At 67.6% G+C, this 54,316-nt stretch carries 58 protein-coding genes and 1 riboswitch (2 of these 59 only partly in view); of the genes, 38 read left to right on the top strand and 20 right to left on the bottom strand.

All coding sequences use genetic code 11. The features are described 5' to 3' along the window. On the bottom strand, positions 1 to 748 hold the 5' portion of the coding sequence (locus BLR51_RS01685; RefSeq protein ID WP_089842995.1) for an ABC transporter substrate-binding protein. Its footprint begins 518 nt before the window's first position; only the first 748 of its 1,266 coding nucleotides appear in the window; the start codon lies at positions 746 to 748; its stop codon lies beyond the left edge, outside the window. A gap of 44 nt (positions 749 to 792) precedes the next feature. After that, a complete protein-coding gene (locus BLR51_RS01680; RefSeq protein WP_089842785.1) occupies positions 793 to 1,776 on the bottom strand; it encodes an ABC transporter ATP-binding protein in 984 nt (327 codons plus the stop codon). 244 nt (positions 1,777 to 2,020) lie between these two features. Between BLR51_RS01680 and BLR51_RS01675 the strand changes: the two genes are divergently transcribed. Genes BLR51_RS01675 through BLR51_RS01660 form a run of 4 tightly spaced genes read left to right on the top strand, consistent with a single transcriptional unit; the run spans position 2,021 to position 5,772 of the window. After that, positions 2,021 to 2,719 carry a GntR family transcriptional regulator gene (locus tag BLR51_RS01675; RefSeq protein WP_089842992.1) on the top strand — a complete coding sequence of 233 codons (699 nt, stop codon included), beginning with the start codon at positions 2,021 to 2,023 and terminating at the stop codon, positions 2,717 to 2,719. 11 nt (positions 2,720 to 2,730) lie between these two features. Continuing rightward, complete coding sequence (locus BLR51_RS01670) at positions 2,731 to 3,543, top strand: GNAT family N-acetyltransferase (RefSeq protein WP_242656615.1); 813 nt, start codon at positions 2,731 to 2,733, stop codon at positions 3,541 to 3,543. Between the two features lie 40 nt (positions 3,544 to 3,583). Beyond that, positions 3,584 to 4,249, top strand: a complete 666-nt coding sequence (locus tag BLR51_RS01665; RefSeq protein WP_089842780.1) for an SDR family NAD(P)-dependent oxidoreductase — start codon at positions 3,584 to 3,586, stop codon at positions 4,247 to 4,249. After that, complete coding sequence (locus BLR51_RS01660) at positions 4,246 to 5,772, top strand: cryptochrome/photolyase family protein (protein WP_089842989.1); 1,527 nt, start codon at positions 4,246 to 4,248, stop codon at positions 5,770 to 5,772. Before BLR51_RS01665 ends, BLR51_RS01660 begins: the two co-directional genes overlap by 4 nt. Before the next feature lie 106 nt (positions 5,773 to 5,878). On the opposite strand, the gene BLR51_RS01655 is transcribed toward BLR51_RS01660, so the two are convergent. After that, positions 5,879 to 6,340: a DsrE family protein gene (locus BLR51_RS01655; protein ID WP_089842775.1), complete on the bottom strand. Its 462-nt coding sequence runs from the start codon at positions 6,338 to 6,340 to the stop codon at positions 5,879 to 5,881. 82 nt (positions 6,341 to 6,422) lie between these two features. Continuing rightward, positions 6,423 to 7,907: an MORN repeat-containing protein gene (locus tag BLR51_RS01650; protein ID WP_089842771.1), complete on the bottom strand. Its 1,485-nt coding sequence runs from the start codon at positions 7,905 to 7,907 to the stop codon at positions 6,423 to 6,425. A 148-nt stretch (positions 7,908 to 8,055) separates the two neighbouring features. Between BLR51_RS01650 and BLR51_RS01645 the strand changes: the two genes are divergently transcribed. Then, positions 8,056 to 9,690 (top strand): nitrilase-related carbon-nitrogen hydrolase, encoded by a 1,635-nt coding sequence (locus tag BLR51_RS01645; RefSeq protein WP_089842768.1) that lies wholly within the window; start codon positions 8,056 to 8,058, stop codon positions 9,688 to 9,690. Between the two features lie 6 nt (positions 9,691 to 9,696). Here BLR51_RS01645 and BLR51_RS01640 read toward each other — a convergent pair whose 3' ends face one another. Then, entirely contained in the window at positions 9,697 to 10,086 is a 390-nt protein-coding gene (locus BLR51_RS01640) for a metallopeptidase family protein (protein ID WP_089842986.1), read from the bottom strand. 145 nt (positions 10,087 to 10,231) lie between these two features. Here BLR51_RS01640 and BLR51_RS01635 point away from each other — a divergent pair, with 145 nt between their 5' ends. After that, positions 10,232 to 10,783 (top strand): 2OG-Fe(II) oxygenase, encoded by a 552-nt coding sequence (locus BLR51_RS01635; RefSeq protein ID WP_089842764.1) that lies wholly within the window; start codon positions 10,232 to 10,234, stop codon positions 10,781 to 10,783. Positions 10,784 to 11,012: 229 nt separating this feature from the next. Here the strand turns inward: BLR51_RS01635 and BLR51_RS01630 are convergent, their stop codons facing one another. Further along, entirely contained in the window at positions 11,013 to 11,951 is a 939-nt protein-coding gene (locus BLR51_RS01630) for an MBL fold metallo-hydrolase (protein ID WP_089842760.1), read from the bottom strand. A 210-nt stretch (positions 11,952 to 12,161) separates the two neighbouring features. On the opposite strand from BLR51_RS01630, the gene BLR51_RS01625 reads away from it, so the two are divergent. Both BLR51_RS01625 and BLR51_RS01620 read left to right on the top strand, forming a co-directional pair. Next, a complete protein-coding gene (locus tag BLR51_RS01625; protein WP_230794784.1) occupies positions 12,162 to 12,329 on the top strand; it encodes a hypothetical protein in 168 nt (55 codons plus the stop codon). 23 nt (positions 12,330 to 12,352) lie between these two features. Then, a complete protein-coding gene (locus BLR51_RS01620) occupies positions 12,353 to 13,339 on the top strand; it encodes a DUF6976 family protein (protein ID WP_311135826.1) in 987 nt (328 codons plus the stop codon). A gap of 24 nt (positions 13,340 to 13,363) precedes the next feature. Here BLR51_RS01620 and BLR51_RS01615 read toward each other — a convergent pair whose 3' ends face one another. Then, complete coding sequence (locus BLR51_RS01615) at positions 13,364 to 14,326, bottom strand: 1-phosphofructokinase family hexose kinase (RefSeq protein WP_089842749.1); 963 nt, start codon at positions 14,324 to 14,326, stop codon at positions 13,364 to 13,366. Between the two features lie 99 nt (positions 14,327 to 14,425). Here BLR51_RS01615 and gltX point away from each other — a divergent pair, with 99 nt between their 5' ends. Then, on the top strand, positions 14,426 to 15,760 hold the full coding sequence (gene gltX / locus BLR51_RS01610; protein ID WP_089842746.1) for a glutamate--tRNA ligase: 1,335 nt from the start codon (positions 14,426 to 14,428) through the stop codon (positions 15,758 to 15,760). Here gltX and BLR51_RS01605 read toward each other — a convergent pair. Together BLR51_RS01605 and BLR51_RS01600 are read right to left on the bottom strand one after the other, a co-directional pair. Further along, complete coding sequence (locus tag BLR51_RS01605) at positions 15,757 to 16,995, bottom strand: DUF2254 domain-containing protein (protein WP_089842743.1); 1,239 nt, start codon at positions 16,993 to 16,995, stop codon at positions 15,757 to 15,759. The genes gltX and BLR51_RS01605 overlap by 4 nt on opposite strands. Then, a complete protein-coding gene (locus BLR51_RS01600) occupies positions 16,995 to 17,558 on the bottom strand; it encodes a gamma-glutamylcyclotransferase family protein (RefSeq protein ID WP_089842740.1) in 564 nt (187 codons plus the stop codon). Before BLR51_RS01600 ends, BLR51_RS01605 begins: the two co-directional genes overlap by 1 nt. Before the next feature lie 121 nt (positions 17,559 to 17,679). Here BLR51_RS01600 and BLR51_RS01595 point away from each other — a divergent pair, with 121 nt between their 5' ends. The 4 genes from BLR51_RS01595 to gcvP all read left to right on the top strand — a co-directional run bounded on the left by BLR51_RS01595 (position 17,680) and on the right by gcvP (position 22,875). Further along, on the top strand, positions 17,680 to 18,171 hold the full coding sequence (locus BLR51_RS01595) for an RrF2 family transcriptional regulator (RefSeq protein WP_089842737.1): 492 nt from the start codon (positions 17,680 to 17,682) through the stop codon (positions 18,169 to 18,171). Between the two features lie 6 nt (positions 18,172 to 18,177). Further along, a riboswitch (glycine riboswitch) is annotated at positions 18,178 to 18,262 on the top strand. Between the two features lie 153 nt (positions 18,263 to 18,415). Then, positions 18,416 to 19,543 carry a glycine cleavage system aminomethyltransferase GcvT gene (gene gcvT / locus BLR51_RS01590; protein WP_089842734.1) on the top strand — a complete coding sequence of 376 codons (1,128 nt, stop codon included), beginning with the start codon at positions 18,416 to 18,418 and terminating at the stop codon, positions 19,541 to 19,543. Positions 19,544 to 19,560: 17 nt separating this feature from the next. Next, complete coding sequence (gene gcvH, locus BLR51_RS01585) at positions 19,561 to 19,920, top strand: glycine cleavage system protein GcvH (protein ID WP_089842731.1); 360 nt, start codon at positions 19,561 to 19,563, stop codon at positions 19,918 to 19,920. 105 nt (positions 19,921 to 20,025) lie between these two features. Next, positions 20,026 to 22,875 carry an aminomethyl-transferring glycine dehydrogenase gene (gcvP, locus tag BLR51_RS01580; RefSeq protein ID WP_089842727.1) on the top strand — a complete coding sequence of 950 codons (2,850 nt, stop codon included), beginning with the start codon at positions 20,026 to 20,028 and terminating at the stop codon, positions 22,873 to 22,875. A 131-nt stretch (positions 22,876 to 23,006) separates the two neighbouring features. Here gcvP and BLR51_RS01575 read toward each other — a convergent pair whose 3' ends face one another. The 3 genes from BLR51_RS01575 to BLR51_RS01565 all read right to left on the bottom strand — a co-directional run bounded on the left by BLR51_RS01575 (position 23,007) and on the right by BLR51_RS01565 (position 27,170). Beyond that, positions 23,007 to 23,888 (bottom strand): inositol monophosphatase family protein, encoded by an 882-nt coding sequence (locus BLR51_RS01575; RefSeq protein WP_089842723.1) that lies wholly within the window; start codon positions 23,886 to 23,888, stop codon positions 23,007 to 23,009. Positions 23,889 to 23,955: 67 nt separating this feature from the next. Further along, positions 23,956 to 26,481 (bottom strand): ABC transporter permease, encoded by a 2,526-nt coding sequence (locus tag BLR51_RS01570; RefSeq protein ID WP_089842720.1) that lies wholly within the window; start codon positions 26,479 to 26,481, stop codon positions 23,956 to 23,958. Further along, positions 26,478 to 27,170 carry an ABC transporter ATP-binding protein gene (locus BLR51_RS01565; protein ID WP_089842981.1) on the bottom strand — a complete coding sequence of 231 codons (693 nt, stop codon included), beginning with the start codon at positions 27,168 to 27,170 and terminating at the stop codon, positions 26,478 to 26,480. The genes BLR51_RS01570 and BLR51_RS01565 overlap by 4 nt, the downstream gene beginning before the upstream one ends. A gap of 19 nt (positions 27,171 to 27,189) precedes the next feature. On the opposite strand from BLR51_RS01565, the gene BLR51_RS01560 reads away from it, so the two are divergent. Further along, the gene (locus tag BLR51_RS01560) at positions 27,190 to 27,858 is read left to right on the top strand and encodes an arylesterase (protein WP_089842717.1); all 669 of its coding nucleotides are present in this window, start codon (positions 27,190 to 27,192) and stop codon (positions 27,856 to 27,858) included. A 6-nt stretch (positions 27,859 to 27,864) separates the two neighbouring features. Here the strand turns inward: BLR51_RS01560 and BLR51_RS01555 are convergent, their stop codons facing one another. Next, entirely contained in the window at positions 27,865 to 28,065 is a 201-nt protein-coding gene (locus tag BLR51_RS01555; RefSeq protein ID WP_089842712.1) for a hypothetical protein, read from the bottom strand. Positions 28,066 to 28,256: 191 nt separating this feature from the next. Beyond that, on the bottom strand, positions 28,257 to 28,817 hold the full coding sequence (locus BLR51_RS01550) for a L,D-transpeptidase (protein ID WP_089842709.1): 561 nt from the start codon (positions 28,815 to 28,817) through the stop codon (positions 28,257 to 28,259). A 140-nt stretch (positions 28,818 to 28,957) separates the two neighbouring features. On the opposite strand from BLR51_RS01550, the gene trxC reads away from it, so the two are divergent. Further along, a complete protein-coding gene (gene trxC, locus BLR51_RS01545; protein ID WP_131821774.1) occupies positions 28,958 to 29,392 on the top strand; it encodes a thioredoxin TrxC in 435 nt (144 codons plus the stop codon). 12 nt (positions 29,393 to 29,404) lie between these two features. On the opposite strand, the gene BLR51_RS01540 is transcribed toward trxC, so the two are convergent. The 3 genes from BLR51_RS01540 to BLR51_RS01530 are packed head-to-tail and all read right to left on the bottom strand — an operon-like array spanning position 29,405 to position 30,880. After that, positions 29,405 to 30,004 (bottom strand): MotE family protein, encoded by a 600-nt coding sequence (locus BLR51_RS01540; protein ID WP_089842705.1) that lies wholly within the window; start codon positions 30,002 to 30,004, stop codon positions 29,405 to 29,407. Then, positions 30,004 to 30,354 (bottom strand): hypothetical protein, encoded by a 351-nt coding sequence (locus tag BLR51_RS01535; RefSeq protein WP_089842701.1) that lies wholly within the window; start codon positions 30,352 to 30,354, stop codon positions 30,004 to 30,006. Before BLR51_RS01535 ends, BLR51_RS01540 begins: the two co-directional genes overlap by 1 nt. Before the next feature lie 10 nt (positions 30,355 to 30,364). Next, the gene (locus tag BLR51_RS01530; RefSeq protein WP_089842697.1) at positions 30,365 to 30,880 is read right to left on the bottom strand and encodes a flagellar basal body-associated FliL family protein; all 516 of its coding nucleotides are present in this window, start codon (positions 30,878 to 30,880) and stop codon (positions 30,365 to 30,367) included. Between the two features lie 75 nt (positions 30,881 to 30,955). Between BLR51_RS01530 and fliF the strand changes: the two genes are divergently transcribed. Genes fliF through fliP form a run of 4 tightly spaced genes read left to right on the top strand, consistent with a single transcriptional unit; the run spans position 30,956 to position 34,218 of the window. Beyond that, complete coding sequence (gene fliF, locus BLR51_RS01525; RefSeq protein ID WP_089842693.1) at positions 30,956 to 32,608, top strand: flagellar basal-body MS-ring/collar protein FliF; 1,653 nt, start codon at positions 30,956 to 30,958, stop codon at positions 32,606 to 32,608. Beyond that, complete coding sequence (locus BLR51_RS01520) at positions 32,605 to 33,210, top strand: FliH/SctL family protein (protein ID WP_089842689.1); 606 nt, start codon at positions 32,605 to 32,607, stop codon at positions 33,208 to 33,210. Before fliF ends, BLR51_RS01520 begins: the two co-directional genes overlap by 4 nt. Continuing rightward, a complete protein-coding gene (locus BLR51_RS01515; protein WP_089842686.1) occupies positions 33,203 to 33,484 on the top strand; it encodes a FliM/FliN family flagellar motor switch protein in 282 nt (93 codons plus the stop codon). Before BLR51_RS01520 ends, BLR51_RS01515 begins: the two co-directional genes overlap by 8 nt. A 2-nt stretch (positions 33,485 to 33,486) precedes the next feature. Beyond that, on the top strand, positions 33,487 to 34,218 hold the full coding sequence (gene fliP / locus BLR51_RS01510; RefSeq protein ID WP_089842684.1) for a flagellar type III secretion system pore protein FliP: 732 nt from the start codon (positions 33,487 to 33,489) through the stop codon (positions 34,216 to 34,218). Between the two features lie 50 nt (positions 34,219 to 34,268). Here fliP and trhO read toward each other — a convergent pair whose 3' ends face one another. Then, positions 34,269 to 35,198, bottom strand: coding sequence for an oxygen-dependent tRNA uridine(34) hydroxylase TrhO (gene trhO, locus BLR51_RS01505; RefSeq protein ID WP_089842680.1), 930 nt, complete (start codon positions 35,196 to 35,198; stop codon positions 34,269 to 34,271). A 124-nt stretch (positions 35,199 to 35,322) separates the two neighbouring features. Between trhO and pncA the strand changes: the two genes are divergently transcribed. The 6 genes from pncA (at position 35,323) to BLR51_RS01475 (ending at position 41,392) form a co-directional block, all read left to right on the top strand. Further along, positions 35,323 to 35,919, top strand: coding sequence for a bifunctional nicotinamidase/pyrazinamidase (gene pncA / locus BLR51_RS01500; RefSeq protein ID WP_089842677.1), 597 nt, complete (start codon positions 35,323 to 35,325; stop codon positions 35,917 to 35,919). A 98-nt stretch (positions 35,920 to 36,017) separates the two neighbouring features. Continuing rightward, complete coding sequence (gene pncB / locus BLR51_RS01495; protein ID WP_089842674.1) at positions 36,018 to 37,307, top strand: nicotinate phosphoribosyltransferase; 1,290 nt, start codon at positions 36,018 to 36,020, stop codon at positions 37,305 to 37,307. A 126-nt stretch (positions 37,308 to 37,433) separates the two neighbouring features. Beyond that, the gene (gene hisC, locus BLR51_RS01490; protein ID WP_089842670.1) at positions 37,434 to 38,519 is read left to right on the top strand and encodes a histidinol-phosphate transaminase; all 1,086 of its coding nucleotides are present in this window, start codon (positions 37,434 to 37,436) and stop codon (positions 38,517 to 38,519) included. Then, positions 38,516 to 39,427 (top strand): prephenate/arogenate dehydrogenase family protein, encoded by a 912-nt coding sequence (locus BLR51_RS01485; protein ID WP_089842666.1) that lies wholly within the window; start codon positions 38,516 to 38,518, stop codon positions 39,425 to 39,427. The genes hisC and BLR51_RS01485 overlap by 4 nt, the downstream gene beginning before the upstream one ends. Then, positions 39,424 to 40,242 (top strand): extensin-like domain-containing protein, encoded by an 819-nt coding sequence (locus tag BLR51_RS01480; protein WP_089842661.1) that lies wholly within the window; start codon positions 39,424 to 39,426, stop codon positions 40,240 to 40,242. Before BLR51_RS01485 ends, BLR51_RS01480 begins: the two co-directional genes overlap by 4 nt. Positions 40,243 to 40,363: 121 nt before the next feature. Continuing rightward, complete coding sequence (locus tag BLR51_RS01475; RefSeq protein WP_089842658.1) at positions 40,364 to 41,392, top strand: cytochrome-c peroxidase; 1,029 nt, start codon at positions 40,364 to 40,366, stop codon at positions 41,390 to 41,392. 195 nt (positions 41,393 to 41,587) lie between these two features. On the opposite strand, the gene BLR51_RS01470 is transcribed toward BLR51_RS01475, so the two are convergent. Continuing rightward, the gene (locus BLR51_RS01470) at positions 41,588 to 42,148 is read right to left on the bottom strand and encodes a TlpA family protein disulfide reductase (RefSeq protein WP_089842653.1); all 561 of its coding nucleotides are present in this window, start codon (positions 42,146 to 42,148) and stop codon (positions 41,588 to 41,590) included. 22 nt (positions 42,149 to 42,170) lie between these two features. On the opposite strand from BLR51_RS01470, the gene argH reads away from it, so the two are divergent. The 6 genes from argH to BLR51_RS01440 all read left to right on the top strand — a co-directional run bounded on the left by argH (position 42,171) and on the right by BLR51_RS01440 (position 48,210). Next, the gene (gene argH, locus BLR51_RS01465; protein ID WP_089842649.1) at positions 42,171 to 43,562 is read left to right on the top strand and encodes an argininosuccinate lyase; all 1,392 of its coding nucleotides are present in this window, start codon (positions 42,171 to 42,173) and stop codon (positions 43,560 to 43,562) included. Further along, positions 43,562 to 43,744, top strand: a complete 183-nt coding sequence (locus BLR51_RS01460) for a hypothetical protein (RefSeq protein ID WP_089842646.1) — start codon at positions 43,562 to 43,564, stop codon at positions 43,742 to 43,744. Before argH ends, BLR51_RS01460 begins: the two co-directional genes overlap by 1 nt. Before the next feature lie 11 nt (positions 43,745 to 43,755). After that, positions 43,756 to 43,905 (top strand): argininosuccinate lyase, encoded by a 150-nt coding sequence (locus BLR51_RS01455; RefSeq protein ID WP_089842642.1) that lies wholly within the window; start codon positions 43,756 to 43,758, stop codon positions 43,903 to 43,905. Beyond that, complete coding sequence (locus BLR51_RS01450) at positions 43,902 to 44,213, top strand: DUF2834 domain-containing protein (protein WP_089842638.1); 312 nt, start codon at positions 43,902 to 43,904, stop codon at positions 44,211 to 44,213. The genes BLR51_RS01455 and BLR51_RS01450 overlap by 4 nt, the downstream gene beginning before the upstream one ends. 90 nt (positions 44,214 to 44,303) lie before the next feature. After that, positions 44,304 to 45,569, top strand: a complete 1,266-nt coding sequence (gene lysA, locus BLR51_RS01445; RefSeq protein WP_089842634.1) for a diaminopimelate decarboxylase — start codon at positions 44,304 to 44,306, stop codon at positions 45,567 to 45,569. Positions 45,570 to 45,606: 37 nt separating this feature from the next. Then, positions 45,607 to 48,210, top strand: coding sequence for a TIGR02302 family protein (locus tag BLR51_RS01440; protein WP_207543534.1), 2,604 nt, complete (start codon positions 45,607 to 45,609; stop codon positions 48,208 to 48,210). A gap of 245 nt (positions 48,211 to 48,455) precedes the next feature. Here the strand turns inward: BLR51_RS01440 and BLR51_RS01435 are convergent, their stop codons facing one another. Further along, positions 48,456 to 48,749: a YggT family protein gene (locus BLR51_RS01435; RefSeq protein WP_089842627.1), complete on the bottom strand. Its 294-nt coding sequence runs from the start codon at positions 48,747 to 48,749 to the stop codon at positions 48,456 to 48,458. 130 nt (positions 48,750 to 48,879) lie between these two features. Here BLR51_RS01435 and BLR51_RS01430 point away from each other — a divergent pair, with 130 nt between their 5' ends. The 7 genes from BLR51_RS01430 to recQ form a co-directional block, all read left to right on the top strand. Beyond that, a complete protein-coding gene (locus tag BLR51_RS01430; RefSeq protein ID WP_089842624.1) occupies positions 48,880 to 49,458 on the top strand; it encodes an acyl-CoA thioesterase in 579 nt (192 codons plus the stop codon). A 40-nt stretch (positions 49,459 to 49,498) separates the two neighbouring features. Then, positions 49,499 to 50,860, top strand: coding sequence for an MFS transporter (locus BLR51_RS01425; RefSeq protein WP_375342668.1), 1,362 nt, complete (start codon positions 49,499 to 49,501; stop codon positions 50,858 to 50,860). Beyond that, on the top strand, positions 50,857 to 51,777 hold the full coding sequence (gene mepA / locus BLR51_RS01420; protein ID WP_089842616.1) for a penicillin-insensitive murein endopeptidase: 921 nt from the start codon (positions 50,857 to 50,859) through the stop codon (positions 51,775 to 51,777). The genes BLR51_RS01425 and mepA overlap by 4 nt, the downstream gene beginning before the upstream one ends. Next, positions 51,750 to 52,661, top strand: a complete 912-nt coding sequence (locus BLR51_RS01415) for an esterase-like activity of phytase family protein (protein WP_089842614.1) — start codon at positions 51,750 to 51,752, stop codon at positions 52,659 to 52,661. Before mepA ends, BLR51_RS01415 begins: the two co-directional genes overlap by 28 nt. Before the next feature lie 66 nt (positions 52,662 to 52,727). Further along, complete coding sequence (locus BLR51_RS01410) at positions 52,728 to 53,369, top strand: queuosine precursor transporter (protein WP_089842611.1); 642 nt, start codon at positions 52,728 to 52,730, stop codon at positions 53,367 to 53,369. Between the two features lie 277 nt (positions 53,370 to 53,646). After that, complete coding sequence (gene arfB / locus BLR51_RS01405) at positions 53,647 to 54,066, top strand: alternative ribosome rescue aminoacyl-tRNA hydrolase ArfB (protein ID WP_089842608.1); 420 nt, start codon at positions 53,647 to 53,649, stop codon at positions 54,064 to 54,066. Positions 54,067 to 54,282: 216 nt separating this feature from the next. Further along, positions 54,283 to 54,316: the 5' portion of a DNA helicase RecQ gene (gene recQ, locus BLR51_RS01400; protein WP_089842604.1), read on the top strand. The gene runs 2,021 nt beyond the window's last position; the window shows 34 of its 2,055 coding nt (coding positions 1-34); the start codon lies at positions 54,283 to 54,285; the stop codon falls past the right edge of the window.

Here is a 54,316-nt window from a genome sequence, read left to right as displayed (position 1 = left end):
GCCCTGCTTTCTTGGCCTCTGTCATGATCGCCATGGTGCGGTCGATCTCGTCGCGGGTCATGTTGCCCTTGTCGCCATAGGCGATTTCGCCCATCGCTTCGCAGACCATGGCCGCATCCATGATGCCGATGGAGGAAATGTCGAGGATCGAGGCCTTGCCCTTGAATTCCGGGTTCAGCAGTTCGGCCCAGCTTTCGATCGGGCGCCCGATCAGGTCGGGGCGGATGCCCAGCGTGTCGGCGTTGTAGATCGTGGGGATCAGGGTCATCCAGCCGGATTCCTCCTGCACGAAATCGGTGCCGCCGGGACCGGAGGTGAAGCCCACCGTATGCGGGGCGGTGCCCTGCGCGATGGTGGAGTCGGGGTTGAGCTTGCCATCGCGGAAGATGCCGACGATCTTGTCGTAATTCTTGATCTTGCTGGTATCCATCGCCTGCAGGTTGCCGGTCGGCCAGACCTTCTTGCAGATCCAGTATTCGATGTCGGCGATGTCGAAGCTGCCGGGCTGGGTGGCGGCGCGCTGGGTCACCGCGTCCGAATCAAGCGCGGTCATCTCCAGCGTGAAGCCCAGTTCCTCTTTCACCTTCTGGCCCACCTCGTTGAGGTTGGACACGCCGGTGCCGAACTGGCGCAGGGTCACGTCCTTGATGTTCTGCGCCCACAGCATCGGCGCCGGGAAGGTGCTGGCGGCGGTGGCGGCGGCGGCGCCTTTCAGCAGGCCGCGGCGGCTGAGTTTCGTGGTGGTCATGGTCATCTCCCTGATGTCGGTCTGTTTTTTAGATTATGGCCCGCTCAGGCAGAGAGCGGGTGCAGCGCCTCGTCGTCCCAGACAAGGCCCACCCCGTCGCCGGGGGATTTCGGATCGGCGTAGAACTGGTGTTCCGGCACGAAGGCGGTGATGTCCTGATCGCCGGTGGCGATCACCGTGACCGCGACATGGGTGCCCTGAAACTCCACCGAGGTGACGCGCCCGCCCAGTCTGGCGCCGGGTTCCGGGGCCAGCCGGGTCAGATCGTTGCGCAGCGCGAAATGGCCCTGCGGCAGCGCGATCACGTTATGCCCGCCCATGAACCGCGCGACAAATTCGGTGCGCGGCGCATTGAACACGTCGCGCGCGGCGCCCGCCTGTTCAATGACCGCGTTGTTCATCACCACGATCTCGTCGGCCAGCGCCAGCGCCTCGTCCTGACCATGGGTCACATGCAGGAAGGTGATGCCCAGTTCGCGCTGCAGCCGCTTCAGCTCGCCGCGCATCCGCACGCGCAGGAACGGATCCAGCGCCGAAAGCGGTTCGTCCAGCAGCAGGATCTGCGGTTCGGTGATCAGGGCGCGGGCCAGCGCCACGCGCTGCTGCTGTCCGCCCGACAGCTGCGCGGGCAGGCGTTCGGCGTATTTGGTCATGTCGACCAGCGCCAGCATGTCCATCGCGCGGGTGCGGCGGGCGGCAGCGTCCACGCCTTTCATCTTGAGGCTGAAGGCGACATTGTCGGCCACGCTCAGATGCGGGAACAGCGCGTAGCTCTGGAACATCATCGCCGTGCCGCGCTTGGCCGGGGGCAGGTGGCTGATATCGGCGCCGCCCAGCAGGATCGACCCGTCGCTGACCGTCTCGTGCCCCGCGATCATCCGCAGCGTCGAGGATTTGCCGCAGCCCGACGGACCCAGCAGGCAGGCATAGACGCCCGGCTTGAAATGGTGGTGGATGGCATGGACCGCGACCGTGTCGCCATAGCGTTTGGTCAGGCCCACCAGCTCCAGATCCAGTCCCTTGCGCATGACACCCCCTGCGTTGCTGTCCCGATCATGCGGAGGCTTTCTGGCGCCCGCAAAGCGCCGCCTGTGTCTGGCCTGTCTCCGCTCCGTGCAGCGCCTAATATTTGACCGATCCGGACGCGGAATGTGCGCTTTTTGACTTCTGATTGTATACGATCATGCGGCGCATCACATCCAACCTGCCACCTCTTGTGATTCTGCCGCCCCTGCGAAAAGACTGCCGCCAAAGGAGCAGGGCATGGGTGTCATGGCAGAACCGGGACAGGACCGACGCAGCAGGGCGCCGCGCGCGCGGTCAGTGGCCGACTCCCTGACGCTGGCCATTCACGAACACCGGCTGGCGCCGGGGCTGAAGCTGAACGAGGACGAGGTGGGCGAGATCTTCGGGGTCAGCCGCACCATCGTGCGGTCCGCCCTGCAGATGCTGGCGCATGACCAGCTGGTCAGCATCGAACCCAATCGCGGCGCCTTTGTCGCCGAACCGTCGATCCGCGAGGCCCGTGAGGTGTTCGAGGCCCGCGCCCTGCTGGAGCCGCGCACCGCACGGTCCGCTGCCGAACGGGTCACCCCCGCCGACGTGACGCTGCTGCGCCGCCATAATGACGAGGAACACGCGGCCCTGCATCGCGGGGATTACGGCACGGCGCTGCGCCTGTCGGGGCAGTTCCATCTGGAGATTGCCCGCATCGCCGATCAGGCTACCATCGCCGGGTTCATCGCGCAGCTGATCTCGCGCAGTTCGCTGGTGATCGCGCTTTATTGGCGGAGACCGAATGCCATGTGTGAAACCCATGCCCACGAAGCCCTGCTGGGGGCGCTGGCCCGCGGCGACGGCCCGCTGGCCGAAGACTTGATGAAGGGCCATCTGCTGGACCTGCTGTCGCTGCTGGATCTGCGAGAGACCCCGCCGCCGCCGCAATCCCTGCGCGAGGCGCTGAACGGATGATCCCGCGTCAGATGACCCGAACCGAGCTGGACACCGCGCTGGACTGGGCGGCGGCAGAGGGCTGGAATCCCGGGCTCGACGATGCCGAAGCCTTCTGGCAGGCCGATCCGCAGGGGTTTTTCGCGATGGAGGATCAGGGCCAGATGGTCGCCGCGATCTGCGTGGTGAACCACGATCAGGCGATGGCCTTTCTGGGGCTTTATATCTGCGAACGCAGCTATCGCGGGCGCGGCTTTGGCCATGCCCTGTGGCAGCACGCGCTGGGCCATGCCGGATCGCGCAGTGTGGCGCTGGATGGCGTGCCCGCGCAGCAGCAGAACTATGCCCGCTCGGGCTTTGCCCCGGCGGGGCGCACCGTGCGGCTGGCGGGCCCGCTGCCTGCGGGCGAGGCGACGGGCATCAGCCCCGCCCGGCTGGAGGATCGCGCCACGCTCAGCGCGCTGGAAGCCAAGGCCTGCGGCTATTTCAAGACCGCCTTCGACCAGCAGTGGTTCAGCGACACCCACAGCCGGCACACGCTGGTGCATCACGATGGCGGGGTGATCGACGGGCTTGTGACGCTGCGCGCCTGCCGCGACGGGTTCAAGGTGGGGCCGCTGGTCGCGCCCTCCACCGAGGTTGCCCGCGCGCTGCTGGCCGCCTGCGCGGAGCAGAGCGGTGGCGCGCAGGTGATGATCGACGTGCCGGATGATGCGCGGGATCTGGCCGCGCTCTGCGCCGATCTGGGGCTGCGGCAGGTGTTTTCCACCACGCGCATGTATCGCGGCGCGGCACCCCTGACCGGATCCGGCCTGCATGCCGTCGCCACGCTGGAGCTGGGCTGAGCGCGCTTGATTGCGCGCCCGCCGCTGCTAGCTTCGCGCCATGGAAAATGCACTTGTCATCGGATCAAGCGGCGGCATCGGCGCCGCGCTAGTTGCGGGCCTGAAGGGGCGCGGCGTGGCCACCACCGCGCTGTCGCGGCGCGAGCACGGGCTGGACGTGACCGACGAGGCCTCGGTGTCGCAGCATCTGGAAGCGCTGGAGGGGCCGTTCGACCTGATCCTTGTCGCCACCGGCGCGCTGGAGATCGGTGGCGCCGCCCCGGAAAAGACGCTGAAGGCGCTGGATCCGCAGGCCTATCTGGCGCAGGCCGCGCTCAATACGCTGGGGCCGATGCTGGTGCTGAAACACGGGCTGCGGCTCTTGCCCCGCGACCGGCCCGCCACCTTTGCCGCGCTGTCGGCGCGGGTGGGGTCGATCGGGGATAACGCGCTGGGCGGCTGGTATTCCTATCGCAGCGCCAAGGCCGCGCTGAACCAGATGCTGCGCACGGCCTCGGTGGAACTGGCGCGCAGCCATCGGCAGCTGGCCTGCGTGGCGCTGCATCCGGGCACCGTCGCCACGCCCTTTACCGAAGCCTATCTGGGCCGCCATCCCGCCGTGCCCCCGGCGGAGGCGGCGCAGAACCTGCTGCGGGTGATCGACGGGCTGACCCCGGCCCAGACCGGGCAGTTTTTTGACTGGCAGGGCAAGGCCGTGCCGTGGTGAGCCGCCTTGTGCTTGTCCTTGGCGACCAGCTGAGCGAGGATCTGGCGGCGCTGCGCGAGGCCGATCCCGACCGGGACGTGGTGGTGATGGCCGAGGTGGCGGCAGAGACGGGCTATGCGCCGCATCACCCCAAGAAGATCGCGCTGGTGCTGGCCGCCATGCGCAAATTCGCCGCCCGCCTGCGCGATCAGGGCTGGACGGTGCGCTACACGCAGCTGGACGATACCGAAAACGCGGGCTCCATCCCCGGCGAACTGCTGCGCCGGGCCGAAGAAACCGGGATCAGCCGCGTGCTGGCCACCGAACCCGGCGAATGGCGGCTGATCGAGGCGCTGCGCGATCTGCCGCTGGACGTGACCCTGCGCGAGGATGACCGCTTTCTGTGCTCTCACGCGCAGTTTCAGGACTGGGCGAAGGACCGCAAGAGCCTGCGCATGGAATGGTTCTACCGCGACATGCGCCGCCGCACCGGGCTGCTGATGGATGGCGACCAGCCCGAAGGCGGCACATGGAATTACGATTCCGAAAACCGCAAGCCGCCGCCCGGGGGCATCGGCCATTCCGGCCCGATGAAATTCACCCCCGACGCCACGGTGTCAGAGGTGCTGGATCTGGTCGAGGCGCGCTTTGCAGGGAATTTCGGCACGCTGCGCCCGTTCCATTTCGCCACGGATCAGGCGCAGGCCCGGCGCGCGCTGGCGCAGTTCATCCGTTATGGCCTGCCGGAATTCGGCGCCTATCAGGATGCGATGCTGGATGGCGAGCCCTTCCTGAACCACGCGCTGATCTCGCCCTATCTCAATATCGGGCTGCTGTCGCCGCTGGAGGTCTGCCGCGCCGCCGAGGCGGCCTATCGCCGGGGCGAGGCGCCGCTCAATTCGGTCGAAGGCTTCATCCGCCAGATCATCGGCTGGCGCGAATATGTGCGCGGCATCTATTTCCTCGAAGGGCCGGACTATCCCCGCCGCAATGCGCTGAACCACCAGCGCAAGCTGCCGCCGCTCTACTGGGGGGCAGAGACCAAGATGCGCTGCCTGTCGCGCGCGGTGGAACAGACCCGCGACGAGGCCTATGCCCATCACATCCAGCGGCTGATGGTCACCGGCAATTTTGGCCTGATCGCGGGCATCGACCCGGCAGAGCTGCACGAATGGTATCTGTCGGTCTATGCCGATGCCTTCGAATGGGTGGAGGCGCCGAACACCGTGGGGATGAGCCAGTTTGCCGATGGCGGCATCCTCGCGTCAAAACCCTATGTGTCCTCGGGGGCCTATATCGACCGGATGTCGGATTACTGCCGCCCCTGCGCCTACAAGGTGAAGGACAAGACCGGCCCCGAGGCCTGCCCGTTCAACCTGCTCTACTGGCATTTCCTGACCCGGCACCGCGCGCGGTTCGAACGCAACCCGCGCATGGCCAACATGTATCGCACATGGGACCGGATGAAGGCGCCGCATCGCGACACCGTGCTGGCCGAGGCCGAGGCCTTTCTGGACCGCCTCTCGGCTGGCAAGACGGTCTGAGGCTTCTTCTGACCCCAAATATCCCGGGGTGAACCGGCCCGCAGGGCCGGGAGGGGCAGAGCCCCCCGCAGGGAATAGGAGGGGCAGAGCCCCTCCGGCGCTGGTCTCAGGGCTTGATATAGGTGAAGCCCGCCATCTGCAGCTTCGACAGTTCCGCCACGCCCGAGGGCACGATGTCGTCTTCCCAGACGTCATAAAGGTCGCTGGAATAGTCGATGTCGCGCCCGGCCAGCGTGTTGTTGCAGACCACAAAGCGCACGCCCTGCGATTTCAGCCCGCCGACCACGGTCTGCAGCCCGGTATCCTCCAGCGCGGCCTGCAGCAAGCCCAGCCCGTTGCCATGCATCACCACCTGCACCTCGATGGCCTCCGCCCCCACGGCGTTGATGTGGTTCTGCACGTTCTGCAGGGCGCCGCGATAGGCGCGGTTCTCGTCTCCGCCCGACTCGTTGATGTGATAGACCACCTTCTGCGTGCCATAGCCCGCAGGCTGGGCCGTGCCACGGCTGGCGGCGGCGACAAGCGGCAGCCCGGCGCAGAGCCCGGCAAAGATGCGGCGTGAAATCATGGTGACCTCCCTGATATGTCCGGTTCCAAGACGGGCAGACTAGCCCGTTCCGGCCCGGGGGCAAAGCCCGGTGCGCGCCCGCCTAGTCCTGCGGCGTCTCTGGCGTGTCGGGCGCCGCCTCTTCGGAGCCCGCTCCCGCCTCGGCGTCCGGCTCGGCGCCCTCCACCGGGGTGGCGGTGGTCAGCACGCCATTCACCCAGTCGCCCGAGGTTTCTTCGCCGGTGGCATAGCGCATGGTGCCCTCGCCCTGACGTTTGCCATCGCGGAAGGTGCCTTCGTAGACATCGCCATTGGCATAGGTGGCGGTGCCCAGACCCTCGATTTCGCCACTGGCCCACGACCCGACATAGCGGAACCCGTCGGGCATCACGATCTCGCCCTGACCATGGCGCTGCCCGTCGCGGAAGGCGCCGGTATAGACAGTGCCGTCGGGATAGGTGGCGGTGCCCTGACCGTGGCGTTCGTTGTCCTGCCATTCGCCGTCATAGCGGTAGCCGTCGGGATAGGTCATGACACCCTGCCCGTGATTGCGGGCGTTGCGAAAGCTGCCCTCATAGACCAGCCCGTTGGCATAGCGCGCGGTGCCGCGCCCCTCGATCACGCCATCGACCCAGTCGCCCTCATAGGTGGAGCCGTCGGGATAGGTGATCTTGCCGGTGCCGTTGGGCAGGACATTGGCAAAGCTGCCGGTATAGACCGAACCGTCGGGATAGGTCACCGTGCCTTCGCCCTCGATCTGGCCCGCGACCCAGTTGCCGTCGTAGACATAGCCATCGGCGCCCCGGAAGGTGCCGCTGCCCTGCCGCTGGTCATTGTCGAAGCTGCCTTCGTAGCTGTCACCATTGGCATAGGTGACCCGGCCCTGACCTTCGCGGCGGCCATCCACCAGATCGCCCTCGTAGATGTCGCCATTGGGCTGGGTCAGCTTGCCCACGCCGTCGATCTGGCCGCCGCGCCACATGCCTTCGTAGACCAGCCCGTCGGGCATGGTCAGCGTGCCCCGGCCATCGCGCAGGCCATTGGCCACCCGGCCCTCATAGACCGAGCCGTCGGGATAGGTGATGACGGCATTGCCTTCCTTGACGCCGTTGACCCAGTCGCCGTCATATTCATAGCCGTTGGGGCCGGTCATCGTGCCGCGCCCGTGATGCAGCGCGTTGCGGAACGCGCCTTCGTAGCGCATGCCGTTGGCATATTGCATCACGCCGCTGCCGGTGATCTTGCCGTCGAGCCAGCTGCCGTCATAGGTGCCGCCATCGGCAAAGACGATGCGGCCGGTGCCCTCGGGCTTGCCCTTGGCAAAATCGCCCTCATAGACCGAACCGTTGGGAAAGCGGGCCGTGCCCCGGCCCCGGATCTCGCCCTCGACCCAGTCGCCGTCATATTCATAACCGTTGGGCAGCCGGTAGGTGCCGGTGCCGTGCTGCAGCCCGTCCTGAAAGCTGCCCTCGTAGACGCCGCCATCGTCATATTGCTTGGTGACGATCTCGCCGTCCTGCGCGGCCAGCGTCGTGGCCAAGGCAAGTGCTGTGGCCAGCGGGAGGATCGTTCTGCCTGCGATCTTCATGCGCGTTCCTTGCCATATGCCTCTGGAGTTTGCACCGGAACGTAAACAACCGCCTCTTTGCTGACAATCTCTTTTGCCCGCCGCTGCTTTTCCTCCGGCGCCGTTCTGCTATGTCGGCACGCGGAAGTGACCAGAAGGACCAGCGCCGATGGCCGACCGTTTCCGCCTGACCATGGCGCAGCTCAACCCCATCACGGGCGATCTGGCGGGCAATGCCGCCCGGGCGCGCAGCGCGTGGCAGCAGGGCCGCGCGGCGGGCGCCCAGCTGGTGGCGCTGCCGCAACTCTTCCTTTCGGGCGGGAATGCGCAGGATCTGCTGCGCAGCCCCGCCTTCACGCAGGCCTGCATGGACACGGCCCGGCAACTTGCCGCCGACTGCGCGGAGGGCCCGGCGCTGGCCATGGGCTGCCCGTGGATCGACGGCCCCCGGCGATATGACGCCTATCTTGTCTGTTCCGGCGGGCGCGTCACCGCCTCTGTCTTCCGGCATCACCTCGGGCCGTCCGAGGACAGCCGCCACTTTGACAGCGGCCCCATCGGCGGCCCCTACGCGCTGGGCACGCTGCGTCTGGGCTCGCCCATCGGGCAGGATGCATGGGAGGAGGATGTGGCCGAAACCCTCGCCGAAACCGGGGCAGAGCTGTTGCTGGTGCCCGATGCCGCGCCCTATCAGCGGGGCGGGCAGGACATCCGGCTTGCCCATATGGTGGCCCGCGGCATCGAAACCGGGCTGCCGCTGGTCTATCTTAACATGGTGGGCGGTCAGGACGACCAGATCTTCGAAGGCGGATCCTTCGTGCTCAACCCCGGCGGGCAGGCGGTGCTGCAGCTGCCGGTCTTCGAGGAAGCCGTGGCCCATCTGGATCTGTTCCGAAGCCCCGAAGGCTGGCGCGCGGCGGAGGGCGTGTTCGTGCCGCGTCCCGACGATCTGGAGCAGGACTATCACGCCATGGTGCTGGCGCTGCGCGATCACTGCCGCAAGACCGGCCAAGACCGCGTGCTGCTGGGCCTGTCGGGGGAGGCGGGGTCCGCGCTGGCGGTCAGCATCGCGGTGGATGCGCTGGGCGCGGAGCAGGTGCGCTGCGTCCTGCTGCCGTCAGAGCATAGCCCCGCCGCCGCGCTTGAGGAGGCCGGGGCCTGCGCAGGGGCGCTGGGCTGCCGCTGCGATGTCCTGCCCGTGGACGGGGCGCAGGCCGCGCTGACCGCCACGCTTGCGCCGCTCTTGGGCAGCGCCGGGCCCGGTCTGGCCGGGGAGTCCCTGCAGCCCCGCCTGCGCGCGCTGCTGCTGGGGGCGCTGTCGACCGGGTTCGGCGAGAGGCTGCTGACCCCCTGCAGCAAGACCGCGCTGGCGATTGGCGAGGCGACCGCCCATGGCGCCGTGGCGGGCGGCTACAACCCGATCAAGGATCTGTATCAGACCCGGATCTTCGACATCTGCCGCTGGCGCAACGCGCAGCACCGGCCGTGGATGAGCGGGCCGGATCATGCCCCCATCCCGGTGGGGCTGCTCGCCGCCCCACGCGCAGCCCAGACCGGCCACCATGCCCTGCCCGAAGGCCCGGTGCTGGACGGCATCCTGCAGATCCTTGTCGACCGGGACGGCTCCGTCGCCGACTGCGTGGCGGCGGGTTTTGACCGCGCCGGGGCGTTGCAGGTGGCGGATCTGCTGCATCGGGGTGAAGGCGGGCGCGCCCTCACCCCGCCGGGGGCGCGGCTGTCACCCCGGGCCTTCGGCAAGGACCGCCGCTATCCCATCGCCCACCGCTGGCGCGATCCGGGCTAAGCGGCGCTATTCCCACCAGCGGTCGATGGTGGCGATGTCATCGTCGGACCAGCCGAAATGATGCGCAAATTCATGCACCGTGACATGGGCCACCAGATCCTCCAGCGTCACGTCGCCCCGGTCGCGCCATTCCTGCAGGATCGGTTCGCGGAAGATCCAGACCGTGTCCGGATAGGGGGCGGGCCAGCTTGGCGATTTTTCGGTCATCGGGATGCCATCGTACAACCCGGTCAGATCCAGCGGATCGTCGATCTCCATCTCGCGCAGGATCTCGGCGGGCGGCCAGTCCTCGACGCGCAGCACCACGTCGCGCGCCGCAGCGCGGAAGGGGTCGGGCAGGGTGTCGAGCGTGGCGCGGGCCATGCCCTCGAAGGCGGCAAGATCTGGGTCTGACATGCCTGCCATATGGCGTGGCGGGGCGGCTCAGGGAAGGGGCGCGTTCACGAAAAGGAGATGTCGGTTTCCGCAGATTCTGTCGCAAATGGCGCAGCGCCCCGGCGGGCAGGGGGCTAGCTCCGCCCTCCTGACAGGAGCCCGTCCCATGATCACCGTCCACAGCATTCCCGACGCCTTTTCCGAAACCGACTGCAGCCGCCTGATCGAGATCGCCCGCGGGGCAGAGGCCTCCGACGCCCGGCTGGTCGGCCAGCAGCGCGCCCATAACCTGCGCCGCGCCGATCTGGTCTGGCTGGACGACGTGCCAGAGACCGGCTGGGTGATGGACCGGATCATCGATCTGGTGCGGCAGGCCAACCGCGACACCTATGGCTTCGATCTGGACGCGTTCGACGAAAGCGCGCAGGTCGCCCGCTATGGCGCCGAACGCGAGGGCCATTTCGACTGGCATTCCGATGTGGGCGAAGGGCGGCTTGCCTCCCGGCGCAAGCTGACCATGGTGGTGCAGCTGTCGGAACCCGACGCTTACGAGGGCGGCGGGCTGGAGGTGATGCCGTCGAACCATGTGGTGACGGCGGTGCGCAGCCGCGGGCAGGCGACGCTGTTCCCGTCCTACCTGCTGCACCGGGTCACGCCGGTGACCGGGGGCGAGCGCTTCTCCCTCACCATCTGGGCCCATGGTCCGGCGTTTCGCTGACCCTGTGCCAAGGGGGTGACGGGGGCGGCGGCGGCCCGCAGGGCCGCCGCCGCCCCCGCCCGGCGACGCGCCTTCGGCGCGGCGCCATACCTCCCCTGTCAGGCCGGATGGGCTTGCGGTGCAGGACCAGAGCCTGCGCGCCAGACCGGGCGACGCGCCGAAGGCGCGGCGCAAACCCTCACCCTTCCCCGCCGCGGGTCAGGCCCGCAGCCGCGCCTCGGCTCCGGGCTCAGTCCATCAGCAGCTGGTAGCTGTGGGGCACATAGTGGAAGCCGTTGCCTGCCGTCTCCACATAGCCCAAGGCAGGGAAGGGCATGTGATAGCCAATGAAGGGCATCTGCTCCGCCGCCAGCATGTCCAGCACCCGGCGCCGCGACGCGGCGGCCTGCGCCTTGTCCATGTCGAACCGCACCTCCCAGTCGGGATGGGCCAGCGACCACACGTAATGGTTGGCCAGATCCGCGATCAGCATCATCTGCTGCCCGCCGCTTTCCAGCCGGAAGCCCATATGGCCCGGCGTATGCCCCGGCGCCGCCACGGCGGTGATCCCCGAGGTCACGCTGCCCTCGTCCTCCAGAAAGCTGAACTGCTCGGCAAAGGGTTTCACCTTGCCGACAAAGCCTTCGTTGTCCGTGCCCGCCCAATGGTCGTATTCCGCCTGCCCGGTCACCAGCGCGGCATTGGGGAAGGTCAGGGCGCTGCCATCGGAGAGCCCGCCGATATGGTCGCCATGCATATGGGTCAGCACCACCTGCGTGACATCGCCGGGCGCATAGCCCGCCGCTTCCACTGCGGCGGTGATGCCAGCAGGATCGAGCCCGGTGTCGAACAGCACCAGATCCGATCCGGTATTGACCAGCGTCGGCGTGAAGAAGAACTGCGCCTTGTCGGTGGGCAGATGCGCCGCCTCCGACACTTCGGCAAATTCCTCGTCGCTGACATTCAGGCCGAAGGTGCCATGCGGATCGGGCACGGTGCGGGTGCCTGCCATCATCGCGGTGACCTCGAACTCGCCAAGCGTGACGCGGTAGACCCGCGGCACCTGCGCGCCCTGTGCGGCGGCCTGCGCCTGCGCGGAACCGGCGCTGGCGGCCAGCGTGGCGCCAAAGGGCAGGGCGGCAGCCCCGGACAGGGCGGTGCGGCGGGTGATCTTGTGGTTCTGGAACATGGGTATCCTCTCTGAAGCGGCGGGCGGTCTGCGCCACCCTGCGGCGAACCTATCGCGGTTGCGTGACAGGACCAGAGCCCGCAGCGCCCGAGGTCATCAAATCTGCGTTTTGCGAGATATTAGGGAATCGCCTTTAAGCCTCTGCCAATCGCAGAGGAGGAGATTTTGATGATTCCAGATGTGTCCAACCCCTGCTGGAAGCGGGTTCTCATGTCCGAGACCGAGCTTGCCGGCGGCATTCTGGCCACCAAGATCCTGCTGACCCGGCTTCGCCGCGAGGTGAAGGCCAAGCCGCAGGACTTGCCCGGAAAGATTGCCGAACTGCAGGCATATTTCCAGAAAAACAGCTTCGCCGCCAAAGACATCGCTCTGTTCTGAAAGGCTTTTGCATGAAAAATTCCATGATGACCCCCGCAGAGGCCGCAGCCCGGATCGACGCGGGGGCGGTGCTTGTGATCGCGGGATCCGAAGAGGCGCTGTCGCATCTGCCGAAGGGGCGCTGGATCGGTGGCACCTCGGTCTACTTCATGACCGAAACCGGCGGGCGCATCGACAGGGAGAACCTGTTTGTCACCGAACTCGACGCGGCGCAGGAAGCCCGGCCGGTGCATTACCAGGGCGAGGATCTGCCCAGCCTGACCATGGGCCGGTATGACAACGGGCTTTCGGTGATCCTGCTGCCCGCCTTCAGCAAGGCGCATGAGGAGTTCGCCCTGCATGGCGCGGAATATCCCGGCCTGTTCGACCAGCCGGTGATGGGCTGGGTGACCGGCGTGCATCTTGATGATCTGGGGCGGGTCACGCCAAAGGTCTTCGACGGCAGCCGCGGACTGGTTTTTGAAGATGGGGCCATGGTGCTGCATGTCGCGCTGCGTGCGGACCGCGTGGCCGACATCGACATCCTGAACCTGTTCGAACAGGATATGGACGGACAGGAGATCACCTTCTCCGAGAGCGGCTTCAAGGTCCGGATGGCGCATGTCGACGGGGCCGAGGTCGATTTTGCCGACTGGGTCACGGCGCAGGGGCTGGATACCCGCCTGCCGCTGGTGGCCAATTATGCCGGCGCGCTGGTCAATGCCTCGTTCCAGTCGGTCACGCCCGGTGAGGGTGTTGCGTTTTATGCGCCGGTGGTCGCGGGCACCAGCTACCGGATCGCGCGCAGCCCCGGGGATTACGCCACCATCTTCGCCGAGCGGGCAAAGGGCGACGGGCGGCAGGAGCTGTCCTGCAACTGCATCCTCAACTTCCTGTATGGCGAGATGGAATCGAAAAGCACGGGCAGCTTCACCGGACCCGCAACCTTTGGCGAAATCGCCTATATCCTGCTGAACCAGACCATGGTCCGGTTGCAGCTGCATGCGGCGCAGGCGGCGGCAGTCGCCTGAGCCCTGCGCCATAGCCCCTTCCGGCTAGCCGGAGGGGGATGTGATCCGGCTGGCGCCGCAGCCCGGCAGCATGTCCAGCACCATGTCCCGGGTGCAGAGCTGGGTTCCGGGCGTGGTGCAGGTGGCACTGGCGGCAGCGGCACCCAGCGCCAGCGCCTCTGGCGCGGGCCGCCCTTCGGCGAGACCAAAGGCGAAGGCGCCGACAAAGCTGTCGCCTGCCCCCACCGCCGACAGCACGGTGACATTGGCGGCGTCGACCTGCCACAGCCCGTCTGGCCCCGCCATCACCGACCCGTCGGGGCCGCGCGCCACGATCACCCGCTCCGCCGCGCCACGTGCCACAAGCTCGGCGGCAAACCCGGCGGAGTCCGCCCGGCTGACCAGATCCCGGCCCGCAAGCTCTTCGGCCTCGGCGCTGTCCATGCGCAGCACGGCGGGGGCGGGATCGGTGCCCTGCGCCAGTCGCGCCAGCACCGGGCCGGAGGTGTCGACGATGATCCGCGCGCCGCGCTCTGCCAGCGCGGCGCAGAGCCGGGTGGGAAACTCCACCGGCACGCCGGGGGGCTGGCTGCCGCTGAGCACCACGATGCCGCCCGGGGGAACGGCGCAGGCGATGGCGCGCAGCGCCTCGTCCACGTCGTTTGGCGTCCAGTCCGGGCCGGGCATGACGAAGCGGAACTGCCCGCCTGTGGCGCGGTCATGCACGGCAAGGCTTTCCCGCGTCTCGCCGGGGGACTGCATCCGCACCATGGGCAGGCCCAGATCCTCCAGCGCTGCGGCCAGCCGCTCGCCGGTGGGGCCGCCAAGGGCGACAAAGGCGCGGGCGCTGCCGCCCAGTTCGGCGGCGACGCGGGCCACATTGATGCCACCGCCGCCGGGATCGGCGGCCACGGGGTCGCAGCGCAGTTTCAGCCCCGGCACCACGCGGTCGGTGGTGGTGGACAGATCCAGCGCGGGGTTCAGCGTGATGGTCAGGATGTCGGTCATGGGCGCAGCATCGCACCCCCGCCGCGCCACGCCAAGAGCCCGCGAACTGGACAAACCGCCGCGCTTGTGAAATGGCCATCGCACCTGCAGGAGGCTCTGATGACCACCACCCGTTTCGCTCCGTCGCCCACTGGCCACATCCATGTGGGCAACCTCCGCACCGCGCTGTTCAACTACCTGATCGCGCGCAAGTCCGGCGGCACCTTCATCCTGCGCATCGACGACACCGATGCCGAGCGCAGCAAGGAAGAATATGTCGACGGCATCAAGCGCGACCTTGAATGGCTGGGCCTGCACTGGGACAAGACCGAACGGCAGAGCGCGCGGCTGGACCGCTATCACGCCGCCGCCGACGACCTGCGCGGCATGGGCCGGTTCTATGAGGCGTTCGAGACGCCGGTGGAGCTGGATCTGAAGCGCAAGAAGCAGCTGAACATGGGCAAGCCGCCGGTCTATGACCGCGCCGCGCTGGCGCTGTCCGAGGCGGACAAGGACAAGCTGCGCGCCGAACGCGGCGCGGGTGTCTGGCGGTTCAAGCTGGACCAGCAGCGCATCGACTGGACCGATGGTATCCTTGGCCCGATTTCCATCGATGCGGCTTCGGTGTCGGATCCGGTGCTGATCCGGGGCGACGGGCAGATCCTTTATACGCTGGCTTCGGTGGTCGATGACATGGACATGGGGGTCACCCATATCGTGCGCGGCTCCGACCATGTGACCAACACCGCTACGCAGATCCAGATCATCGAGGCGCTGGGGGGCACCGCCCCCGGCTTTGCGCATCACTCGCTGCTGACCGGGCCGCAGGGCGAATCGCTGTCGAAACGGCTGGGCGTGCTGTCGATCCGCGACCTGCGCGAGGCGGGGATCGAACCCGAGGCGCTGCTGAGCCTGATGGCGCGGCTGGGGTCGAACCAGCCGGTGGAGCTGCGCCTGTCGCTGGACGAGATCGCCGACGGGTTCGAGCTGTCGCAGTTCGGCGCCGCCCCCACCAAGTTCGACGTGCAGGATCTGTATCCGCTGACCGCCCGCAAGCTGCACCAGCTGCCGCTCGAGGCCATTGCGGACGAGATCGCGGCGCTGGGGGTTCCTGCCGACAAGGCCGATCTGTTCTGGACCGTCACGCGCGAAAACATCCAGACCCGCAAGGATCTGGCGGGCTGGTGGCAGCTTTTCTCCGAAGGGGCGGAGCCGCTGATCGCCGACGAGGATCTCGCCTTCGTGGCCGAAGCCATGACGCTGCTGCCCGAGGGCCCGTTCACCCGCGACACATGGGGCGAATGGACTCAGGCGGTGAAGGCGCAGACCGGGCGCAAGGGCAAGGGGCTGTTCATGCCGCTGCGCCGGGCGCTGACCGGGCTCGATCGGGGCCCGGAAATGGCCGATGTGATGCCGCTGCTGCAGACCATCCCGGCGCGGAACGTGACCTCCTAGGCCGAGTCCGCCGCCTTGCGCTGCAGCCAGTGGCGGTCGGCCTCGACCGTCAGGGCGGCATCGGCATGGGCCAGCATATACTCGCGGGTGCGGGCGGCGGCTTCGGCCAGCGCGGGCCAGCCCGATCCGCGCAGCACCACCATGGCCTCCAGCACGCTGGCCACCAGTTCCGGCTGCGATGCCCCGGCGCGGATCAGCGAATCGAACCCGTCCTGCAGCAGGTCGGAAGGATCCAGCGTGACCATCTGCACATGCGGAAACTCCGCCACCGCCGTGCGCGAGGGGGAAAGGCTGGCCAGCATCCGGGTCAGCCGCCGCACCACCTCGATCGCGGTGCCGGGATCGTTGATGCCGGGGGAGAGCGCGCGCAGTCCGATCTCGTTCATCACGGTCAGCCCGTAGCGTGCATCCTGTTCCATGGTGCGCTGCGCGCCGATGGTGAAACAGCCCGCCAGCTGCTCCGGATCGGCATTGCCGCCGGAAACCCAGCCCAGCGTCGCGCCGTCGATCAGATGCGTGCCGGGGGTGGCGGTGATCAGCAGCACCGCCTGCGCCTTGTCCAGACATTCTTCCAGTCGCGACATGTCGATATACTGCACATGACCGCCTGCGGGGGCGGGCAGGGCGCGGGCATGGTCGGGGGGTGTCGTGCCCGCAGGCACCGCGGTCGCCCCCAGCACCGGGCGTTCCATCAGGTTGCGCAGCGGCGGCATCGCGCCCGCCTGCACCCGTTCCAGCGTGTTGTCCATGCTGCCCAGCCGGGACAGATGGTCGATCCAGCGCAGGATGGCGAGGATGATCGCCGCGATCCACAGCACCGTCAGCCCGAAGATCACGACGCTGGTGGCTTCGGAAAAGAATTCGGCGCGGAACAGCACCAGCGCCGTCAGCGAGAACAGGAAAGCCCCGGTAAAGGTGGCCAGCGTCGTCTGCGTGGTGCTGTCCGACAGGTGCAGCCGGTAGGCGCGCGGCGTGGCCTGACTGGCGGCGCCGCGAAAGGCGTTGACCATGACCGACAGCGAAAAGGTCGTCACCGTCAGCATGGAGGTGGCAAGGATGTTGAGGATCGGCAGCAGCGCCTCGGCGCCGAAGCGGTCTTTCCAGCTGTCGGGGATCAGCGTGTCAAACAGCGGCGCCACCGCCACGGCGATCAGCGCCAGCACGGATCCCGCCAGCACGCGCACGCCCAGCTTCTGCGACAGCCGCTTCAGCATCAGGATCGGGCGCGACAGCATCAGGCGGTGATCCTTGCGCCAAGCCGGACCAGCGCATCATCGACAAAGGCGCGCTCCTCGGCGGTCAGGGTCTGGGCGCGGGGATAGACGGGCTGCGCACGGTCATCCAGAACCGGCGTGGCCCAGCCGGTGGTGGTGTCCAGAAACCGCTCCGCCCCGGCGGGGCCGTATTCCCGCAGATAGCCCTGCAGCACCACATCCAGATAGCTGAGCAGCAGGGGATGCCCGGCATCGGGCGGCAGGATCAGCGCCGGATCCACGGCATAGATCGCCAGCTGCGCCACGCCGTCACAGGCATGGCTGACGCAGGGCAGCGCGTCGCGGCGCAGATAGGCAGCCTCGCGCAGGTCGAGCAGCGCCCAGCCTTCGGGGGGCACGGGGGCGATCAGGCCTTCGATTTCGGAATCCGGATCCGGCACCACGGTCAGGATCGCCAGCGGGCGGTCCGCCATCCGCGCCCAAGTCCGCCGCCAGCCGGTGGCGCGGGCGGTGTGGCAGGGCGCATAGCCATGGGTGTTGCGGTTCACCAAGGATCCGTAGCCGAAAAAGTAAGCCTCGCTCATGCCGTCTGCGTCCTGTCTGCCCGTCCGGGGCCGTTGTCTGGCCTGTGATTGATGCAAGTCAAATCGCTGTTTCCTGCAGGCTGTATGTATTTCCCTGTAACCCGATTGCGAGGATTCCGCCGTGCGCGTCACCAAGAGAACCAATATCGCGGTCCGCGTGCTGATGCACTGCGCCGCCAACACGGGCCGCCTCGTGACCAAAGCGGAAATCGCCCATCGCTGCAATGCGTCGGAAAACCATCTGGCGCAGATCATCAACCAGCTGGCGCAGCTGGGCTTTCTGGCCACACATCGCGGCCGCCGGGGCGGTCTGGAACTGGCGCGGCCCGCGTCGCAGATCCGCATCGGCGAGGTGTTCCGCCTGCTGGAGGCGCCGGTGCCTCTGGCGGAATGTTTTGCCGATGTGGACAACACCTGCCCGCTGACCGACGCCTGTCGGCTGCGGGTGGCGCTGAGCGATGCCGCGCAGGCCTTTTACGCCACGCTGGATCCGGTCACTCTGGATGCGCTGGTCTGCGACAATGCCGCTTTGATGGACATTCTCGCGCCTGCGGGCGCCTGCCGCGCCTTCCGCCGCCCGACCGATCTTGCAGAGCTGCGGCAACTGTCGTAGCGTTTGGCCACTGCGATGGGAGAACCGGCTTGCCGGTGCCGAAGGAGCAACCGCCCCGGAAACTCTCAGGCTCAAGGACCTTCGCGGGACCAAAAACTCTGGAGAGTGGCGCGCAGGCGCCCGCCGAAGGGATAACGATCTCAGGCTGACGGACAGAGGGGGCATTTCAGGCGCGGGGATGGTCCCTGCGCGGGAAATGTCCGGGGGGCAGACTGCCGCATCCGGGCCAGAGGATGTGGAGCGCATGGAGACTCTTGACCGCACGCCCCTGCACGGCCTGCACCTTGATCTGGGTGCAAAGATGGTGGGCTTTGCTGGCTATGACATGCCGGTGCAGTACCGCCTTGGCGTGCTGAAGGAACATCTGCACACCCGCGCCGCAGCGGGCCTGTTCGATGTAAGCCATATGGGGCAGGTGATCCTTGACGGCGCCGCCCCGGAACAGCTGGCGCTTGCGCTGGAAACGCTGGTGCCCGTGGATGTGGCCGGGCTGAAAGAGGGCCGCCAGCGCTACGCACTTTTCACCAATGACGCGGGCGGCATCGAGGATGACCTGATGATCGCCAATCGCGGCGACCATCTGTTTCTTGTGGTCAACGCCGCCTGCAAGGGCGCGGACATCGCCCGGCTGCGCGCCGGGCTGGAACCGCAGGGCGTGACCGTGCGCCCGCTGACCGACCGCGCGCTGCTGGCGCTGCAGGGCCCCGAGGCCGAGGCCGTGCTGGCCCGGCTCAACCCCGCCGTGCGCGACATGCGCTTCATGGATGTGGCAACGGTCGATCTGCTGGGGGCGGAGTGCTGGATTTCCCGCTCCGGCTATACCGGCGAGGACGGGTTCGAGATTTCGGTGCCCGAGGCCGCGGCAGCCGATCTGGCCCGCGCCCTGCTTAAGGCGCCGGAGGTGGAGCCCATTGGCCTTGGCGCGCGCGATTCGCTGCGGCTGGAGGCGGGGCTGTGCCTTTATGGCCATGACATCGACAGCACCACGTCCCCCGCCGAGGCGGGGCTGGGCTGGGCCATCCAGAAGCTGCGCCGCGCGGGCGGCGCCCGGGAGGGCGGATTTCCCGGCGCCGACCGCATCCTGACCGAGCTTGCGCAGGGGGCACAGCGCCGCCGCGTCGGCCTGCGCCCCGAGGGCCGGGCGCCGATGCGCGAAGGTGTGACGCTTTACGCCGAGGCCGAAGGCGGCGCGGCACTGGGGCAGGTCACCTCTGGCGGGTTCGGGCCCAGCACCGGCACGCCCATTGCCATGGGTTACGTGGATGCCGCGTATTCCACACCGGGCACCATGGTTTATGGTGAGTTGCGCGGCAAGCGACTGCCGGTCGAAGTGGTGGTGATGCCCTTCGTGACACAGACTTACAAACGCTGAGACAACGGGGAAGACCCATGAAATTTACCGAAGAACATGAATGGCTGCGCGTCGAAGGCGATGTTGTGGTGGTGGGCATCACCAGCCATGCCGCCGAACAGCTGGGCGACGTGGTGTTCGTGGAACTGCCCGAAGAGGGCACCACGGTCAGCAAGGATGACGAGGTGGTGGTGATCGAATCGGTCAAGGCCGCGTCCGACATCCTCGCGCCGCTTGATGGCGAGATCGTGGAGGTCAACACCGCCATCGCCGACAACCCCGGCAAGGTCAATGACGACCCCGAGGGCGACGCCTGGTTCTTCAAGATGAAGATCGAGGACATGTCGGATCTCGACGATTACATGGATGAAGCCGAATACAAGGACTTCATCGGCTGAGCCGCGACGGCGGCGCGGCATCTGGCCCGCCGCCGTTCTCCCCCCCTTCGCCACCGGGTGCGGCAGAGCCGTGCCCCTGCCGCGCTTATCCGGGACGGATCCAAGATGCCCTTCACGCCCACCGATTACCTGCCTTACGATTTTGCCAACCGCCGCCATATCGGGCCTTCGCCCAAGGAAATGGCGCAGATGTTCAAGGTTCTGGGCGTCAGCGACCTAGAGGCGCTGATCGCGGACACCGTGCCCGCAGGCATCCGGCAGGACGAGGATCTGGCCTTTGGCAAGCCCATGTCGGAACGCGAGATGCTGTTCCACCTGCGCGAGGTGGCGTCGAAGAACAAGGTGCTGACCTCGCTCATCGGCATGGGCTATCACGGCACCGTCACGCCGCCCGCGATCCAGCGCAACATCTTCGAAAACCCGGCATGGTATACCGCCTATACCCCCTATCAGCCGGAAATCAGCCAGGGCCGGCTGGAGGCGCTGCTGAACTACCAAACCATGGTCAGTGACCTGACCGGGCTCGACATCGCCAATGCGTCGCTGCTGGACGAGGCGACCGCCTGCGCCGAGGCGATGACGATGGCGCAGCGGGTCGCCGGATCAAAGGCCAAGGCGTTCTTCGTGGATGAGAACTGCCACCCGCAGAACATCGCCGTGATGAAGACCCGCGCCGAACCGCTGGGGATCGAGCTGATCGTGGGCGCGCCCGACACGCTGGATCCGGGCCGCGTCTTCGGCGCGATCTTCCAGTATCCCGGCACCCTTGGCCATCTGCGCGATCTCAGCGCCGACATGGCGGCGCTGCACGAGGCGGGCGCCATCGGCATCGTGGCCGCCGACATCATGGCGCTGTGCCTGCTGAAAGAGCCGGGCGCGATGGGGGCCGACATCGCCGTGGGCTCCACCCAGCGCTTTGGCATCCCGCTGGGCTATGGCGGCCCGCATGCCGCCTATATGGCGACCAAGGACGCCTATAAACGCTCCATGCCGGGGCGGATCGTCGGCGTGTCCATCGACAGCCATGGCAACCGCGCCTACCGCCTGTCGCTGCAGACCCGCGAACAGCATATCCGCCGCGAAAAAGCCACCTCGAACGTCTGCACCGCGCAGGCGCTGCTGGCGGTGATGGCGGGCTTTTACGCGGTGTTCCACGGCCCTGACGGGCTGCGCGCCATCGCGCAGCGCATCCACCGCAAGACCGTGCGGCTGGCCCGCGGGCTGGAGGCGGCAGGCTTCAAGGTGGAACCTGCGACCTTCTTCGACACCCTGACCGTGGATGTGGGCCTGCTGCAGGAAGGCGTTCTGCGCGCTGCGGTGAAAGAGGGTGTGAACCTGCGCCGCGTCGGCGAAACCCGGGTTGGCATCACGCTGGACGAGGCGACCCGCCCCGCCACCATCGAGGCGGTCTGGCGCGCCTTCGGCCTGCTGCGCAAGGACGAGGATTTTGCCCCCGATTACCGCCTGCCCGAAGCGCTGCTGCGCGAAACCGCCTATCTGCAGCACGACATCTTCCACATGAACCGCGCCGAAACCGAGATGATGCGCTACATGCGCCGTCTGGCCGACCGCGATCTGGCGCTGGACCGGGCGATGATCCCGCTTGGCTCCTGCACGATGAAGCTCAACTCCGCCGCCGAGATGATGCCGGTCAGCTGGCCGGAATTTGCGGGGCTGCATCCCTTCGCCCCCGCCGATCAGGCGCAGGGCTACACGCAGATGATCGACGACCTGTCCGACAAGCTGTGTCAGGTGACGGGCTATGACGCGTTTTCCATGCAGCCCAATTCCGGCGCGCAGGGCGAATATGCCGGGCTGCTGACCATCGCCGCATGGCAGAAGGCGCGCGGGCAGGGGCAGCGCAATGTCTGCCTGATCCCGGTCAATGCCCATGGCACCAATCCCGCCTCCGCGCAGATGGTGGGCTGGAAGGTGGTGCCGGTGAAATGCGACGAGAAAGGCTCCATCGACCTCGTCGATTTCCGTGCCAAGGCGGAAAAGCACGCCGAGGCGCTTGCGGCCTGCATGATCACCTATCCCTCCACCCATGGCGTGTTCGAGGAAACCGTGCGCGGGGTCTGCGCCATCACCCATGAGCATGGCGGGCAGGTCTATATCGACGGCGCCAACATGAACGCCATGGTGGGCCTGTCGCGCCCCGGCGATCTGGGCGGCGATGTCAGCCACCTGAACCTGCACAAGACCTTCTGCATCCCGCATGGCGGCGGCGGCCCGGGCATGGGGCCGATCGGGGTGAAAGAGCATCTGATCCCGCATCTGCCCGCCCATCCGCTGGAGCAGGGCGGGGCGGGGCCGGTCTCTGCCGCGCCTTATGGCTCGCCCTCGCTGCTGCCGATTTCCTGGGGCTATATCCTGATGATGGGCGGGCCCGGGCTGACGCAGGCGACGCGGGTCGCGATCCTGAACGCCAATTACATCGCCAAGCGGCTCGAGGGCGCCTATACCGTGCTTTACACCGGCCCCACAGGCCGGGTGGCGCATGAATGTATCCTCGACATCCGGCCCTTCGAGAAAAGCGCGGGCGTGACGGTGGAGGATGTGGCCAAGCGGCTGATCGACTGCGGCTTCCACGCGCCCACGATGAGCTGGCCCGTGGCAGGCACGCTGATGGTGGAACCCACGGAATCCGAGACCAAGGCCGAACTGGACCGCTTCTGCGACGCGATGCTGGCCATCCGCGAGGAAATCCGCGCGGTGGAAGAAGGCCGCGCCGACCGCGACAACAACCCGCTGAAACACGCGCCGCACACGATGGAAGATCTGGTGCGCGACTGGGACCGCCCCTATTCCCGCGAACAGGGCTGCTTCCCCCCGGGCGCCTTCCGGGTCGACAAATACTGGCCGCCCGTCAACCGGGTGGACAATGTCTGGGGTGACCGCAACCTTGTCTGCACCTGCCCGCCGATGAGCGCCTATGCCGAGGCTGCGGAATGACCTGAGCGCGGGAGCGAGGGGCCAGCCCCTCGCGCTCCCCGGGATATTTGAGCCAAGAAGAAAGAGCGGACCGTGCTCTTCTTCTTGGTAAAAATATCCCCGCCGGAGGCAAGCCGAAGGCTTTGTGACGCTCAGTCTGCGGGGGCGGGATCCAGCAGCATGGAGAAGGCGTCGCGCAGATCGTCCCATGCGGATCGGGTGGCGGCGACCAGCAGGTAGCCCTCGCGTTTTGCGGCGTTGTATTCCGAGCCGTCCAGCATCGCCACATGGCCCCCGGCGCAGCGCGCGATCAGCGCGCCTGCGGCGTGATCCCAGGGGGTCAGCCGCCCCGAAAGCACAAAATCCACCGAGCCTTGGGCAAAAAGCCGGAACTCATGCGCCGAGCAGCGCAGCGAATGCGCGCGCTCCAGCCGGGGATAGAGTGCGGCAACCTCGGCGCGCTTTTCGGGCGGCAGGTTGTAGAGCGGCACGAACCCGTGGAGATCCTGCAGGGCTCCGCCCGCCGAGACAGACAAGCGCCGCTTCAGACGGCGTTTTGGCAGCAGCATCTCGGCTGGACCGCCGGTTTCGGCCAGCACCACGTCATCCATCACCGGGTCGTAGATCATCCCGAAGACCGGCGTGCCGAAGCGCAGCACCGACAGGATCACGCCGAAGGTGGCGAGGCCCTGCGCGTAATTCCATGTGCCGTCCACCGGATCGATGGTGAAGGCCAGCTCGGCATCCGCCACCTTGTCCAGCACCTCGGGATGGCTGGCCACATGTTCCTCGCCGATGATCAGCGCATGGGGAAAGAGCCGCATCAGGCCGCGGGTGATCATCGCCTCGGCGGCCTTGTCGGCGGCGGTCACCAGATCGTGTCGCCCCGATTTTTCCGCGATGTCGGAGGGATCCAGCGCGCGGAAGCGGGGCAGGATTTCGGACCGGGCCGCGCGGCGCACCAGATTGAGGATGGTCGTGCGTTGCGCCTGTGTCAGCGGGGCCGAAATCGGCATGGGCAGGGAGTCGGTCATGGGTCCGTCCTTGGCAGCCTTTGGGTCGGGTGTGAAGTGCCAGTCCCGCGCGGCGGGCGCAAGACCGCTATTCCCGCGCCCGCAGCACCTGCGCGGGCCGCGCGGCGAGCGGACGCCAGGCGAAGGCGAGCCCGGCCAGCAGCGTGGCCACCACGCCGCCCGCCACGATGCCAAGTGCCGAGGACCAGACCACCGCAAACGACGTCTCCATCAGGAAGACGCTGACCGCCCAGCCCCCGAGGATCCCCGCGCCAAGCGCCACGATGCCCGCCGCCGCCCCCAGGAGCGCCGAGCGCAGCGCGAAGCTTTGCAGGATGCGCGCGCGAGAGGCGCCCAGCGTCTTCAGCACCGCCGCCTCGTAGGTGCGCGCGCCTTCGCCTGCCGCCGCTGCCCCGATCAGCACCAGAAAGCCGGTCAGCAGCGTGGCGGCGGCGCCCCAGCGCACGGCGCCAGAGATGCCTTCCAGCAGTTCGCTGACCCGGTCGATGGCGTCGCGCACCCGGATGGCGGTGATGTTGGGATAGGCATTGGCAAGATCGCGCAGGATCTGCGCCTCGGCCTCGGGCTCGGCATAGACGGTGGAAATGAAGGTATGCGGCGCGCCCGCCAGCGCTGCGGGATTGAGCGTCATCACGAAGCCGATTCCGGCGGTGGAGAAATCCACCTCGCGGAAGCTGGTGATGGTGGCGGTGATGTCGCGGCCAAGGATGTTGACGGTGATCTCGTCACCAAGGCTGAGGCCCAGTTCCTCGGCTTCTTCGGCGGCGAAGCTGATCTGCGGCGCGCCGCTGTAATCCTCGGGCCACCATGTGCCCGCCGTGACGGTGGTGCGGTCGTCGGGGGTGGCGGCATAGGTGATGCCCCGGTCGCCACGCACCACCCAGTGATCGCCCGCCACCTCCTGCGCCGGGCGGCCATTGATGCGGGTGATGACGCCGCGCAGCATGGGCGCGGTGTCGACCCGGCCCACGGCGGGATCGCCTGCCAGCCGGTCCAGATAGCCGTCGATCTGGTTTGGCTGGATGTCGACAAAGAAATACGAAGGCGCCACTTCGGGCAGGTCGCGGCTGATGGCGGAGCGCAGGTTGCCGTCGATCTGGCCGATGGCGGCCAGCACCGACAGGCCCAGCCCCAGCGACAGCACCACCGAGGCAGCGGTGTCGCGCGGCCCGCCGATGGCCCCCAGCGCCCAGCGGAGCGCGGGCCGTCCGCGCGCGGCGGGGGCGGCGCGATGCGCCAGCCAGCGGATGCCGGAGGCCGCCAGCGCAAGGATCACCAGCGCCGCCAGCAGCCCGCCCGCCGTCCAGAGCGTGACGCGCGCATCGCCGGAGAACAGCGCGGCCACCCCCACCAGCAGCGCCAGCAGCAGCGCGGTGGCGATCAGGTAGCGCGGCGCGGGCAGGCCGCGGGCGCTGTCCATGGCATCGCGGAACAGGGTGGCGGCGCGCACCTCTTCGGTGCGGGCCAAGGGCCAGAGCGTAAAGACCAGCGCGGTCAGCAGGCCATAAAGCGCCGCCTCCAGCAGCGGGCCGGGATAGACGGTAAAGACCACCGGCACCGGCAGGGCGCTGGCGATGATCGGGGCAAAGACCAGCGGGATCGCCGCGCCAAGCAGCAGCCCCAGCGCGATGCCCAGCCGCGACAGGGCGCCGATCTGCAGGAAATAGGTCAGAAAGATCGTGTTGCGCGAGGCGCCAAGCGTGCGCAGCGTGGCGATGACGGAGGTCTTGCACGCCAGATAGGCCCGCACCGCCGCCGACACGCCGATGCCGCCCACGGCGAGGCCCGACAGGCCCACCAGCACCAGAAACCGCCCCAGCCGGTCGACGAAGCGGGAAATTCCCGGCGCGCCGTTGCGGGCATCGCGCCAGCGCACGCCGCTGTCGCGGTAGCGCGTCTCGGCCTCGGCCTTCAGCGCGTCCAGATCGCTGCCGGGCGGCAGCAGCAGGCGATACTGCGTCTCGTAGAGCGATCCGGGAGCCAGCAGACCACTTTCCGCCAGTGCCGACGTCGCCACCAGCGTGCGCGGGCCCAGCCCGAACCCGTCGCCCGCATCATCCGGTTCGCGCAGGATGACCGCCGACAGGGTGAACTCCTGCTCTCCCAGCCGGAAGCTGTCGCCGGGGCTTAGCCCCAGCCGGTCGGCCAGCACCGGGGCCATGACCGCGCCGGGCAGATCGCCCCCTGCCAGCGCCTCGGACAGCGGCTGCGGCGGGTCAAGCTCCATCTGGCCGAGCAGCGGATAGGCCTCGTCCACCGCCTTGACCTGCGTCAGCCCGCGTTCGGTCTCGCCCTCCCGGGTGACCGTGGCCATGGATCTGAAATCGGCGATCTCCGACAGGTCGGTGGAGATCTCCTCCAGCCAGCCGCGTTCCTCGGGCGTGGCGAAGCGATAGGTGAATTCCGCCTGCGCATCGCCCCCCAGCAGCACCGCGCCCTGATCCGACAGCCCCTGTTCGATGGCGGTCCGGACCGACCCCACCCCCGCGATGGCCGCCACCCCCAGTGCAAGACAGGCCAGAAAGATGCGGAAACCGCGCAGGCCGCCCCGAAGTTCGCGCCGGGCCAGCCGCGCCGCGATGCGCAGGCTCATTCCGCCGCCCTCGCCAGCGCGTCGTCGATGCGCCCGTCGGTCAGCCGCACCACGCGGTCGCAGCGGTCGGCCAGCTGCCGGGAATGGGTGACCAGCACCAGCGTGGCGCCGTGATCGTCGCGCAGCCCGAACAGCAGATCCATGATCGCCTGCCCGGTGCTGCCGTCCAGATTGCCGGTCGGTTCGTCCGCCAGCAGGATCTGCGGACGTGGCGCCGAAGCGCGCGCCAGCGCCACGCGCTGCTGTTCGCCGCCCGACATCTGCGCGGGGTAATGATCGCTTCGCGAGGCAAGCCCTACCCGGTCGAGTTCGGCGCGCGCCCGGTCAAAAGCATCAGGCGCGCCCGCCAGTTCCAGTGGGGTCGCCACGTTTTCCAGCGCGGTCATGGTCGGGATCAGGTTGAAGGACTGGAACACCACGCCCATGTGATCGCGGCGGAACCGGGCCATGCGGTCCTCGTCCATCCGGGTCAGATCCTGCCCCAGCACCCGCACCTGACCGCTGGTCGCGGCCTCCAGCCCGCCCATCACCATCAGCAGCGAGCTTTTGCCCGAACCGGACGGCCCGACAAGGCCCAGAGTCTCGCCTTTGTGGACCTGCATGGTCAGCCCGTGCAGGATTTCGACCGGGCCGGCATTGCCCCTGAGCTTGAGGGTCACATCTTCTAGGGCAATGATGGGGTCAGGCATGGAGGAAAAGATCCGGGTCATGAGGGGTTTGGTGACATATGGGGCCTTTGCGCGCCTCAGCAAGACAGCGCTGGTGCTGCTGGGCCTCACGGTTCCGGCACAGGCGGAAGGCGTGGATATTCTGGCGCTTGGCGACAGTCTGACCCAAGGTTACGGGCTGGCCGAACAGGAGGGCTTCGTGCCGCAGATGCGCGCATGGCTGGAGGCGCGCGGTCATGAGGTGCGGCTGGTCAATGGCGGCGTGTCGGGGGACACCACGGCGGGCGGGCTGTCGCGCGTCGCATGGTCGCTGTCGCCCGAGATCGACGCGATGATCGTGGCGCTGGGGGGCAATGACCTGCTGCGCGGCATCCCGCCCGAAACCTCGCGCGCCAATCTGGAGGGCATCCTGCAGGAGGCGGAGACGCGCAACCTGCCGGTGCTGCTGGTGGGCATGACGGCGCCGGGCAATTATGGCACCGAGTTCAAGCAGAGCTTCGATGCCATCTATCCGGATCTGGCGCAGGCGCATGACACGCTGCTGTTCGAGGATTTTTTCGAAGGGCTGCGGGTGGAGGGCGCGATGCCCGCCGACATGTCCGCGGTGATGCAGCCCGACAACATCCACCCCAATGCCGAGGGCGTGGCGCAGATTGTGGAAGCTATGGGCCCGGCGGTGGAGGCGCTGATCGCGCAGGCGCAGGAGTAAGGGCAGTCAGTGATGCGCGGCAAGCGGCAGGCCATCCTCCCGCCGCTTGCGCAGCAGGCAGCCCAGAAGCGGCAGCGCGCCGAGAACAAGGCTGGAGGCCAGATAGAAGCCGACGGCATTGAGCAGGGGCATTCCCAGAAACAGCCACGACACCACCGCCGCAAAAAAGCCCAGCGTGCTGCCGACGAGAAATGTCAAAGTGCCCATCGCGTGCCCTGCCTGTGCCATGTCTGACTGTGCACCTTTACCGCTAGAGTCCCATTCTGGCCTGATTGTGGCGCCGTTCTGGTATGATTTCGGCCAGTTAACGAAGCGTTAAAATGCGGGGACGATCCGGCAAAAGGGCTGTGCTCCGGGGCGCGACGGGCGGTTCACCGCCCATCTCTGCCCCGCAACGATCACAGCACGGTCACCGGAGTGCCCACGGGCACCCGTTCATACAGGTCGATCACATGGTCGTTGAGCATGCGGATGCAGCCGTTCGACACGGAGCGGCCAATCGATTCGGGCACCGTGGTGCCGTGGATGCGGTAGAACGTGTCGCGCCCGTTCTGGAACAGATACAGCGCGCGGGCGCCCAGCGGGTTGCCGGGACCGCCGGGCTGGACATAGTCATTGTCCTTGAACCGGCCATAGGTGTCTGGCTCGCGCTCGATCATCTCCATGGTGGGGCGCCATGTGGGCCATTCCTTTTTCACCTGGATGATCGCATCACCGGTGAATTCCAGCCCGGCCTTGCCGACGCCGACGCCATAGCGCAGCGCCTCGCCGGGGCCGGTCACGTAATACAGGAAATGGGCTCGCGGCAGGATCAGAATCTGGCCGGGCTGAAGGTCGCTGCGCATGCGCACCTGCTGCGGACGATAGCGCTTTTCCACCTCGAAAGCATGGGCGGGCGCCGCGGCAGCAAGCGCCGCCCCGGCGGTGGCCGTGGCAACAAATCGGCGTCGGGTGATCATGGTCTGGCTCGTTTCGTCTTTTAAAGCTGTGTCATTGTCGGTCTGCCTGTCGCGAAAGCAATGGGGCAATTGCCCAAGGTGTTGTCGCGATGGCGTTAGGGTCACATATATGTCCGGAAAGATATGTCTGGAGAGGCATCATGGTCAAACTTGTGTGTCTGGACTGCGGTCAGACCAATCGGCTGCCCGAAACCCGGCTTGCGTCCGGGCCAAAATGCGGCGTCTGCGGCGCCGCGCTGCTGGAGGGCAAGGCCCGGGACATCGACCCGGTCACGCTGCAGAAGGCCATCCGCACTGACGACCTGCCGCTGGTGGTGGATTTCTGGGCGCCGTGGTGCGGCCCCTGCCGGATGATGGCGCCGGAGTTTTCCAAGGCTGCGGCGGGGCTGCGCGGGCGGGCGCGGTTGGTGAAGCTGAACACCGAAGACCACCCGCAGGTCTCTGCGGGGTTCGGCATCCGGGGCATTCCCACGATGATCGCCTTTGCCGGGGGCAAGGAGGCGGCGCGGCAGGCGGGCGCGCTGCCCGCCGCCCAGATCGAGGCCTTTGCTGCGCGGGTTTCGCCCGCCGGGTAACCTAGGCCGCGCTTACTCTCTGGGCGCATCGGCGTTGCGCCCGGCGAGGATGACGCTGATGGTATAGGCTTTCTGGGGGGTCAGCCCGGCAAGGATGGCCGAAGCGGCGTCCGGGCGCATCCGTCCCAGAAAGCCTGCGGCAAAGTCGGGATCCATTTCCTCGAAGAGCGCGGCGGCCTGCTTTGGCTTCATCGCCGCATAGACCTGCGTCAGCTGCGCCACGTCATCATCCGCAGCGGTCTGCGCCATGGTCAGCGTGGCGCGCAGCCGCTCTTCCGCCGTCTGCAGGGCGGCCATCTTGCGGTCGATTTCGGTCTCCGCCACGGAAAGCGCCTGCAGCCTTGTGCGCAGGTCAGCCTCCCGCTGCGCCAGCCGGTCTTCGCGCGTCTGCAGCGCCTCCAGTACCGGGGTCAGCCCCTCGTCATTCACGCAGTCACCCACCGTCTGGCCGGGAGCGGCGGTGGTGGTCTCCCTGCCGGGTGCCATCTCTTCCAGCGCCTCCGCCGTGCCGGCGCCGAGCCGCACAAGTGCAGAGGCGACCATCAGCCCGCCGATCACCGCCAGAACGCCCCGGGTGCGGCCCCGGCTTTTCCCAGGCACCCGCCAGCGCATCAGGCCGCCCCGCGCGGATGGCGGAAGAACACCGGATCGGCCACGGGCGGAGGCGCCGGATCCGCGGTGGGCAGGTCATGCATGGCGGCGAGCATGAGCTCCAGCCTTCGGGCCACGTCTTCGGCGCGCTGCGTGGCTTCGGCCAGTGCCGCCGATTTGGTGCCTGCGGCAGCCTGCGCGGCGGCCAGCGTCCGGGTCAGGTCATCCACCTGTGCCGACAGAACGGCGACGGCGCCGCCCACACCCTGCTCCAGATCGGTGAAGCGTGTCAGGCGGCGCGACAGCACGAAACAGTAGAATCCGGCGCCCAGAGCGCCTGCGGCAAGCAGGATATCGGCGATAAGATCCATTCCAACCTCTTCAGTTCAGGACAAATTCGGTCACCAGCAGGTCGCGCACGCGATCCTCCCCGGTCACCAGCTGGATGCGCCGCAGCATCTGCGAGCGTAGCTGGATCAGCGCGCCCTGCGCTTCGACATCCTGCGGTTCCAGCGCGCGCAGATAGGTGTTGAGCACGTCCAGAATGCGCGGCTGCAGCAGCGTCACCTCCGGCAGATGTGCCTGATCCACCTCTAGACTGGCCCGGAAGCGCAGATGCTGCATCGCGGAACCGGGACCGAGCGAGGCGATCAGCTGCGGCAGTTCGAGGAAGGCCACCGTGGCGGCGGGGTCATGTCCTTCCGCCGCGTGCTCGGCCTCCTCCGGATGCGCGGAGTCGCTGCCGCCCCCGATGGGCAGCAGCCCGGACCATGCGGCATAGAACCCGCCGCCGCCGCCCAGAATCGCCAGCACAAGCCCGGCGATGAGGGGCAGTTTCGACGGTTTTTTCTTTGGTGGCTCATCGGCGCCCGCGGCGTCGGCTGTGGCGTCAGTCATTGCCAAACCTCGTTCTCAGATGGGGCCGTTATACCCGGCAGGGACTAACCGATTGTTAAGTCTGATGGTCCAAAGATGAGGTCACCGCACGGAACACCGGAACGGAGAACGACCTTGCTGCAACTCGCGACAGTCTGGAACACGTTGGGCGCGCGCCGCCGGATGGTGGTGCTGGGGGCCACGATCGTCACGATTCTGGCCGTGCTCGGCATGGCGCGCCTCGCCTCCGCGCCGGAGATGACGCTGCTTTACGCGGGTCTTGAAAACGACGCGGCAGGGGATGTGGTGGCGGCGCTGGAACAGCGCGGCGTTCCTTATGAGGTGCGCGGCGGGGCGATTCTGGTGCCGATGGCGCAGCGCGACGCCCTGCGCATGACGCTGGCAAGCGAGGGACTGCCGCCCAACAGCGTGCAGGGCTATGAACTGCTGGACGGGCTGTCGGGCTTCGGCACCACCTCCCAGATGTTCGACGCGGCCTATTGGCGCGCGAAGGAGGGCGAGCTTGCGCGGACCATCGTCGCGAGCCCGGACATTGCCAGCGCGCGGGTGCATATCGCCAATTCGACCGCCAACCCCTTCCAGCGCGACGTGACGCCTTCGGCCTCGGTCTCGGTCACGACCACCGGGCAGGGGCTGTCCCCGGTGCAGGCGCGCGCGCTCCGGCATCTGGTCGCCTCCGCCGTGCCGGGGCTTCTGGCCGAGCATGTGGCGGTGATTGACGGGCGGTCCGGGCTGGTGGGGGCCGAGGACGACCCCGGCATCGGACTGTCGGCGGAGGACCGGGCGGCGGCGCTGCGGGACCGGGTGCAGCGTCTGGTGGAGGCGCGCGTGGGGCTTGGCAATGCCGTGGTCGAGGTCAGCGTCGACACGGTCACCGAAAGCGAATCGATCCGGGAGCGTCGCTTCGATCCGGAGGGGCGCGTCGTGATCTCGACCGATACCGAGGAACAGAGCAGCACCGCGCAGGATTCGGGCGGGGGCCCGGTCAGTGTTGCCTCGAATCTGCCGGATGGCGAGGCGGGGGGCGAGCAGAGCTCCAACAGCAACAGTGCCGAAACCCGCGAGCGCGTGAATTACGAGATTTCGGAAACCATGCGGGAGGTGACGCGGCTGCCCGGCGCGATCAAGCGGCTGAGCGTCGCGGTGCTGGTCAACGGCACCTATACCGAAGGGGCGGACGGCGTGCCGCAGTTCGTGCCGATGCCGGAAGAGCAGATCACCGCGCTGCGCGACCTCGTGGCCTCTGCCGTGGGATTCGAGGAAGCGCGGGGCGACGAGATCACGCTGCGCTCGCTGCCCTTCGAGCGGCCCGAAGGTCTGGGCACCGGCCCGGTGGAGCAGGACTGGCTGGCGCTGTCGCTGGATCCCATGTCGCTGATCCAGATGGCCATTCTCGCGGTGGTGGCGCTGATTCTCGGCCTCTTTGTGGTTCGGCCCATCCTTGCCGCTCCGGCGGGACCGGCCCTTGCCGCACAGGGACAGGCGCTGGCCCTGCCCGGCGCCAGCGGAGGATCGGCGCTGACCGGCGAAATCGACCCGGATGACGGCTTCATGCCGATGAACTCGCTTGGCGGCGGCGGCGACTTTGGCGGGATGGGCATGATCGATTTTGACGCGCCCACGGTCGAAGACCCGGTGGACCGCCTGCGCAGCCTGATCGAACAGCGCAAATCTGAAACGGTGGAAATCCTGCGCAGCTGGCTTGACGAGACGGAGGAGGCGAAATGACCCGGATCCGCGCCTTTCTCGAAGATTTTGGCGGCCCGCGCCGGGATCAGGAGCCGGTTTTGGCCAAGGCCAGCGTGGCGGAACTGGAAACCACCAAGCTGGAGGCCTTCGAGACGGGGTATCGCGCGGGCTGGGATGACGCGATCAAGGCCCAGACCGAGGATCAGAGCCGGATCTCCAGCGATTTTGCGCAAAATCTTCAGGATCTGTCCTTCACCTATCACGAGGCCTACCGGCAGGTGATGAACGGCATGTCGCCGCTTCTGGAAGAGATTGTCAGTGCCCTGATGCCGAAGGTGCTGGCGGAATCTCTGGGGCTGCACGTGATCGAGCATCTGCAGCGCATGGCCGCCGAGATCGGCACGCTGGACGTGGTCATTTCCGTCGCCCCCGGCAGCGCCGCCAGCGTCCTGCCGCTGCTCGACCGGGATTTCGGCTTTCCGCTGCAGATTCAGGAGGATCCATCTCTCGCGGAAGGTCAGGCCGACATCCGCTTCGCGGAGATCGAGCGGCAGGTGGATCTTAGCGGGCTGGCACAGGACATCGCGCAGGCAGTTCATGGATTTGCGCAGGAAAACCGGAGGAAGATCGCTCATGGATGATATCAGGGACGGCGCCGGGACGGCCACGCCTTTCACCTCTGTCCCGATCGAGATCACCGTCTCGGTCGGCCGTGCCCGCCCGCTGGTGCGGGATCTGCTGAAGCTGGGCGAAGGCTCGGTGCTGACGCTGGACAAGCGTCTGGAGGATCCGGTGGAGCTTTATGTGGGTGACCGGCTTATCGGCATCGGTGCGCTGGAAGTGGTGGAGGGCGGTGAAAACGGCCAGCTTGCGGTGCGGTTGACCGAAGTGGTCGATCTGAAAAGCCCGGCCTGACGATGGCGCGTCTGCCGGGGCTGGTTCTTGGGGCGCTTCTGCTGGTTCTGCCGCAACTGGCGGGAGCGCAGCAGATTTCGGTCGATCTGGGGCAGGGGGGATCCGTCACGGCCACCAGCCTGCAGCTGATCGCGCTGATCACCTTGCTGAGCCTCGCGCCGGGCATCGCCATCATGGTGACCTGTTTTCCGTTTCTCGTCACGGTGCTGGCGATCCTGCGGCAGGCGATCGGGCTGCAGCAGTCGCCTCCGAACATGCTGATCGTCAGCCTCGCGCTGTTTCTGACCTATTTTATCATGGAGCCGACTTTTACCGCCGCATGGGCGGAGGGCATCCAGCCCCTGCTTGAAGAGCGGATCGACCTGGCGGAGGCGGCAGAGCGCGCGCTGGTGCCCTTCCGCGGCTTCATGGCGAGCCGTGCCTATCCGGAGACCTTTGCCGCGATGGCGGATCTGCGCCCGGACACGCGCGGCAGCGGGTTGGCGCCCGAGGCACCGCTGTCCGTGCTGATCCCCAGCTTCATGCTTTCCGAAATCTCGCGGGCTTTTCAGGTGGGATTTCTGATCTTTCTGCCGTTTCTCATCATCGATCTGGTGGTCGCGGCGGTGCTCATGTCCATGGGCATGATGATGGTGCCGCCCGCCATCGTCTCCCTGCCGTTCAAGCTGGCCTTCTTCGTGCTGGCTGATGGCTGGGCGCTGGTGTCGGGCGCGCTGGTCCGGAGCTATTTCTGATGGGGGTTGGGGCGCAGTCGCGGCAGATCAGGGTGCCGCCCGGGCAGGGCTCAGGCCGGGCCGTATTCGTCCGGCAGATCGGCGTGAAGATGGCGGTCGCCGCGCGCGCGGGCCAGCGCGATCTGTTTCTGGCGCTCGCGGAAGCGGCCCTTGTCCTCGTCCGTGGTCTCGTCGCGGCACTGGTGGCAGGACACGCCTTCCTCGAATTCCGGGCGCGCGCAGTCTTCGGGCAGGATCGGACGGCGGCAGGCATGACACAGCTCATGCGGGCCCTCGCGCAGCCCATGTTCCACCGACACCCGCCCGTCAAAGACGAAACAGGCGCCCTGCCACGCGCTTTCGGCCTCCGGAACCTCCTCCAGATATTTCAGGATGCCGCCCTTGAGGTGATACACTTCCTCAACCCCCTGACCCAGCAGCCAGTTGGTGGATTTTTCGCAGCGGATGCCGCCGGTGCAGAACATCGCGATGCGCTTGTTGTGGAACCGCGCCTTGTTCTGCTCCCACCATGCAGGAAACTCGCGGAAGCTGCGGGTGGCGGGATCGACGGCGCCTTCGAAGCTGCCGATCGCCACTTCGTAATCGTTGCGGGTGTCGATCACCACCACATCCGGGGCGCGGATCAGATCGTTCCACGCGGCGGGTTCCACATAATGCCCCACCTTGGCCCGGGGATCGACGCCGGGCTGGCCCATGGTGACGATCTCGCGCTTGAGCCGAACCTTCATCCGCGCAAAGGGGCGCGTGCTGGCGGTGGACAGCTTGCACTCCAGATCGGCGCAGCCCGGCAGCGCCCGCAGATAGGCGAGCACCCGGTCGATGCCAGCGGCGGGCCCGGCGATGGTGCCATTAAGACCCTCGCCCGCCAGCAGCAGCGTGCCGGTGATGGCCTCGGCGCGGCACAGATCCAGAAGCGGCCCGCGCAGCGCGCCGGGCTCGTCGAAGCGGGTGAAGTGATAGAGCGCGCAGACCGTAAACATGGGGCCGAAATAGCGCGTCCGGCGCGCCCCCGCAATCGGCTGAACCGCCGCAGGTCAGGTGCTGCCCCGCCCATTGACGCAGGCGCCGCAGCTGCCTACGCCTTGGGGCAAAGGAGGCCGCGCCATGTCCCATGCCCTGCTCGTGATCGATGTGCAGCTGGATTTCTGTCCCGGCGGCGCGCTGGCCGTGCCGGAGGGGGATGCGGTGGTGGCGCCCGTCAACGCGATGATGCCGGGGGCGGGCACCGTGGTGCTGACGCAGGACTGGCATCCGGCGGGACATTCCTCCTTTGCGTCCAGCCACCCGGGGCAGCCCGCCTTTGCGCAGGTCATCATGCCCTATGGTCCGCAGGTGCTGTGGCCCGACCATTGCGTGACCGGCAGCCCGGGCGCGGAGTTTCACCCGGGGCTGGACACCTCCCGCGCCGATCTGGTGATCCGCAAGGGCAGCAACCCCGCCATCGACAGCTATTCGGCGTTTTTGGAGAACGATCATGTCACGCCGACCGGGCTCGACGGCTATCTGCGCAGCCGGGGCGTCACCCGGCTGACCATGGCGGGGCTGGCGCTGGATTTCTGCGTGGCGTTTTCGGCGCTGGATGCGGCACGGCTGGGCTTTGCCGTGACGGTCCGGCAGGAGGCCTGCCGCGCCATCGATCTGGACGGCTCTCTGGCGCGGATGCGCGACCAGATGCGCGCCGCCGGGGTCACGCTGGCCTGATCCGGACCGAAGCCCCGGGAGAGGCGCGGAAAAACCGCTTGGACGCGCCGGACCGGATCGCCTATCACGGGGACGTGCACCCCGGAGGAGAGGCCGTCTTGGACATCGCGACCCGTGTCTGGAACCACAAGTGGAAGATCGATCCGATTGTCCGGTCCCTGATCGACACCGATTTTTACAAACTGCTCATGTGTCAGTCGGTCTATCACAACCGCCGTGACACCAAGGTGACGTTCAGCCTGATCAACCGGTCCAAGGACGTGCCGCTGGCGGAACTGATCGACGAGGGGGAGCTGCGCGAACAGCTGGATCACATCCGGTCGCTGTCGCTGACCCGGGGCGAATCCACATGGCTGCGCGGCAACACCTTTTACGGCAAGCGCCAGATGTTCCGCCCCGATTTCATGGAATGGTTCGAGGCGCTGCGCCTGCCGCCCTATTTTCTGGAGCGGGTGGGCGACCAGTATGAGCTGACCTTCGAAGGGTCATGGCCCGAGGTCATGCTGTGGGAAATTCCCGCGCTGGCGGTGCTGATGGAACTGCGCGGCCGGGCCGTGCTGAAACATATGGGCCGGTTCGAACTGCAGGTGCTTTACGCCCGCGCCGCCACCAAGCTCTGGGAAAAGATCGAACGTCTGCGCGACCTGCCGGATCTGCGCATCGCGGATTTCGGCACAAGGCGGCGGCACAGCTTCCTGTGGCAGGACTGGTGCGTGCAGGCCATGGTCGAGGGGCTGGGGCCGCGGTTCACCGGCACCTCCAACTGCCTGATCGCCAAGAACCGCGATCTGGAGGCGATCGGCACCAACGCCCATGAACTGCCCATGGTCTATGCCGCGCTGGCCGAGGATGACGCGGCGCTGGCCCGCGCGCCTTATGACGTGCTGGCCGACTGGCAGCGCGAACACGAGGGCAACCTGCGCATCATCCTGCCCGACACCTATGGCACAGAAGGATTCCTGCGCCATGCCCCCGACTGGCTGGCGGGCTGGACCGGCATCCGCATCGACAGCGGCGCACCGGAACAGGGCGCCGAAACCGCGATCCGCTGGTGGCAGGAGCGCGGCGAGGATCCGCGCGACAAGCTGGTGATCTTTTCCGACGGGCTGGATGTGGAAAAGATGACGTCGCTTTACCGCACCTTCTCCGGTCGCGTGCGGGTGTCGTTTGGCTGGGGCACGCTGCTGACCAATGATTTCCGCGGGCTGGCCCCGGACGACCGGCTCGCGCCGTTCAGTCTGGTCTGCAAGGCGATCAGCGCCAATGGTCACCCCACGGTCAAGCTGTCCGACAACCCGATGAAGGCGATGGGGCCCGAGGACCAGATCGCGCGCTACAAGCGGGTGTTCGGGGTGGGCGAGCAGCAGCGGATCGACATTCTGGTCTGACCCGCGCCGCCGCCGCGCATCCCACGGGCAGACCTGCAATTTCGCGAAAGGCCGCGCCGCGCCAAGGCTGGCAAGTGGCGGCGGAGCGCGGTAGAACGTGGCGGCATTCAATCTGGGGAACGTCACATGGCTGGCATCGCACCGCAACCGGGCATCATGGATATCGAGCTCTACGTGGGCGGGAAATCCCATCTGCCCGGGATGGCCAACGTCATCAAGCTCAGCTCCAACGAAAACCCCTTCGGCCCGTCGCAGGCGGCGCAGGAGGCGGTGCGGCGCGTGGTGCATGAAATGCACCGTTACCCCTCTTCGGATCACGCCGAACTGCGGCAGGCCATTGGCGAGACGTGGGGGCTGGATCCGGAGCGGATCATCTGCGGCGCGGGCTCGGACGAGGTCATCGCCTTTCTCTGTCAGGCCTATGCCGGGCCGGGGGACGAGGTGATCCACACCGAACACGGCTTTGCCATGCACCGGATTTCCGCGCTGGCGGCGGGCGCCACCCCCGTGGAGGTGGCCGAACAGGACCGCGTGGTCAGCGTCGACAACATCCTTGCCGGCTGCACCGCCCGCACCAAGCTGGTCTTCGTCGCCAACCCCGCCAACCCCACCGGCACCATGATCGGTCTGGCAGAGCTGGAGCGGCTGGCCGAGTCGCTGCCGCCGCAGGCGCTGCTGGTGATCGACAGCGCCTATGCCGAATATGTCGAAGGCTATGATGGCGGCGCAAAGCTTGCCACGCAGCGCGACAACGTGGTGATGACCCGCACCTTTTCAAAGCTTTACGGGCTGGGCGGCATGCGTGTGGGCTGGGGTTACGGCCCGCAGGCCATCATCGACGTGCTGCAGCGCGTGCGCGGGCCGTTCAACATTTCGGGAATGGCGCTGACCGCCGCCGAGGCTGCGATCCGCGACACCGCCTATGTGGAAAAATGCCGTGCCGAAAACGCCCGGATGCGCGCGTGGCTGGGCGAGGCGCTGGCCGAACATGGCGTGTCATCGGATGCCTCGACCGCCAATTTCATCCTTGCGCGCTTCGCCAGTCAGGCCGAGGCCGAGGCCTGCGACATCTATCTGCAGGGGCAGGGGGTGCTGGTGCGCCGCACCACCGGCTACAAGCTGCCGCATGCGCTGCGCATCACCGTGGGCGACGAGGCGTCGTGTCGCCGGGTCGCGCATTTGATCGGGCTGTTCAAGGCAGGCGCCCGATGAGCTATCCGCGCGTCGCATTGCTGGGTCTGGGGCTGATCGCCTCGTCGATGTTCTGGGCGATGAAACGCGCCGGCATGGACAGCCATGTGACCGGATATGCCCGGTCGCAGGCGACCCGCGACACGGCGCGGCGGCTGGGGCTCTGCCACGAGGTCTGCGACAGCGTGGCAGAGGCGGTGCGCGATGCCGATCTGGTGGTGCTGGCGGTGCCGGTGGGCGCAATGGGCGAGCTGGCCGAGGCGATGGCGCCGCATCTGAAGCCGGGCTGCACCGTCACCGATGTGGGCTCGGTCAAGCAGGCGGTGATCGACGCGGTGCGCCCGCATCTGCCCGAGGGCGTGGAGTTCGTGCCCGCGCATCCCATGGCGGGCACCGAACATTCCGGCCCCGATGCGGGCTTTGCCTCGCTTTACGACAACCGCTGGTGCCTGATCGTGCCGGAGGGCGCGTCGGAACAGGCCACCGCGCGGCTGGAGGCCTATTGGCAGGCGCTGGGCGCCAATACCGAGCGCATGGAGGTGGAGCATCACGATCTGGTCTGCGCCGTGGTCAGCCATATCCCGCATCTCATCGCCTATACGATGGTGGGCGTGGCCGACGACCTGCGTCGCGTCTCCGATCAGGAGGTCATCAAGTTTTCCGCCGCGGGGTTCCGGGATTTCACCCGCATCGCCGCCTCGGATCCGACCATGTGGCGCGACGTGTTCCTGACCAACAAGCCCGCCACGCTGGAAATTCTGGGCCGCTTCACCGAAGAGCTGTTTGCCCTGCAGCGCGCGATCCGCACCGGCGACGGGCAGCTTCTGTTCGATTATTTCACCCGCACGCGGGAGATCCGGCGCGGCATCCTGCAGGCGGGGCAGGATACGGATGCCCCGGATTTTGGCCGCGCGGCGGTGCGGAAATGACGGCGCGGCTGGCAGGCCTGTGCTGCGCGCTGCTGGTCTGGGCGGCGCCCGCGCTTGCCGCGCCGGAGCGGTCGCTGCATCCGGTGGCCCGGCCCGACGCCACGCCCGAGACGATCCGGCGCGAGCTGAAGGAGGCGGGCATCCCCGGCTTCAACCCGCAGGATGTGATGCCGCTTGTGGTGCGCAGCTTTGCCGCCCGCTCGCCGCAGGCGGTGGGCCGGTCTCCGCGCCCCGCCGCGCGCCCCGGTGCGGTGGTGCAGCGCGCCATGGCCCGCCAGCGCGAGCAGGTGCGGGGCTCGGTCTGCGGTGATCCCGACCTGCAGGGCGAAGAGGTTGGTTTTGTCCCCGGCAAGCTGCCCGGCTGCGGCATGGGCGAGGCGGTGCGGCTGCGCTCGGTCTCTGGCGTGGCGCTCAGCCAGCAGGCGCTGATCGACTGCCCGACCGCGAAGGCGCTGAAACGCTGGACCGAAGGCGCGGTGATGCCCGCCGTGGGCAGCATCGGCGGCGGCGTCGCAGGGCTGCACGTGGCGGCGCATTACGTCTGCCGGTCGCGCAACAACGTGCCCGGTGCGGCGGTCAGCGAACATGGCCGTGGCAAGGCGATCGACATTTCCGCCATCCGCCTGCGCGACGGGTCCGACATCAGCGTGCTGCGCGACTGGGGCCGCGGGTCAAAGGGCCGGGCGCTGGCGCGGATGCACAAATCCGCCTGCGGCACATTCGGCACGGTGCTGGGGCCGGGGTCGGACGGCTATCACGAAGACCATCTGCATCTGGACACCGCCCGCCACGGCAACGGCGCCTACTGCCGCTGAGCCGCGCCGACTTGCGCCAGATCAAGGCGGGTAAAGCCCGTTCTTATAACGATTCCAATCGGAAACGCGCCCGCATCCCGAACGGAGTCCCTTCATGTTCTTGCAAGCCAAGATCCCCCTTATGGCCCTGTCCCTGATCCTTTCCGCGCAGGTGGCCCCTGCGCAGGAGGATCTGCGCGCGCTGGCGCTGGACATCTTCTCGCCGCTGCCCTCCACCCTGCCTGCGGTGGCCAATAACCCCCTGACGCCGGACAAGATCGCCTTGGGCAAGGCGCTGTTCTTTGATCCGCGCATCTCTGCCTCGGGGGTGTTTTCCTGCAATTCCTGCCACAACCTTGCCACGGGCGGCGATGACAACCTTGAAACCTCCATCGGCCATGGCTGGCAGAAGGGGCCGCGCAACGCGCCCACCGTGCTGAACGCGGTGTTCAACGGGGCGCAGTTCTGGGATGGCCGCGCGCCAGATCTGGCGGCGCAGGCCAAGGGCCCGGTGCAGGCCGGGGTGGAAATGGCCAACACGCCTGAAAACGTGGTCGCCACGCTCAAGTCGATGCCGCAGTATCAGGACTGGTTCCGCGCCTCCTTTCCCAAGGAGACCGACCCGGTCACCTTTGACAACTTCGCGCGCGCCATCGAAGCCTATGAGGCGACGCTGCTGACGCCCTCGCCCTTTGATGCTTGGCTGAACGGCGATGACGCGGCGCTGAATGACCAGCAGGTGGCGGGGCTGCAGCTGTTCATCGATTCCGGCTGTGCGGCCTGTCACAGCGGCATCAACCTTGGCGGGCAGGAGTATTATCCGTTCGGCCTGATCGAAAAGCCGGGGGCAGAGGTGCTGCCCGAAGGCGACAAGGGCCGCTTTGCCGTGACCGAAACCGTGGATGACGAATATGTCTTCCGTGCCGCCCCCCTGCGCAACATCGCGGTGACCGCGCCCTATTTCCATTCGGGCAAGGTCTGGGATCTGAAGGTCGCGGTGGAGATCATGGCCAGTTCGCAGCTTGGGACGGATCTGACTGTCGAAGAAGCCGAGGGAATCGTGGCCTTCCTTGGCAGCCTGACCGGCACCCTGCCAGAGGTGGTCTATCCGGTGCTGCCCGCAGAAACTGCGGCAACACCGCGTCCCTCCGGCGAAATATCTGTGGAGTGACGAGAAATCTTTGCAACCTTTGGTCCGGATGCGGCGTTCGTTAACGTCTGATTAACGAATACATGCGCATATACGGTTCAAAGGTTCGGTGACGAGTTCAAATCCGCAGTAGGGTACGAGTGTAAGGCCGGAAAGCGCGTGCGGTCGCGCTTTCCGGCCTTGGTTTTTCTGGCGCCAGCTTCGCCAGTGCCCCGGTCAGCTTTCGGGGCCCATCAGTGCTGACAGCACCGCGCGCGCATTGTCGGAGGCCCAGTCGACATCCCCGGTCAGCCGCGCCACCTCCTGCCCCTCGGGGTTCAGGATCACGGTGACCGGCAGGCCCAGCACCGCCATTTCGCGCGCAAGCCCGGATTTCGGGTCACGGTGCAGTGGCAGGTTGTCGACGCCGATTTCTTCAAAAAACTCTTCCATCGCGGGGGGCGGATTGCGCCCGGTGGCGATGGTCACCACCTCGAAGCTGTCGCCGCCCATATCGGTCTGCAGGGCGGACAGATGCGGCATCTCCTCGCGGCAGGGGGCGCACCATGTGGCCCAGAAATTGACCAGCACCCATTTGCCCTGCCAGTCGGACAGGGACAGCGGCGCGCCGTCAAAATCGGTGAAGCCGGTCTGCCCCGCCGGTTTCGGCTCGGGATGGAAGACCAGTTTCTTCATTTCGCCTTCGCGCAGCGCGCTGGCGGCCGCACTGTCGGCCAGAGCCGGATTTGCAAGCGCAACAGCGGCAGTATAAAGGATCGCCAAGGCTAGGTGTTTCATCTTCCCTCCGGAAAGGCAGGACATGTCGGACAAGACCTCGAACCAGATGTGGGGTGGCCGCTTCGCCGCCGGACCCGATGCGATCATGGAGGCGATCAACGCTTCCATCGGGTTCGACAAGCGACTTGCGGCGCAGGATATCGCCGGATCGAGGGCCCATGCCGCCATGCTGGCCGCCACGGGCATCGTGGACAGTAACGACGTGGAGGCGATCCGGGAAGGTCTGCTCACGGTCTTGTCAGAGATCGACGAAGGCCGCTTCGTCTTTTCCACCGCGCTGGAAGACATCCACATGAACGTGGAGGCGCGGCTGAAGGATCTGATCGGCGCCCCGGCGGGCCGCCTGCACACGGCGCGCAGCCGCAACGATCAGGTGGCGACCGATTTCCGACTGTGGGTGCGCGACCAGTGCGACGCGGCGGAAGAGGGGCTGCTGGCGCTGATGCGCGCGCTTGTGACACAGGCCGAGGCGGGCGCCGACTGGGTCATGCCCGGTTTCACCCATCTGCAGACCGCGCAGCCGGTGACATGGGGCCATCACATGCTGGCCTATGTGGAAATGTTCGCCCGCGACCTGTCCCGCATCCGCGACGCCCGTGCCCGCATGAACGAAAGCCCGCTTGGCGCCGCAGCCCTTGCCGGCACCGGCTTTCCCATCGACCGCCACATGACCGCCGATGCGCTGGGATTCGACCGGCCCATGGCCAACAGTCTGGATGCGGTGTCCGACCGGGATTTTGCGCTGGAATTCCTGTCCTGCGCCTCGATCTGCGCGATGCACCTGTCGCGCTTTGCCGAAGAGCTGGTGATCTGGTCCTCGGCGCAGTTCCGGTTCGTGACGCTCAGCGACCGGTTCTCCACCGGCTCGTCGATCATGCCGCAGAAAAAGAACCCCGACGCGGCGGAACTGATCCGCGCCAAGGTGGGCCGCATCTTCGGGGCCAATGTCGCGCTGATGATGGTGATGAAGGGGCTGCCGCTGGCCTATTCCAAGGACATGCAGGAAGACAAGGAACAGGTCTTTGACGCCGCCGACAACCTGATGCTGGCGCTGGCCGCGATGGAGGGCATGGTGCGCGACATGGCCGCCAATGTTCCCAGTCTGGAACGCGCCGCCGCCTCGGGTTTTTCCACCGCCACCGATCTGGCCGACTGGCTGGTGCGCGACACCGGCCTGCCGTTCCGCGATGCCCACCATGTCACCGGCGCGCTGGTCGCGCTGGCCGAGAAAAAGGGCTGCGATCTGCCCGACCTCACGCTGGACGAGATGAAATCCGTTCACGAGCCCATCACCGAGGCTGTTTTTGGTGTGCTGGGTGTGCATAATTCGGTGGCAAGCCGCACAAGCTTTGGCGGCACCGCCCCCGCCCGCGTGCGCGAGCAGGTGGCCCGCTGGAAGGATACGCTGGGATAATGCGCCATACCGGATCCGCGCTGGTCTGTCTGGCCCTGCTGACCGCCTGCGGTCCGCCGGAGGACGATCCCCGGATCCGGCCCAGCGTCGACACCAATGTCGTGCTGACCCCGGACGGGATCCGCACTTCGACCGGCGTGTCGGTCCGCAGCGGGCCGGTCAGCCTTGGGGTGCATCTGTGAAGGAAACCGCCATGCGTCTGTGTCTTGCTCTGGGGCTTCTGGCCCTGACCGCTGCCTGCGGCGCCGATGGCGCCCCGGAACGGCCCGAGCCGCAGCCCCGGTCGGGCCCCGGCGTGTCGGTCAGCATCAGCGGCTCCGCCGAAATGGGCATCAGCGGGTGATCCGCCTGCGCCACCTCTGGCTGGCGCTTGCGGTCTGGGGGGCGGTGCATCCGCTCTGGCATCTGGGGGGCTTCCTGAGCGGGGGCGGCCAGCTTGCCGATCTGCCCGGCCTCTGGACCGCCAATGCCGCCGTCACCGCGCTCAGCTGGGATCTGATGATCGCGGCCAGCGTGCTCAGCCTCTGGTGCCTGTCGGAAGTGGCGGTGCGGCGCAACTGGTCGGCGCTGCTGGCGCTGCCTGCCACATGGCTGGTGGGCGTCAGTTTCGGCCTGCCGCTTTATCTCTGGCTGCGCAGCCGCCCGGTCTGAGGACAGCTTCCCAAGCGGCAGCTTTTCCAGTATCCCCCGCGCCGGGCCGGGTCACGGCCAGACCGACAGACGGACGGACACGGGGGCACCATGGACCATTTTCTGTATCGCAACGGGCAGCTCCATGCCGAGGACGTGCCGGTGGCCGAAATCGCCGCCGCCGTGGGCACCCCCGTCTACATCTATTCCACCGCAACACTGCTGCGCCATTTCCGGCTGTTCGACGAGGCGCTGGACTGGGGGCCGCATCTGGTCTGCTACGCGATGAAGGCAGCGTCCAATCAGGCGATCCTGACCACGCTGGCGCAGGCGGGGGCGGGCATGGATGTGGTGTCGGGCGGCGAATATGCCCGCGCCCGCGCCGCAGGCGTGCCCGGCGACCGCATCGTGTTTTCCGGCGTGGGCAAGACCCGGGCTGAAATCCGCACCGCGCTGGAAGGCGGCATCCGCCAGTTCAACATCGAAAGCGAACCCGAGATGGAGGCGGTGTCCGACATCGCCGCCGCCGTGGGGATCTCGGCCCCCGTGACCATCCGCGTCAATCCCGATGTCGACGCCAAGACCCATGCCAAGATCGCCACCGGCAAGTCGGAGAACAAGTTCGGCATTCCCATCGCCCGCGCGCGCGAGGTCTATGCCCGCGCCGCCGCCCTGCCGGGCCTGCGGGTGGTCGGGATCGACGTGCATATCGGCTCGCAGCTGACGCAGCTTGAGCCGTTCCGGCAGGCTTATCGCAAGGTGGCCGACCTGACCCGCGCGCTGCGCGAGGACGGGCATGACATCCTCCGGCTGGATCTGGGCGGGGGTCTGGGCATTCCCTATACCCGCAGCAACGAAGCGCCGCCGCTGCCCACCGATTACGGCCAGATGATCCGCGAGGAACTGGGCGATCTGGGCTGCGAGATCGAGATCGAGCCGGGCCGCCTGATCGTCGGCAATGCCGGGATCCTCGTGTCGCAGGTGATCTATCACAAGCAGGGCGAGGGGCGGGATTTCCTGATCCTTGACGCCGCGATGAACGATCTGATCCGGCCCGCCATGTATGACGCCCATCACGACATCGTCCCGGTGGTGGAGCCTGACACGGGGGTGGAACAGGCGCTGTTCGACATCGTGGGACCGGTCTGCGAAACCGGCGACACCTTTGCCCGCGCCCGCCCCATGCCCCCCGTCGGGCCCGGCGATCTGGTGGCCTTCCGCTCTGCCGGGGCCTATGGCGCAGTGATGGCGTCGGAATACAACACCCGCGCGCTGGTGCCCGAGGTGCTGGTGAACGGCGATCAATTCGCTGTCATTCGCCAGAGACCGAGCTTTGACGAGATCATAAAGCGCGATAGCATCCCTGCGTGGCTGTAAGGACCTCCCTGCGGCTGCCCGACCGCAGGAGATCTGTATGGCCTCACGGGAGAATGCGCCCGACGACATCCTGAAGCCGGTGAAATGGCCGCTCCGCCTGACCCTCTGGGGGATGGTGGCGGAACGGATCACGCGTGCCTTCTGGCCGCTGTGGTCGGTGATCCTTGTCACGCTGGCGGCGCTGATGCTGGGGCTGCAGGATCTTGTGGCCGTCGAATGGGTTTGGGGCGCGGGTCTTCTGGCCGTGCTCGGCGGGCTCTGGGGGCTGTGGCGCGGCGTCACCCGCCTGCGCTGGCCGCGCCGGCCCGAGGCGATGGTGCGGCTTGATGCCTCGCTGCGCGGCAATCCCATTCAGGCCGCGCTGGACAGCCCCGCCATCGGCGCGGGCGATCCGGGCAGCCGCGCGCTCTGGGCCGCGCATCAGGCGCGGATGCGCGCCCGCATGGCCGAAGCCCGCGCGGTGGAGCCTGACCTGCGCGTGTCCCGCGCCGATCCCTTTGCCCTGCGCTATGTGGCGCTGCTGGCCTTTCTGGTGGCGCTGGTGTTCGGCTCCTTCCTGCGCGTGTCCTCGGTCACGGCGATGGGGCCTGCGGGGGCGGATCTGGCCTCCGGCCCCGCATGGGAGGGCTGGATGGAGCCGCCCGGCTATACCCGCCTGCCGTCGGTTTACCTCAATGACGTGACCGCTGCCGCACTGGACGTGCCCGCAGGCGCCCGCATCACCCTGCGGCTTTATGGCGAGGTGGGGGCGCTGTCGGTCAGCGAATCCATCTCCGGCACGGCGCCGGTCGCCACCGAGTCCGATCCCACCGCCACCGCGCAGGCCTTCGATGTCGCCCGCTCCGGTCGGCTGGAGATCGAGGGTCCGGGCGGGCGGGGCTGGGATCTGGACGTCACACCGGATGCCGCCCCCAGCGTCACCCGCAGCGGCGAGATCGAGGCGAGCTACGAAGGCGACGCGCAGATCCCCTTTGACGCGCGCGACGATTACGGCGTGGCCGCAGGCCGCGCCACGCTGGTGCTGGCGCTGGACGAGGTCGACCGCCGCTACGGGCTGGCGACCGAGCCTGATCCGCGCGACGCCATCGAGGTGCCGCTGCCCATGCCGATCGCTGGCGATCGCGCCCAGTTCACCGAAACGCTGATCGAGAATTTTTCCGAACATCCCTGGGCCAACCTGCCGGTGCGGCTGGAGATGGAAGTGACCGACGAGGCCGGGCAGACCGGCCTCTCGGCGCCCGAGGTCATCACCCTGCCGGGGCGGCGGTTCTTCGACCCGATGGCCGCCGCGATGATCGACCAGCGCCGCGCGCTGCTCTGGTCCCGCGCCAATGCCCGCGACGTGGCGCAGGTGCTGCGCGCCGTGGCGCACCGGCCCGATGACGTGTTCCGCTCTGCCGTGCCCTATCTGCGGCTGCGCACCATCCTGCGGCGGCTTGAAGGCTTCGCCGCCGAGGGGCTTACCGTCGACCAGCAGACCGAGTTGGCCGCCGCGCTGTGGGATCTGGCGCTGCTGCTGGAAGAGGGCGATCTGGCCGATGCCATGGAACGCCTGCAGCGCGCGCAGGACCGCCTGTCCGAGGCGATGCGCAATGGCGCCTCCGAACAGGAGATCGCCGAGCTGATGCAGGAACTGCGCGAGGCGACGGATGATTACATGCGCCAGCTGTCGCGGCAGGCCCAGCAGGACGGCGAGCAGGGGGACCAGATGGCGCAGGACCAGAACATGGTCGAGATGAGCCAGAACGACCTGCAGCGCATGATGGACCGCATTCAGGAACTGATGGAACAGGGCCGCATGGCCGAGGCGCAGGAAGCGCTGGAGCAGCTGCGCCAGATGATGGAGAACATGCAGGTCACCCAAGGTCAGGGCGGCGGTCAGACTCCGGGCGAACAGGCCATGGAAGGGCTGGGAGAGACGCTGCGCGACCAGCAGGGCCTGTCCGACGAGGCCTTCCGCCAGCTGCAGGAGCAGTTCAACCCCGGCCAGCAGGGTCAGGGCGAGCAGGGTCAGCAAGGCCAGCAGGGCGAGGGTCAGGACGGCCAGCAGGGGCAGGGCGGACAGGGCCAGCAGCAGGGTCAGGGTCAGGGGCAGGGCGCCCCGGATCAGGGCCAGCAGGGTGAAGGACAGGGCGGCGGCTCGCTGCGCGACCAGCTGGCCGACCGCCAGCAGGGGCTTCGCGACGAGCTGAACCGCCAGAGCCGGAACCTGCCCGGTGCCGGGACCGAAGGCGGCGAGGCCGCCCGCGAGGCGCTGCGCCGCGCCGAAGAGGCGATGGACGGCGCCGAACAGGCGCTGCGCGAGGATGATCTGGCCGGGGCGCTGGATGACCAGAGCCGCGCCATGGAGGCGCTGCGCGAAGGCATGCGCAATCTGGGCGAGGCGCTGGCCCAGCAGCAACAGCAGGGTCAGGGCCAGCAGGGCGCGGCGCAGGGCACCGAGCCCGGGCAGCAGCGCGACCCGCTCGGCCGCAATTCCGGCAGCAACGGCCAGCTCGGCACCGACGAGAACATGGTGCAGGACGAGGATGTCTATCGCCGGGCCCGCGAACTGCTGGATGAAATCCGCCGCCGGTCGGGAGAGGGCGAGCGCCCGCAGGAGGAGCTGGACTATCTCGAGCGCCTGCTCGAGCGGTTCTGATCCATTCTGATCCAGCGGGGCGCGGCCTCTGGCCGCGCGCCGCTTGTCTCGGCTCCGGCTGGCGCCTCCGCCTCGGTCTGGCGGAAAGCTGACGCGCCTGCCCATGGGGGCACCCGGTCACGCGGGTGCGTCTGCCTCCGGCGGGGATATTTGGTCCAAGAAGAAGGACGCTCGGTGCTTCTTCTTGGTCTAAATATCCCGGGGGACTCGCGCGAAGCGCGAGGGGGGCAGAGCCCCCTGCCTCCTCAGTAGCTGTAGAAGACCGCAGCGTTGTTCGCGAGGATGATCCGCAACGCGTAGATGGCGATCAGGGCCACCAGAGGCGCGAGGTCCAGTCCGCCCATGGGCGGCAGGATGCGGCGGATCGCGGAATAGGCGGGTTCGAGGATCCGGTTCAGCCCGTCCCAGATCTGGGCAACCAGCGGCTGGCGCAGGTTCAGCACCTGAAAGTTGATGAGCCAGCTCATGATGACATGGGCGATGATGATGAACCAGATCAGGTCGAGGATCAGCATCAGGATCTGGAACAGGGATTGCATCGGGTGCTCTTTTGTCAGTGGATTCGCTGACAGACCTAGGCAGCCTGAGCCCAAAGCACAAGAGTTCCGCGAAGTTGTGCTTGACGGGGCGGGGCTGCGGGACACAGCTGGGCGGCGGAGGACTGTGCCGATGTATCCGTTTCTGCGTCTTGCCAAGGACATGCGCGCTGCCCGGCGGGCGGCGCCGCTGGGGCTGCTCGACATGCATGTGTCGCGGCATCGCTGTCTGCCATGGGATCTGGATCCGTGGAACGAGCTGAACAACGGGCGCACGCTGACGCTGTATGATCTGGGGCGGCTGCCGCTGGCGCAGCGCACCGGGCTGCTGGCGGTGCTGAAGCGCGAGGGCTGGGGCCTGACCGTGGCGGGGTCGGTGGTGCGTTATCGCCGCCGGGTGCGGCTGTTCGACCGGCTGGAGATGCGCTCGCGGCTGATCGGCTGGGACCGGCGGTTCCTGTATCTGGAGCAGGCGATGTGGAAGCCGGATGGCGACTGTGCCAGCCATGCGCTTTACCGTGCGGCGATCACCGATGCCTCCGGCATCGTGGCGCCTGACCGGGTGCTGGCGGCGCTGGGGCAGCCGCAGGCCTCGCCCGACCTGCCCGACTGGGTGACGGCGTGGATCGCGGCGGAGGCGCTGCGGCCCTGGCCCCCCATGGCGGAGGCGGTGCGCGATCCGGGCGCGGAGCGGGTCAGTTCCGCCGCCTGACCGTGCTTCGGTCTTGCCTTGGGAGGGGTCCGCCTGTTCTATCGCGGCGCAACCCGGGGGATACATGACGGTCAGGCATTCGCGCAGGCGCATCTGGGGCTGGTTCTTTTTCGACTGGGCCAGCCAGCCTTACAACACGCTGCTGATCACCTTCATCTTTGCGCCCTATGTGCAGGAGCTGGTGGGCGATGGCAGCCGCGCGCAGGCCGCCTGGGGCTTCGGGATTGCCGCTGCTGGCGCGGTGATTGCGCTGCTGGCCCCGGTGCTGGGCGCGCTGGCGGACGGCGGCGGGCGGCGGATGCGCTGGATCTGGGGATTCTCGGCGCTGTATGTGCTGGGCTCCAGCATGCTGTGGTTCGCGGCGCCGGGCGATTTTCACCTGCTGCCGGTGCTGGCGTTTTTTGCGCTGGGGCTGATCGGCATGGAATTTGCCACGATCTTCACCAATGCCATGCTGCCGGATCTGGGGCCGCGCCACGAGATCGGGCGCATTTCCGGCAATGGCTGGGCTTTCGGCTATCTCGGCGGGCTGATCGCGCTGGCGGTGATGCTGGGCTTTTTTGCCGAATCTGCGGCCACCGGGCGCACCTTTCTGGGGCTGCCGCCAGCCTTCGGGCTGGATCCGGCGCAGCGCGAGGGCACGCGGATCGTGGGGCCGCTGACGGCGGTGTGGTATGCCGTCTTCATGATCCCGTTCTTCCTGTGGGTGCGGGATCCGCGCCGGGAACCCGCACCGCCGGGGGTGCTGCGCCGCGCGCTGACGGATCTGGGCCGCACCCTGCGCGCCCTGCCGCAGCAGCGCTCGCTCGCCGCCTATCTTGCCTCGTCGATGTTCTACCGCGACGCGCTGAACGGCATGTATGCGTTTGGCGGCATCTATGCGGCGGGGGTGCTGGGCTGGTCGGTGGTGGATACCGGGGTCTTTGGCATCGTGGCCATCATTGCGGGGGCGGTGTTCGCGTGGATCGGCGGCCATGCCGACAGCCGCTTCGGGCCGAAGCCGGTGATCGCGGGGGCCATTCTGGTGCTGACCGCCGTGGCGCTTGGCGTGGTGCTGGTGGACCGCCAGAGCGTGCTGGGCCTGCCCGTGGCGGCGGGATCGCGCCTGCCGGATCTGGCCTTTTATGCCTTCGGGGCGCTGATCGGCGCGGCGGGGGGCGTGCTGCAGGCGGCCTCGCGCAGCATGATGGTGCGGCAGGCCGATCCGCGCCGCATGACCGAGGCCTTCGGGCTTTATGCGCTGTCGGGCAAGGCCACCTCGTTTCTGGCGCCGCTGCTGATCGGGGTGACCACCGCGCTCAGCGGCAGCCAGCGCATCGGGGTCACGCCGATCATCGGGCTTTTTCTTCTGGGTCTGGTTCTGTTAGCATGGGTGAAAGCAGACGGAGACCGAGCAGAATGATCCGCACCCTGATGGGCCTTGCGCTGGTGGCGAGCCTTGCCGCCTGCGGCACCTCCCGGCCCGCGCCGCAGCCACAGCTGCCCCTGCCCACCGTGACGGGTGTCTTGTCCACGAAGAACGCCAAGGCGCTGTTCGGGTCTGAAGCCGTGGGTTCGCCGCAGACCCCCGCCGCCTTTGGCAGCTATGCCAAGGGCTGTCTGGCGGGAGGCCAGCAGCTGGCCGAAACCGGCCCGACATGGCAGGCGATGCGCCTGTCGCGCAACCGCAACTGGGGCCATCCCGAGCTTGTGGATTTTCTGCAGGGCCTGTCGCGCCGGGGCGCGGCGCTGCCCGGCTGGCGCGGCATCTATGTGGGCGACATGAGCCAGCCGCGCGGCGGGCCGATGACCTCGGGCCATGCCAGCCACCAGATCGGGCTGGATGCCGACATCTGGCTGCGTCCCGCCAATGACCTGACGCTGTCGCGGGCGGCGCGGGAATCGATCTCGTCGATCTCCATGTGGCGCTCCAGCGGTGCCTATGTGAACAGCCAGTGGACCCGGGCGCATCACGATCTGGTCAAGGCGGCGGCGCAGGATCCGCGGGTCGACCGGATCTTCATCTTCCCCGGCGCCAAGGTGCAGATGTGCAATGACGAAACCGGCGACCGGGCATGGCTGCGCAAGGTGCGTCCATGGGCCGGGCATCATTACCATTTCCACGTCCGGCTGTCCTGCCCCGACGGCGCGCGCGGCTGCGTCAATCAGGATCCGCCGCCTGCAGGGGATGGCTGTGCCGATGCGCAGGCCTGGGTGAACAACATCCTCAGCCCGCCGCCGCCCGATCCCGATGCGCCGCGCGTGACGCCCAAGCCCAAGCGCGATCTGGTCATGGGGGATCTTCCGGCTCAATGCGCCTCCGTTCTCGCCGCGCGCTGAACGCGGCGCTCGCGGGTCTCATGGCGTTCCCCGCCGTGGCGGACCCGGAGGGCGCGCGGTTCATCGGCAGCTTCCAGTGGCAGATGGATGACCCCGCCTTTGGCGGGTTCTCCGCGATCGAGCTCGCGGAGGATGGCACCACCTTCACCGTGCTCAGCGACCGGGCGGTTCTCACCTCCGGGCGGATCACCCGGCACGAGGGGCGGATCACCGGCGTCACCGCAGGACCGCTGACGCGGCTGCGCAATCGCGAAGGCCGCCGGATGGCGGGCCATGTCGGCGATTCGGAGGGGCTGGCGATTGGTCCTTCTGGCCCGATGTTCGTCAGCTTCGAAGGCGTGGACCGGGTCTGGGCCTATGAGGATCCCGCGCGCGCGCTTCCGCTGCCGCGTCTGGCGGAGTGGGACGGGCTGGAGCCCAATGGCGGGCTGGAGGCACTGGCCATCGACGCGGATGGCGCGCTTTACACCCTGCCCGAACGGTCCGGGCAGGCGAACCAGCCCTTCCCGCTCTGGCGGTTCCGCGACGGGGCGTGGCAGCAGGTGGCAGAGATCCCGCGCCGCGGCGGCTTCCTGCCCGTGGGCGCGGATTTTGACGCCGAAGACCGGTTCTACCTGCTGGAGCGGGAGTTTACCGGCATCGGCTTTCGCAGCCGGGTGCGCCGCTTCGGTCTGGACGAGGCCGGGATCACCGGCGAGGAGGTGCTGCTGGAAAGCGCGCTTCTGGAGCATGACAACCTTGAAGGCATCGCCGTCTGGAGCCCGGCCCCCGGCCATATCCGGCTGACGATGATCTCGGACGACAACTTCTTCCCGCTGCAATCGACGCAGATCGTGGAATATGATCTGACGGAATCTCTTGCCGAAGCCGCGGCAAGGCCGTAAGGCAGCGCCCGTCCGTCGCGCTGGCGGGCCAAGTCCCCGCAACCTTGTCAAAACGGGTCAGATAACATGACACGCACCCATATTCCCGGCATTCTTGCCATGGCCGCCATCGTGCTGGCCTCCAACATCCTCGTGCAGTTCCTGTTCGGCCAGTGGCTGACATGGGGCGCCTTCACCTATCCGCTGGCCTTTCTGGTCACCGACGTGATGAACCGCCTTTACGGCGCCGCCGCCGCGCGCCGCGTCGTGCTGGCGGGCTTTGTCGTCGGCGTGATCTGTTCGCTGATCGGCACGCAGATCATGCTGCAGGGCGACGGCTACACCTATCCCGCCGTGACGCTGCGCATCGCGCTGGCCTCGGGCAGCGCCTTCCTGCTGGCGCAGCTGATGGATGTGGCGATCTTTGACCGCCTGCGCACGGGGCGCTGGTGGCGCGCGCCGCTCGCCTCCACGCTGGTGGGCAGCTCGCTTGACACCGCGATCTTCTTCACCGTGGCCTTTTCCGGCGCGCTGAGCTTTCTGGAACCGGGCAATGACGTGTCCTGGGCCGCCGAGGCGCTGCCGCTGCTGGGGGTCGGGCCCATGGTGCCGCTCTGGGTGTCGCTGGGCATGGCGGACTGGCTGGTGAAGCTGTCGCTGGCCTTGATCGCGCTGCTGCCGTTCCGTCTGATCGTTTCGAAGGCACAGTCGCGCGGCGCCACCGCCTGAGGGCAGAAAAACGCTTTGACTTGCGCGCGCTCCGTGCCACCTTTGAGAGGCGTTGTCATAACAGCTGAAAGGAGGTGATCCAGTGTCCAGAGAAACATTGGAGAGAGGTGTCGGAACAGTTTGGAGGGCAGTGCGCTAGGGCAGCCCCTGGCGTGAAGGAACCCGAATTGGCTGCGCCTAACCGGCCCGCCTCCTTGACGTCTCGAATGGGTCGCCCGACAGGCCGGGCGGCCCATTTCCGTTAAAATCCAATCCCGAAGAACCTGACCCGGACCCCATGCTGCACATCACCGACACCGTCCGCATCGAGGATTGGGAAATCACCGAACAGTTCATCCGCGCCTCCGGCCCCGGCGGGCAGAACGTGAACAAGGTCTCAAGCGCGGTGGAACTGCGCTTTGAAGCCGACCGGTCCCCCAGCCTGTCGGCGCCGGTGAAGGCGCGGCTGCGCCGCCTTGCCGGGCGGCGCTGGACCAAGGAAGGCGCGCTGGTGCTGCAGGTCGACGAAACCCGCAGTCAGGTGCGCAACCGCGAGATCGCGCGCGAGCGGCTGGTGGCCCTGATCCGGCAGGCGCTGGAAAAGCCGCGCCCGCGCATCGCCACCCGCCCCACGCTCGGTTCGAAACGCCGCAGGCTCGCCGCCAAGAAAGAGCGCGGCGAGGTCAAGGCCCTGCGCGGCAAGGTCGATCCGGACTGAAAGGCCGCATGGGGGCTCTGCCCCCGCCCGCGCGTGCCGCGCGGCCTCCCCCGGGATATTTTCGCCAAGAAGAAGCCGCGTCCGATGCTTCTTCTTGGAAAAAATATCCCCGCCGGAGGCAGGCCGGAAATTGCGGCCGGGTGCGGGGCTTGGCAAGCGAATCAGGGTATGAGACTGTGCGGCCAACGCCCGAGCGACATCACCGGACCTGATCCCATGCCACGCGACACCGCGCCCGCCGAGGCGCTGC

Origin of the sequence: Salipiger marinus, from assembly GCF_900100085.1 — a bacterium.
Lineage (GTDB): Bacteria > Pseudomonadota > Alphaproteobacteria > Rhodobacterales > Rhodobacteraceae > Salipiger > Salipiger marinus.
Note: the sequence above shows the minus strand (reverse complement) of the source record. Positions and strands in the feature narration are given on the sequence as shown.

Coding starts and splice junctions, on each gene's coding strand:
- BLR51_RS01680 (WP_089842785.1), bottom strand. CDS start 1,776: ATGCGCAAGGGACTGGATCTGGAGCTGGTGGGCCTGACCAAACGCTAT.
- fliF (WP_089842693.1), top strand. CDS start 30,956: ATGAGGTCACCGCACGGAACACCGGAACGGAGAACGACCTTGCTGCAA.
- BLR51_RS01540 (WP_089842705.1), bottom strand. CDS start 30,004: ATGCGCTGGCGGGTGCCTGGGAAAAGCCGGGGCCGCACCCGGGGCGTT.
- BLR51_RS01570 (WP_089842720.1), bottom strand. CDS start 26,481: ATGAGCCTGCGCATCGCGGCGCGGCTGGCCCGGCGCGAACTTCGGGGC.
- BLR51_RS01415 (WP_089842614.1), top strand. CDS start 51,750: ATGCGCCTCCGTTCTCGCCGCGCGCTGAACGCGGCGCTCGCGGGTCTC.
- BLR51_RS01655 (WP_089842775.1), bottom strand. CDS start 6,340: ATGATTTCACGCCGCATCTTTGCCGGGCTCTGCGCCGGGCTGCCGCTT.
- BLR51_RS01640 (WP_089842986.1), bottom strand. CDS start 10,086: ATGTCAGACCCAGATCTTGCCGCCTTCGAGGGCATGGCCCGCGCCACG.
- mepA (WP_089842616.1), top strand. CDS start 50,857: ATGATCCGCACCCTGATGGGCCTTGCGCTGGTGGCGAGCCTTGCCGCC.
- gltX (WP_089842746.1), top strand. CDS start 14,426: ATGACCACCACCCGTTTCGCTCCGTCGCCCACTGGCCACATCCATGTG.
- BLR51_RS01475 (WP_089842658.1), top strand. CDS start 40,364: ATGGCCCTGTCCCTGATCCTTTCCGCGCAGGTGGCCCCTGCGCAGGAG.
- BLR51_RS01480 (WP_089842661.1), top strand. CDS start 39,424: ATGACGGCGCGGCTGGCAGGCCTGTGCTGCGCGCTGCTGGTCTGGGCG.
- BLR51_RS01635 (WP_089842764.1), top strand. CDS start 10,232: ATGATCACCGTCCACAGCATTCCCGACGCCTTTTCCGAAACCGACTGC.
- BLR51_RS01620 (WP_311135826.1), top strand. CDS start 12,353: ATGATGACCCCCGCAGAGGCCGCAGCCCGGATCGACGCGGGGGCGGTG.
- BLR51_RS01485 (WP_089842666.1), top strand. CDS start 38,516: ATGAGCTATCCGCGCGTCGCATTGCTGGGTCTGGGGCTGATCGCCTCG.
- BLR51_RS01615 (WP_089842749.1), bottom strand. CDS start 14,326: ATGACCGACATCCTGACCATCACGCTGAACCCCGCGCTGGATCTGTCC.
- pncA (WP_089842677.1), top strand. CDS start 35,323: ATGTCCCATGCCCTGCTCGTGATCGATGTGCAGCTGGATTTCTGTCCC.
- BLR51_RS01430 (WP_089842624.1), top strand. CDS start 48,880: ATGTATCCGTTTCTGCGTCTTGCCAAGGACATGCGCGCTGCCCGGCGG.
- gcvT (WP_089842734.1), top strand. CDS start 18,416: ATGGAGACTCTTGACCGCACGCCCCTGCACGGCCTGCACCTTGATCTG.
- BLR51_RS01470 (WP_089842653.1), bottom strand. CDS start 42,148: ATGAAACACCTAGCCTTGGCGATCCTTTATACTGCCGCTGTTGCGCTT.
- BLR51_RS01550 (WP_089842709.1), bottom strand. CDS start 28,817: ATGATCACCCGACGCCGATTTGTTGCCACGGCCACCGCCGGGGCGGCG.
- BLR51_RS01650 (WP_089842771.1), bottom strand. CDS start 7,907: ATGAAGATCGCAGGCAGAACGATCCTCCCGCTGGCCACAGCACTTGCC.
- fliP (WP_089842684.1), top strand. CDS start 33,487: ATGGCGCGTCTGCCGGGGCTGGTTCTTGGGGCGCTTCTGCTGGTTCTG.
- hisC (WP_089842670.1), top strand. CDS start 37,434: ATGGCTGGCATCGCACCGCAACCGGGCATCATGGATATCGAGCTCTAC.
- argH (WP_089842649.1), top strand. CDS start 42,171: ATGTCGGACAAGACCTCGAACCAGATGTGGGGTGGCCGCTTCGCCGCC.
- BLR51_RS01410 (WP_089842611.1), top strand. CDS start 52,728: ATGACACGCACCCATATTCCCGGCATTCTTGCCATGGCCGCCATCGTG.
- BLR51_RS01455 (WP_089842642.1), top strand. CDS start 43,756: ATGCGTCTGTGTCTTGCTCTGGGGCTTCTGGCCCTGACCGCTGCCTGC.
- BLR51_RS01645 (WP_089842768.1), top strand. CDS start 8,056: ATGGCCGACCGTTTCCGCCTGACCATGGCGCAGCTCAACCCCATCACG.
- BLR51_RS01665 (WP_089842780.1), top strand. CDS start 3,584: ATGGAAAATGCACTTGTCATCGGATCAAGCGGCGGCATCGGCGCCGCG.
- BLR51_RS01530 (WP_089842697.1), bottom strand. CDS start 30,880: ATGACTGACGCCACAGCCGACGCCGCGGGCGCCGATGAGCCACCAAAG.
- trhO (WP_089842680.1), bottom strand. CDS start 35,198: ATGTTTACGGTCTGCGCGCTCTATCACTTCACCCGCTTCGACGAGCCC.
- BLR51_RS01600 (WP_089842740.1), bottom strand. CDS start 17,558: ATGAGCGAGGCTTACTTTTTCGGCTACGGATCCTTGGTGAACCGCAAC.
- BLR51_RS01565 (WP_089842981.1), bottom strand. CDS start 27,170: ATGCCTGACCCCATCATTGCCCTAGAAGATGTGACCCTCAAGCTCAGG.
- BLR51_RS01555 (WP_089842712.1), bottom strand. CDS start 28,065: ATGGGCACTTTGACATTTCTCGTCGGCAGCACGCTGGGCTTTTTTGCG.
- BLR51_RS01520 (WP_089842689.1), top strand. CDS start 32,605: ATGACCCGGATCCGCGCCTTTCTCGAAGATTTTGGCGGCCCGCGCCGG.
- lysA (WP_089842634.1), top strand. CDS start 44,304: ATGGACCATTTTCTGTATCGCAACGGGCAGCTCCATGCCGAGGACGTG.
- BLR51_RS01560 (WP_089842717.1), top strand. CDS start 27,190: ATGAGGGGTTTGGTGACATATGGGGCCTTTGCGCGCCTCAGCAAGACA.
- BLR51_RS01605 (WP_089842743.1), bottom strand. CDS start 16,995: ATGCTGTCGCGCCCGATCCTGATGCTGAAGCGGCTGTCGCAGAAGCTG.
- BLR51_RS01630 (WP_089842760.1), bottom strand. CDS start 11,951: ATGTTCCAGAACCACAAGATCACCCGCCGCACCGCCCTGTCCGGGGCT.
- BLR51_RS01675 (WP_089842992.1), top strand. CDS start 2,021: ATGGCAGAACCGGGACAGGACCGACGCAGCAGGGCGCCGCGCGCGCGG.
- BLR51_RS01575 (WP_089842723.1), bottom strand. CDS start 23,888: ATGACCGACTCCCTGCCCATGCCGATTTCGGCCCCGCTGACACAGGCG.
- BLR51_RS01535 (WP_089842701.1), bottom strand. CDS start 30,354: ATGGATCTTATCGCCGATATCCTGCTTGCCGCAGGCGCTCTGGGCGCC.
- arfB (WP_089842608.1), top strand. CDS start 53,647: ATGCTGCACATCACCGACACCGTCCGCATCGAGGATTGGGAAATCACC.
- gcvH (WP_089842731.1), top strand. CDS start 19,561: ATGAAATTTACCGAAGAACATGAATGGCTGCGCGTCGAAGGCGATGTT.
- BLR51_RS01460 (WP_089842646.1), top strand. CDS start 43,562: ATGCGCCATACCGGATCCGCGCTGGTCTGTCTGGCCCTGCTGACCGCC.
- gcvP (WP_089842727.1), top strand. CDS start 20,026: ATGCCCTTCACGCCCACCGATTACCTGCCTTACGATTTTGCCAACCGC.
- BLR51_RS01515 (WP_089842686.1), top strand. CDS start 33,203: ATGGATGATATCAGGGACGGCGCCGGGACGGCCACGCCTTTCACCTCT.
- trxC (WP_131821774.1), top strand. CDS start 28,958: ATGGTCAAACTTGTGTGTCTGGACTGCGGTCAGACCAATCGGCTGCCC.
- BLR51_RS01435 (WP_089842627.1), bottom strand. CDS start 48,749: ATGCAATCCCTGTTCCAGATCCTGATGCTGATCCTCGACCTGATCTGG.
- BLR51_RS01670 (WP_242656615.1), top strand. CDS start 2,731: ATGACCCGAACCGAGCTGGACACCGCGCTGGACTGGGCGGCGGCAGAG.
- BLR51_RS01440 (WP_207543534.1), top strand. CDS start 45,607: ATGGCCTCACGGGAGAATGCGCCCGACGACATCCTGAAGCCGGTGAAA.
- BLR51_RS01625 (WP_230794784.1), top strand. CDS start 12,162: ATGTCCGAGACCGAGCTTGCCGGCGGCATTCTGGCCACCAAGATCCTG.